Here is a 57,671-nt window from a genome sequence, read left to right on the forward strand (position 1 = left end):
ACCGCACACGAGCGGAGGTGGCCTTCTTTAAGAGGACACTCCGTTGTGCCGTGCTTGCGGATCCCAGCAAAAAGCTGGGATCCGCAACACACTTGAAACATACTACGCTAAATTAGCGGAGAATGTGAGCTAACTTACCAGATAAGTCTTACTTACCTGGAAGGATCAGTGCTGCTGCACCATTGCGTGCAGCTTCGAAACGAGCCTGGACATCTGCCCAGTTCACGATGTTCCAGAATGCCTTGACGTAGTCAGCCTTGACGTTGACGTAGTCCAGGTAGAAGGCGTGCTCCCACATGTCCAGCATCAGCAGCGGGGTGGTTGCCACTGGGATGTTGCCCTGCTGGTCGTACAGCTGCTCGATGACCAGCTGGCCGCCCAGTGCGTCGTAAGCCAGCACTGCCCAGCCCGAGCCCTGCAGGCTCATGGCCGAAGCGGTGAAGTGGCCACGGAAGGCGTCGAACGAACCGAAGAAATCGTCGATGGCCGCTGCCAGCTCGCCCTCAGGCTTGTCGCCACCCTCTGGGGACAAGTTGTTCCAGAAGATCGAGTGGTTGGTGTGACCGCCCAGGTGGAAAGCCAGGTCCTTGGACAGCTTAGGGATGTTGCCGAATTCGCCCTTTTCGCGAGCTTCAGCCAACTGCTCCAGTGCCGAGTTTGCGCCAGCAACGTAGGTTGCATGGTGCTTGGAGTGGTGCAGTTCCATGATGCGAGCCGAGATGTTAGGCTCCAGTGCGGCGTAGTCGTACTGCAGTTCTGGCAGTGAATAAACAGCCATGATTCTCCTCAATCTTCTCAATTGGTTGAATCTCCGCGGGAGGGCTCCCGCGGGGACATCTTAATGTTCCAGTTCATCTCCTGGAACGCTGGACTCCGTACCTGGTATTCCCAGATCGCTCGCCTTTTTATCCGCCATAGCCAGAAGGCGGCGGATTCGGCCAGCGATGGCGTCCTTGGTCATTGGAGGTTCGGCCATGCGGCCGAGCTCATCCAGGGAGGCTTGCTTGTGCTCAAGGCGCAGCAGTCCCGCATAGCGCAAGTGCTCGGGAACCTCATCGCCCAAGATGCCCAGCGCACGCTCCACGCGGGCACCGGCAGCTACAGCTGCCTGGGCGCTGCGGCGCAGGTTGGCGTCGTCGAAGTTCGCCAAGCGGTTGGCCGTCGCACGCACTTCCTTGCGCATGCGCCGCTCTTCCCAAACCATGAGCGCATCGTGGGCGCCCATGCGGGTCAGCAGCTGGGCGATGGCATCGCCATCACGGATCACTACGCGGTCCACGCCACGCACTTCGCGCGCCTTGACCGTCAGTCCCAGGCGGCGAGCGGCGCCAACCAGCGCCAAAGCGGCCTCCGGTCCAGGGCAGGTGATTTCCAAAGCGGAGCTGCGTCCGGGTTCGGTCAGCGATCCGTGGGACAAGAATGCGCCACGCCATACCGCTTCAGCGTCGGCGGTAGAACCGTTGACGATCACCGAGGGCAGGCCGCGTACTGGCCGGCCGCGCTGGTCAAGCAGGCCAGTTTGGCGCGCAAGCACTTCGCCATCCTTGGAAACACGCACAATGTAGCGGCTCCCCTTGCGGATCCCCGAGCCGGAAACCATGACGATCTCCGCATCGTGGCCGTATAGTTCGCCGATAGCGATCTTCAACCGCCGGGCCGTCGCCGCCAGGTCCACTTCTGCTTCGATGACAATTCGTCCGGAGACGATGTGCAGTCCGCCGCTGAAGCGGAGCATGGTCGAAACCTCGGCCTTGCGGACCGATGGCTTGCGAATCTCTACCCGCGACAGCTCGTCTTTGACGGAAGCCGTCAATGCCATGAATCAAACTCCCTTACTTGGATCTTCCTAAGACCCGATCGCGGTAAACACCTCGTGATAGGCCGCCGCTAGTCGCAACGGGTCGTGCACAGCACGACCGTCAGATACTCCTACTGTACTAAAAAAGACACGCGCACCGAGTTTTTGCGCTGCCAGCTCAAATCGATCCCTGTTACGTATCTTTGATTCGTCGGCAATAATTGCATCGAATTTGACCTCAGGTGCGTAACGCCCCAGCACTTCCAAGTGCGCCGCGGCGTCCATCCCGGAAGTCTCTGCGGTGTCGAAGGCCAGGTTCATGGTCAGCAGCTTCTTGGCAGTTGTAGATGCCAGGGCCTGGCGCATATCCGGCAGCAGCAGATGCGGCAGCACCGAGGTGTACCAGGATCCTGGACCGAGAATGACCCAGTCCGCCAGGTCGATGGATTCCAGCGCTTCAGAGCAGGCCGGGGCATCGGACGGTTCCAGGTACACGTGGGTAACCAGGCCGCCAGAACCGGCACGAGCCAGCTTGGCCTGCCCATCGATTCGGCGACGCACCAAGGTGTCGTTCACCGGGTCGGATTCAAGAAGCTCGCCATGGATGGACAGCGGAACGGTGCTCATCGGCAGGACCTGCCCGCGCGCGCCGAGCAGGGCCCCGGCCCAACGCAGTCCAGCTACCGGGTTTTCGAGCAGCTCCCAAAGCGCCAGTATCAGCAAATTGCCGACGGCATGGCCGTTCAAAGGCTCTTCGGCGTTTTCGGTCGATTCAAAGCGGTACTGCATGACATCGCGCCAGGTACGGCCCCAGTCGTTGTCGTCGCACAGCGCAGCTAACGCCATGCGCAAATCGCCCGGGGGCAGCACATCGAAGGATCCCCGAAGCCGCCCGGAACTGCCCCCGTCATCGGCCACCGTGACGACGGCGGTGAGGTCGGTAGTCAGGCGGCGCAGGGCAGAGAGCGAAGAGGACAGCCCGTGTCCCCCGCCCAGGGCAACCACCGAGGGGTTGCGAAAATCATCACTTCGAGTCAGTCCCTGGATCGGGATCGGACCTGTAGCAAAGGCCATGGCGCCTACTCACGCCCCAGATCTCGGTGGCTGATGTTCACCCTGACGTTCGGGAACTGCGCCAGGCGCCGGCCCAGCTCGATGGTGGTTGCTACCGAGCGGTGCTTGCCGCCGGTGCAGCCCACGGCAATGGTCGCGTAGTGCTTGTTCTCGCGGCGGTAGCCTTCAAAGACCGGTTCCAGCGCCTTGAGATAGTTCTCGATGAACTCGCTAGTGCCTTCCTGGCTCAGCACATAGTCCGATACTTCCTTGTCCTTGCCCGTCTGCGGGCGCAGTTCAGGCACCCAGTGGGGGTTGGGAATGAAGCGGACGTCTGCCACGTAGTTGGCATCTGCCGGCAGACCGTACTTGAACCCGAAGCTCATCACGTTGATGCGCAGGATAATCGGACCGGATTCGCTGAACAGTTCGTTGACGGCACGTGCCAGATCGTGCACCGACATGGTCGTGGAGTCCAAGATGATTTCGGCGGCTTCACGCAATTGATCGGTGATTCCGCGTTCGCGCTTGATGCCGTCGACAATGCGGCCATCGTCCTGCAGCGGATGCGGCCGGCGACCCTGCTCGAAGCGGCGGATCAGCACCTCGTCGCTGGCGTCGAGGTAAACCAGGCGGAACTTCACCCCGCTGGCAGTCAGGTTCGCCAACGCATCGCGAATCTCCGGGAACATTTCCTTGGAGCGCACGTCCATCACGACAGCCATCTTCGGGATGGAGCCCTGCGAACGGCTCATCATCTCCGTCAAGGGGCCAAGCATGGCCGGTGGAAGATTCTCCACTACGTACCAGCCCTGGTCTTCCAGAGCATGCGCGACTGTCGTGCGACCGGCACCTGACATGCCGGTTACGATCACGAGTTCGGACTCAGGGGGTTTTACTGCTTCATACTCAGCGGTCATATCACAAGGCTAGTCGACAATTTCGCCAGTAGTCATATTCACACCGGTTAATGAAGCGTCTTCTAGGGACTCTTTGATGGAAGTCGCAAGTTTTTCACCGACTCCTGGCACGTCCATCAGCTCAGCGATGCTCGCCGCCCGGATCTTCTTCATCGACCCGAAGTGCTTGCGCAAGGCAGCCTGCTTGGACTTGCCCAGCCCCGGGATCGCGTCCAGATCCGAGGCGATCATCGATTTGGCACGCTTGGCACGGTGGAAGGTAATCGCGAAACGGTGCGCCTCGTCGCGAAGCCGCTGTACCAGGTACAGGGCAGCTGAGGCGCGCGGCAGGATCACCGGAAACGGATCGTCGGGCAGCCACAGTTCTTCCAGGCGCTTAGCCAGGCCGACAACAGGAATATCATCGATTCCCAGGTCGTCCATGGCCTTCTGCGCCGCGGCCACCTGGGGCGGTCCGCCATCAACGATCACCAGAGATGGCGGGTAGGAGAATCGCTTCTTTTCCTGCTCGCCGGTTTCTTCATCCACTTCCCCGGTTGCAAAGCTCTTGGGGTCGACCTTCTCCTTCAGATAGCGGCTGAAGCGACGGTAGATCACGTCGTACATGCTGGCGGTATCGTCGCGTGCAGCATCACCGGTGATGGAGAACTTTCGATATTCGCTCTTCTTGGGCAATCCATCTTCAAAGACCACCATGGATGCAACCACGTTGGTGCCTTGGGTATGCGACGCGTCGTAGCATTCGATGCGCAGCAGTGCTTGTTCGGCTCCCAGGGCATCTTGCAGCTCCTGCATGGCCAGCGAACGCGTGGTGATATCACCTGCTCGCTTCGACTTGTGCAGGCGCAGCGCTTGTTCCGCGTTCTCCACGACCGTGGATGCCAGTGCCGCTTTGTCGCCGCGTTGGGCCACGCGCAGGGAGACCTTGGACCCGCGCAGCTCAGTGAGCCAGGTCGTGACATCCTCAATGTCTTCGGGCAGAGTCGGAACCAGAATTTCCTTGGGAATCCGATCCGCGTGATCCGCGTAGACCTGGGTGAGAAGCTGCTCCACAAATTCAGCGCCGGTGGTATCTGCGACCTTTTCAACGACCCAGCCTCGTTGCGAACGGATACGGCCGTCGCGGACGTGGAATACCTGCACGGCAGCTTCCAATTCATCGCCATGAATGCCGAAGATGTCAGCCTCGGTACGGTCATCAAGGACCACGGCGTTGCGTTCAAAGACTTTGTTCAGTGCGGCAATGTCATCGCGGTAGCGGGCGGCCTTCTCGTACTCGAGTTCTGCCACCGCTTCTTGCATCTTGGCGCTCAGGGCCTTGGTGAACTTAGTCGCCTCACCGCTCATGAAGGTGCATAGGTCATCGGCCAGTTGCCGATGGTCTTCTTCGCTGATGCGTCCCACGCAAGGCGCTGAGCATTTGTCGATGTACCCCAACAGGCACGGACGACCCGATGCTTCGGCACGCTTGAACACACCCGGCGCACAGCTGCGCACGGGAAAGACCCGCAACAGCGTATCGAGGGTTTCGCGGATGGCTTTGGCCGGATAGAACGGCCCGAAATACTTCACGCCCCTGCGCTTGTCCCCGCGCATCACCAGGGCGCGCGGGTACTTTTCGTTCAATGTGATGGCAAGATACGGGTAGGTCTTGTCATCACGGAAAACGATATTGAACCGGGGATTGTATTCCTTGATCCAGGAGTACTCCAGCTGCAACGCTTCCAATTCGGAACCCACCACGGTCCACTCCACGCTGCCGGCGGTGAATACCATTGCCCGGGTTTTGGGCGTGAGCCGGTCGGGATTGGCGAAGTAGGAGGTCAAGCGGTTGCGCAGGACCTTGGCCTTGCCAACGTAGATGACACGGCCGTGTTCATCGCGGAAACGGTACACGCCCGGTTTCGTGGGAATGTCCGAAGTTTTCGGACGGTAACTTGCCGGATCAGCCATGGTCTATTTCGCGTCCGGTGGCAGCTGGTTGTAGGAATCGACGCGTTCCTGGCCGGAAAGCTCGGCGATCGCATCAACGATCCGGTCCGTGGCCTGGCGGCGCTGCGGCAACGGGTGCTTGCGTCCCAACTGGTCGAAGTACAGCGGCTCGCCATAGTGGATATGGAATTTGGCGGGCCGGAAACCCTTGGAACCCGCAGGCTGCAGCTTTTCCGTACCGATCAAGCCCACCGGCACCACTGGTACACCGGTGGTCAGGGCCAGCCAGCCCACGCCGGTGCGTCCGCGGTACAACTTGCCGTCGCGCGAACGGGTGCCTTCAGGGTAGATGCCGATGCCCTTGCCGCCTTCGACGATTTCCACCAGGGAATCGAGGGCGGCAACCGAAGCGGCCTGTTCGCCACGCTGCACCGGAATGGATCCCACGGATTCGAAGAAGGTCTTCATCACCTTGCCCTTGAGGCCCGGAGTGGTGAAGTATTCCGCCTTGGCGAAGAACGCCACGTCGCGCGGGGTCAACGCCTGAATGATCAAGGAGTCGAAGAAAGACAGGTGGTTGGAGGCGACAATGAAGCCGCCTTCCTTGGGAATGTTCTCAAGCCCGGTCACTTCCGCACGGCATACGCCGTGGATGACGCCCCGAATCGACGAACGGGTCATGGTGTAGATGCTCATCTACTTTGCACCTTCCTGCATGAGGTCTTCGTCGAGGTTAAGCGTGTTTGCCAGCTGAGCTCCGAGCAGGAGCGCAGCAAGGTCCCGGGTAGTCGCCACAGTTGTCCCTGCCTGCTGCAGTTCATCGTCCTGGGCAAAGCCCCACGCGACGCCGACCGAAGCCACCGAATTCTCGCGGGCGGCATCCCAATCGTAGTAGCGGTCCCCCACAACTACGCTGCTCGCGGGGTCCAGCTGCCCGTGCTTCAATGCCTCAGCGACGATATGCGTCTTGCTCGAACCCATGCTCCCGTGCTCGTCCGCGTTGCCGTGAATCGCATCGAGATGCTCATCCAGCCCCTTGCGTGCAATGAGCTGGCGCGCAATGTTGATTGGCTTGGCTGTGGTCACTGCGACGTAGATCCCGGCCGATCGCAATGCGTCCAGGAGCGCCGCAATGCCCGGGTAGATCACGGATTCCGCCATGCCCACTTCGGCATACCGGGCGCGGTAGGCCGCGATGATGGAGTCGATGTTCTCGTCGGTGACACCGTCAAGCGTGCGCAGCCCGATTTGGAGGGGCGGGCCTACCAGCGCTTCAACTCGGGCTTCGCCCGGATCGGCCAAACCATGGGAGGTGACCGCGTGGCGGATACCCGAAGTTATGGCACCGGCAGGGTCCACGAGGGTCCCATCCAGATCGAAGAGCACACTTGTTACCGACATATTCACCTAGCCATCTTCCCATGAAGCGGACGCGGGTTAGCAATCCATAACTGAAATTGCATATGTCGAACATTCTCCACGAGGCATTACAGGATCTCGGAGAGGAACTTTCCGGTGTGCGATTCGCTCACCTTGGCAACCTTTTCCGGGGTGCCAGCAGCCAGAATCGTGCCGCCACCTGAGCCGCCTTCGGGGCCGAGGTCGATGACCCAGTCCGCCGACTTGATGACATCCAGGTTGTGCTCGATGGTCAACACGGTGTTGCCCTTGTCGACCAATCCCTGCAGCACCTTGAGCAGCTTGCGGATATCTTCGAAGTGCAGACCGGTGGTCGGCTCGTCCAGGACGTAGATGGAGCGGCCATTGGAACGCTTCTGCAGTTCCGCAGCCAGCTTCACGCGCTGGGCCTCGCCGCCGGAGAGGGTGGTTGCCGGCTGCCCCAGGCGCACGTAGCCCAGGCCCACGTCCACCAGCGTGCGCAGGTGGCGGGCTATCGGGGTGAAGGCGCTGAAGAATTCGGCGCCTTCGGCAATCGGCATGTCCAGCACATCGGCGATGTTCTTGCCCTTGTACAGCACCTGCAGGGTCTCGCGGTTGTAGCGGGCCCCGTGGCAGACCTCGCATGGCACGTAGACATCCGGCAGGAAGTTCATCTCGATCTTCAGCGTGCCGTCCCCCGAGCAGGACTCGCAGCGTCCGCCCTTGACGTTGAAGGAGAAACGGCCCGGCTGGTAGCCGCGCAGCTTCGCCTCGTTGGTCTCCGCAAACAGCTTGCGGATGTGGTCGAACACGCCGGTGTAGGTCGCAGGGTTCGAGCGCGGGGTACGGCCGATTGGCGACTGGTCCACGTGAACCACCTTGTCCAGGTGCTCCAATCCCTGCACACGGGTGTGGCGGCCTGGCACCTGCTTGGCGCCGTTGAGCTTATTGGCCAGCACCTTATACAGGATGTCGTTGACCAAGGTGGACTTGCCTGAGCCGGACACGCCGGTCACCGCGGTCAGCACGCCCAGCGGGAACTCCACGGAGACATTCTGCAGGTTGTTCTCGCTGGCGCCGACCACCTTGAGCTTGCGCTCCTTGTCGATCTTGCGGCGCTTGGACGGAATGTCAATCTGCTTGCGGCCCGAGAGGTAGTCGCCGGTCAGCGACTTGGTGTTCTGCTTCAGGCCCTCCAGGGAGCCGGAATGCACCACTTCGCCACCGTGCTCGCCGGCACCCGGGCCGATGTCCACGATCCAGTCGGCTTCGGCAATGGTGTCTTCGTCGTGCTCCACCACGATCAGGGTATTGCCCAGCGATCGCAGGTGCAGCAGCGTGTCGATCAGGCGGCGGTTATCGCGCTGGTGCAGGCCGATGGATGGCTCGTCGAGCACGTAGAGCACGCCCACCAGGCCCGAACCGATCTGGGTAGCCAGGCGAATGCGCTGCGCCTCGCCGCCGGACAGGGTGCCAGCAGCGCGTTCCAGGGTCAGGTACTCCAGCCCGACGTCCAGCAAGAACTTCATGCGCGCGTCGATTTCCTTGAGCACCTGCGCGGCGATCTGCGCCTCGCGCGCGGTGAGCACGATCGTGGAGAGGAATTCCGCGGCGCTGCGCAGGTCCATGGCGGCAACTTCAGCGATGGAACGGCCGCCCACCAATACCGATAGCGATGCCGGATTCAGGCGCGCGCCGCCGCAGGTAGGGCACGGGATCTGGCGCATGTACTGCTCATAGCGGTCGCGGGCGTGATCCGATTCGGTTTCCTGGTGCTTGCGGTGCACGTAGGAGATGACGCCCTCGAAGCCGGTGGAGTACTTGCGCTCGCGGCCGAAGCGGTTCTTGTACTGCACGACCACCTTGTGGTCCTTGCCGTTCAGGATCGCTTCGCGGGCAGCAGCCGGCAGGTCCTGCCATTTGGTGTCCATGGTGAAACCCAGCTCATGGCCCAGGCCTTCGATCAGGCGGTTCCAGTATTCGGTGGTGGCCTTGCCCAATGACCATGGGGCGATCGCACCCTCGGCCAGGGAGACCTCGGTATCCGGGACGATCAGGTGCTCATCGACTTCCAGCTTGGTGCCGATGCCTGAACAAGCCGAGCAGGCACCGAACGGGTTATTGAAGGAGAAAGTACGCGGCTCGATCTCATCGATGGCCAGCGGATGCTCATTGGGGCAGGCCAAGTTCTCGGAGAACGCACGCACGCGCTGGGGATCATCCTCGTCCAGGTCCACGAAGTCGGCGAGCACGCGGCCTTCGGCGATGCCCAGGGCCGTTTCTATGGAGTCGGTCAAGCGCTGGCGGGCATCTTCCTTGATGGCCAGTCGGTCGACGACCACTTCAATGGTGTGCTTGACCTGCTTGGCCAGCTTCGGCGGATCGTTCAGCTGGATGGTGGTGCCGTCAACGCGGGCACGGGCGAAGCCCTTGGAAGAGAGCTCCGCGAACAGGTCGACGAATTCGCCCTTGCGCGAGCGCACTACCGGGGCGAGGATCTGGAAGCGGGTTTTCTCCGGTAGCTCCATCAGCTGGTCGACGATCTGCTGCGGAGTCTGCTTGGAGATCGGTTCGTGGCAGATCGGGCAATGCGGACGGCCCACGCGTGCCCACAACAGACGCATGTAGTCGTACACTTCGGTAATCGTGCCCACGGTGGAACGCGGGTTGCGGCTGGTCGACTTCTGGTCGATGGACACCGCTGGCGAGAGTCCCTCGATGAAATCCACATCGGGCTTGTCCACCTGGCCGAGGAACATGCGGGCGTAGGCAGAGAGCGATTCGACGTAGCGGCGCTGGCCTTCGGCAAAGATGGTGTCGAAGGCCAAGGAGGACTTGCCCGAACCTGACAGGCCGGTAAAGACAATCATTGCGTCACGCGGGAGATCTATGTCCACGTTTTTCAGGTTGTGCTCGCGTGCACCCTTGACGACCAGGCGAGTCAGATCAGTTCTTTTACTCTGCGATGAAATAGCCACGAGGCAATACTAATCGAAAACTACTTCGAATACGTGTACGAATGGACACAACTCACAGTTAATTCTCCAAACCCCTGATCCGGCGCACTGCGAGCGCTATGCGTACTCGTTCATCCACCCGAAAAGGCGACCGGCGAGCCGGCATCCCTGTGAATCCAGACCGGACCACGACGTCCCATTCGAGGTACCGGTTGCCCTTGGAACCCCGCGCTCACGGGATGGACTTGGCCGGCTCCCGCGTTTCCCGCTGGCATGCTGCTTCAGCGCCGGCACATGCCGGACCTCCCCGAAGCCTGCTGTTCCGAACTGGAATCGATAGGCCCTATGGTCGAATGCGCTGGCTGGCGAATCACCTATCCGGTCGAGATCCACCGACCGCTGTCAGCCTGCCGCACTCAACGTTGGAATACACCCACCCGGTGGCCGCCTTCGGCTCAAGCCGCATTAGAAACATCATGAACCATCCCGCTCTTGTGCCTGCCACGTGTGCGATACCTCCCCAAGATCGCAGCTATCTCGTAGATGCCAATGAGCGGCGAGCGCATGCCCCGTGTTGCACAAGCGAGAAAACGGATAAATTCGTCGTTCGACTCACGCCGTCAACCAGGGCACCGCAATCACTGATCTGCAACGCAACTACATCGCGAACCTCGCCAAACGTTCCGCCTAGCGGCGTCATCCGCGGTGTCGAGGCCATCGGACAGCAATTCTTTTCCGTGGAGGCATTCAACACCATGAAGTAGCGCCAGATCGTTTCCTTTCGCGCCCCCTCACCGGTCACTACACCGGACGAGGTATACGGAACGGCCAGCTTTCCCGTGAATCCATGAAACTTCTGTCATCCAGGTCAGCACGTGGTGTGTTCCTGTACGAGACCGGCTTGCGAGACATTTTGAAAAAGTCAGCACCAAGCAACACTGATCGAACCTATAACGTGAATCTGCTCGGCCGATAGTAGCGTTGCAAGCAATTGCAAGCCTTATGGGAACCTGGCTGCCCGCGCGGCCCGAACAACCTGCAGTCACCAATCAACTACGTCAACAGGAATTCAACATGCAAACTCTCGAAGCCGCGCAACGCTGGGCGACAACATGGGCCACCGCTTGGCCACTCAAGGACGTGGATGCAATTGTCGGGCTACAAGCTGATGACGGCGACCACTGGGCCTCGATGTTCAGACCATTGCGTGGGCCTAGCGGTCTGCGCGCTTATCTGGAGGAATGCTTCGCGGAAGAAACCAATCCGGCAGAAACATGGTTCAGCGAACCAATCGTCAACGGAAGTTCAGCTTCCGTCGAGTACTGGGTCGTCATGTTCATCAAGGACCAACCAATGACCGTTTCAGGATGCACATTGCTTTCATTCGACGATTCAGGCTTTGTAACAACGGCGCGAGACTACTCACACGTCAAAGAAGGGCACCACCTGCGACCTGAGCATCCATTCAGCGCCTGACGTCACACTCTGTCCCGTTCAAGGTTCGTTTATAGACAGCAAAGGAATGAAGGTCAGTGCAAGTCAGACTGGCGGTTCAACTGATATTTCTTTTGCAAGAACTACTCATTTTGGTCCAAGGGATATGAACTTTCCTGGAACCAAGCCAACCACTGAAGCATATTTTCACAATCCGCCTATGCTGCGTAGAGCAGCCTCCGGCGTTTATGATCTATTCATTGTGCACGAGATAACTTTGATCTGAGTTCCTCTACGTGCGAAGCTAAAATTTGACGCTGGTCTCGGGTGAACCTTCTGGCCTGCATGTCGAGAACCGCTCGACTACAGTTGTCTCCCACTCCCAGCAGCTGAGATACACGAAGATTCGCTTCGTCCAGGTTCTCTGAACTTCCTATCGCGTCGAAAACTTCCTCACGCCGATCGATCGCTTGAACTAAAGCCTCGAGGATCATCATTTCATGTGTCGTCTGCAGCTCGCTCTCATCCATGCGGCGATTGTTTCACAAACTTTAATCCTGGGGTAGACCACCTCCGGCGGATGGATTCGAATACTCCCGATTGGAGTAGCCCAATACGTTGTTCTGACACGTTCATGCTGATTCTGAGTCAATACTGAAGGCGCAGGAAATATCCTAAATCGCGGTCTGGACTGAATATTAAGGGCGGACCGGAGTTTGGCAGCTTGGCCAAGCAAGCCAGGAATCCGCAAACTGGAGGTCAATATGACGGCAGAGCGATCCAAAACCGAGTTTTAAAAGGCACCATCACGGTAGTTACTCAGCCGTGGGCACTCAAGATGCAGCTGTTCATCTTGCTCTCTGTGTGTCGTCCCGTAGAGCGTTCCTCTTTCGGCACGAACACGTATCGAGATCAGGGCTACGCCACAACATGAATCTGCCGTCCGATCAGCGACCGGCTTATGACACTGTGAAAGTCTTCCTGATCCGAAGAAGTGTATGTGCTGGTTCACGGCTGGAGGGGCGGGTCACCAGCTCCGCGAAGGGTATCTCGCACTCCGAATAGGCCGCTTGCCTATCGAAATGGCGGAAGGCGTTTGCTGAAGTGATTGAATGAGGGCATGAAGATACGGACCTATGCTGAATCCGATGCTCCCGCCACTCTGGGTGTTTTTATGTCGGCAATCACTCAGACTGCTGCACTGAACTACACCCAGGAGCAGACCGACGCCTGGGCAAGGCCAAATGAACGAAATCTTGACCACTGGAATGCCGCGAGAAATTCCTTGAACACCATCGTGGCGGACATCAATGGTAACGTTGCAGGGTTCTCGGACGTTAGCGACTCTGGCTACATCGACATGATGTTCGTGGCCCCAGAATTCGGCAGACGTGGAGTGGCCAGTGCCCTGCTTGCGCACCTTCAGCGGCAGGCCATTTCGCAAGGCACCCCCGAACTCACGACACATGCGAGTATCACCGCCCGACCATTCTTCGAACGACACGGATTCACGGTCATTGCCGAGCAACATCCGATCACCAACGGAGTACAAATGGTCAACTATCAGATGAGACTACAGCTCTCCGCCTAACCCGAACCGCTGCACCAATTGGGTCGCAACGATCGCGAAATTTTATTATTCATGACGCTACGTCCCGCAGAAGGTACCCCATGTGAGCATATGGATGGGTACAACCCGATACATATGTTCGTAATATGACCCGCTGCTTCCTTTTCCCCTTCATTGCTGGTCATATCGTCAAATACGGGAACATAGGTATAACCATCCGCACTGCAAAGCGGCACCTGGGTACCGGCCTGCCAGACCATCGCTAACAGCACCAATAATTCGGCCACCACGCCCAAACTGAAAAAAGTAGGAGCAATACCGTGAAAATTGGAGTCATCGGCGCCGGCGGCGTCGGCGCATACTTCGCCGCAGCCCTGGCCAAAAGCGGAGCCGAGGTACACCTGCTCGCCACCGAACGCCACATCGCACCAATCACCGCACACGGGATCACCGTCACCACAGGGGACGGGAGCCCCGGCTTCACCACCCCACTGGCCAGTGTCAGCACCACGGCAGAATCCATCGGCACGTGCGACGCGGTCATCCTGGCCTGCAAAGCCGGCCAAGTCGCCGCCGCCATGAGCGGGGCACGCGCCTTGATCGGCCCGAACACCGCGGTCCTTCCGCTGCAAAACGGCGTCACGGCCTCCGAACGCATCACCGAAGCGGTTGGCCCGGGCCACGCACTAGGCGGGGTCGCCATGATCATCACCTACCTCCAGCAACCCGGCACCGTCCATCACGTCGGCGGGCAACCAGCCATCACCCTGGGCGAACTCAACGGAACAACCACACCCCGTACCACGCAACTAGCCAACGCCCTGGACGCAGCAGGAGTCGCAACAACAGTTTCGGCCGACATCATCACCGACATGTGGCGAAAGTTCATGCTCATCACCTCCTACGGCGGAGTCGGCGCACTATGCCGCGAACCGGTTGGCCGAACCCGCACCAACCCGCAAACCCGCGCCCTGGTAGAAGACGCCATGCGGGAAGTTGCGACCCTCGCCGGCCATACCGGGGCGAAACTCGGCGAACCGGACGTGGCCCGGATGATGGCACAATTCGATGCCTTCGGCCCGGACAGCACCGCCTCCATGCAACGCGATCTGGCCGCAGGACGTTCCTCGGAACTCGAGGAGCAAAACGGCACCGTCGTCCGGCTGGCGCAGCATTACGGCGTCCATGTCCCCATCCACCACACCATATACCGCGCTATGACCCTGCTCGACGGTGCCGCCGAGCACGCCACAGCCTAACGGCTCTCGCCTTCTGGGGCGGCACTGTGGTTTCGCCAGCACTGCCCCGGTCAGGGTTCGGCGACTGGAACGCATGCCTGATTTGACCTGATTGCGCCTCTCCGCAGTGCTGAGCGTCCTCGATAGACGCCGGTGAGAAGATCTGGAAGAGTTGCAGCATGGAAAACACCTGGTTTCTCGTCGTTCTAATTCTCGTTAATCTCTTCGCGAGCATAAGCATCATTGGTGCGTTGAATCGGATCAGGAATGCGAGCGAAAAAGCCCTTGTGCTCCTTGAAGAACAATCTGCCCGGCAAGGTGCAGGGAAAACGTCCCAATAACGCTTCCTGAACAGGACAGTAATCTGTGCAACTCTCGGTTTATCGAATTACTCCGTGATCCAGTTGATTCCACAATTGGTCGCGCTCGGTACCGATGACTCTGGTGGCAGTAAAGCTGGTCTCTTGACCATTCCTGGGATCATCGGTGACGAAATGCCCGTCTCGCAGTTCTTCGACTGAGTACCACCCAGGCGCGTAATCCTCCTCCGGTAATTCGTGCTCGCCGTCTAACCAATGCATTTGGGACCACATATTCTCTTGTTTGTCCCAGAAAAACGGGAACGATCGCATAATAGTGATCGAAGTGGTCAGCCACCCTCTGGACTCTCCGGCGAGTGTGAGCTCCCAAACTGAATCACGGAATTCATCCAAGAGAGGATCCCTCGGCCAGTCTTTTTCGTCGAACCATTTCTCAATCCATCGCATGCATTAGTTCTACCAGAGTGAATACTAGGTCTAGCGGTCGCTAGCAATCTTAGGTCCCGTCGGACGTCCCCCTTTGCGGGCGCTCGTTTAGGGCACAGTCATATGGGGCGGTATCCATTTGTCCCGTATAGCCTCGTGGTTAATGCGCCTACGTGCTCACGAGGTGAAGAATTGGGAACGCTCGGCCTTCACCGTCGGTTTCGGACCGACCTATCTGCGTGAATCCCTTTGCGGCGTAAAATTTTCGTCCCGATGGATTCTGTTCATTGACGTCGACTCGTACGGAATCGCGGCCAGCGACGACCGAATTAAGCAGAGCGCTCCCAATCCCACGCCCCTGTGCAAAAGCATCAACAAACAGCATCTCAACAATGTCTTTCTCGATCGCGATGAACCCCATCGGTTGCCCAACTTCTTCGGCTACGCGCAAATCGGACATCTGAGGCAAATATTTTGCTACGTCCAGTTCAATGGAGTCGATATCCGCTGGAGTCAAGAACTCGTGTGTTGCCTCGACTGAGCGGCGCCAAATCGCAAGTAAAGCAGAATAGTCGGTATCAATGGCTGTGCGGATAGAAACCATAGCCTAATTCTAGTACTCGGAAGAATCCCGGATCAGTTCAAGTGCCAGCACCGCGTCGTCCGCCAGGTAATCCTGAGCATACTCGGATGGAAATGAGCACCTGGCACAGGGGTTCGCGTTCGGGCGACACAGAACGGAGGACAATGGGCAGTACTGCTGACCAGCCCGGACAATGTTCCCAGTCGCCAATGCGTTAACTGAACTGCTGGAGCTTCCACTCCGGTCCGTGATTGCTCGGTATGCAAATAAAAGCGCGTCGAAAGACGGATCTTTTATGAGCTAGTAGCGGCTTCGTGCTGAGGACAAAAGTCGCAACGTCATCGATCGTTTCTTCCACGAATTCCATGACTTCGTCCAAGCCTTCGGGAATCGTTCGAAATCCTATATATCGCCCATCGTAGACGAGTTCCGGCGCTTCTCCGCCGACTACCAGTGTGAAGACACTGAGCCGGTGACCTTGAAGATCTAAGTGAATATGGTGCTTACGAACGTAGACTTGAGCGCTAATTTCCTTCGGCAAGTTTATGATGACCTTCTCAATCTGTTCCTTCAACTGGGCGAGGTAGTCCAGTACCTTTTGGTCATCTTTCATGAGCCAAAATCTAGCATCATTCGTTTAGGATACGTTCATGCATCTAGGCCAACCACAATCAGTCCGCGCTCGTGCCCCGCAGCGTGTGACCCTCGGCGTGCCCACCTAGCTCATTTCGAAATATCAAGCCGGACGAGCACTACCAGTACTGGTACTTTCGATCCGAAGCTCACGAACCCTTCCAGCTTGTTGACTCCCTGGCCTTTCGAGGGAATAGGCGTCTAGACTCTGTCGTAACAGCAATCGATGGAGGAACCGCATGGCAACGCAAAGAGTCTCGTCATACACGGATGCGGGATCACTGAACAAATACTCCGTTGCAGCCCTGGCCCTGGTGGCCCTTGCCGTTCTGAGCCTATGGTTCTTTGGCAATTCAGGTCTGGCCATCTTGGCCGTGGGCGCAGGCCATGTCGCGCTAAACCAGATCACCCTACGGGGCGGACGCGGCCGCCGGCTGGCAATCGTTGCGCTCATGGTGGGATACGCCATTGCCGCCTTGGCGCTCTTCACGATGTTAACTGCCATCCCGGCAATGATTCAGCAATACAACGCATAACGCCGTAATTTCACGAGCTAGGTTTCATGACCCTGCGCTGAGACCTATCCACCGGTGTCGCCTCATTTTTATGAAGCGGACTACCTCACCGTGCTCCACGGCGTTAGGAATGTTTCCCATCTGGCAGACAAGCCAGAACATTCTACCCCACGCGCATGGGACTCGTTTCAAATCAGCATGCCTGGGTTCTAAAGCTCCCACTCGCTTGGGCGACTTAGGGGGTCTGGGCCGAGAATCGGAGCGCACATATTCACAACGCCAATGGATGCCAGCAGGTGGATTCGGAGGCGCGGACGGTGCAGGCACGAACGGCCCGGCGCAGCGCGTTGGCCTAGTTTCCCAGGCTCCAGTCCGCAATCTCTCCAGTTATCGCCAATGGCCTCCATTCGCGGGCGAGCTCTTGCAGTTCGCCGTTGAACGGACCACTGGTTTGGATAGCGGCGGGCGCGCTGATAATCCCCCGCTCGATGGGGAAGCTACCCTCGTTGGCTATTGGCAAATGGAGTTAGGTGAACCTGCAAGGTTCCTAGTCCTGCTCCCATGGTCAGTCAATCGCCACGGGGCAGTTGCAGGAATGAATGCCCTCATTCCAATTCGCATTCATCAGGTTCCACCTGCGGCTGGTTCCCGGAATCACTTCCAGAGGCGCCTTGGGTCTACCTTGGCAGGGAACTAAATGCCGCGCGCAAGTACTTCACCGCGGTCGCTTCGTCGACCGACCACAGTTGGGCGATGCGGGCCAGATCGGCGGCCGCATCGCTGACTTCCTGCTCTGCACGATTCTCGGCGGCTTGGACCACGGTTCCGTGGCGGCCGCGGGTGACAACGGCGCCTTGCAGCTCAAGTTCCTTGTAGACCTTGGCGACGGTATTCACCGCGAGGTTCAAGGTGCCCGAGAGCGCCCGAACTGAAGGCAACTTGGTGCCTGGAGCAAGTTTTCCCTTGGCGATAGCTGAGAGGATCTGCTCGCGGACCTGCTGATACGGTGCCACGCCCGAGTTCGGCTCGATCTTGATGAATTCCAGTTCGGTCATCCTGCACTCCATCCTTTGGACTGTGTTTGGTATTTACCCGAGCCTATCGCGTTAGCCGGGATCTGCACCGTAGTCTGGTTGCATGAACGAACTATTACTGAACGATGTGACCGTCCGTTGGGTATCAGTATCCGACATGGCAAACAACGTGTACCTGGTGACCAATCGGAAGACCGGCGAGCAGCTGCTGGTGGATGCGGCGGATGACATGCAGGCCATCGAGCGGCTCATCCAGGCAGCCAGTGAAGACGCCAGCGATCCGCGCATTATCGGCATCGCCACGACGCATCAGCACTGGGACCACGTGCGCGCGCTGGCCGACGCCGTGGAGAAGTACCCGGTGCCAACCTACGCCGGTGCAGACGACGTGGCCGGCATCGCTGAAGAATCCGGGGTCAAGATCGACCATGCGCTGAATCACGGCGACCAACTGAAGCTGGGCGATGTGACCATCGAGGCGATCCACTTGCGCGGGCATACGCCAGGTTCGATCGGCTATGCGCTGGTAGATTCCTCCGGGCAGCCAGTCGTCCTCAGCGGCGACAGCTTGTTCCCCGGAGGCCTGGGCAACACCTGGAAGGATCCGCAGCGGTTCCTATCGCTGCTCACAGACGTCTCCGAACGCATCTTCGGCCGCTTCCCCGACGAAACCAAGGTCCTGCCGGGGCACGGCGATTCGACAACGGTGGGGGCAGAACGCCCGAATTTGGAGCAGTGGCGCGAACGCGGGTGGTAGCCCTTGGCTGCATGGCCAGCGGCATCCGTGCCGCTGGCAACAGCTTCCCATGATGCAGGCCCTCGTTCAGCTGATGCCTGCAGCCGGATCAGATCCGTATAATCACCACTTGTGAATTCACCGTCCCCCGCACGAATTGCCATCGCCCCTTCGCGGCCAGCCATCATCATCGCGGTCCTCGCCTTGCTGGCGCTGGCCGCCTACCCGTGGCGTGATGCCTTGTATCTGGGAATTTCAGGAACTGTTGCGCAGTCCGCGCCGCTCTCCGCGGCGGCTGTGTTCTTTTCCGAGACCTTGCTCTTGCTGCTGATGGCCGGAGCCTGCACGCTCGCCGTCCTCTGCTGGTTCCGTGACCGAATTGCGTTCTGGCGCCTGGTTTCGGGCGCAATTGGCGCGGTAGCGGCCTATGGCCTGAGCGAGCTGGCCAAGATTCTGGTCACCGAAGAGCGCCCGTGCCGCGCCCTGGCTGCAGTCACCGCGCTCGCTTGCCCGGAAGCAGGCGACTGGTCCTGGCCGTCCAACCATTCGGTGGTCGCAGCCGGCGTCGCCGCAGCCTGCACGCTGGCCCTTTCGAAGCTGGCCATGTACGCGATACCGGCCGTCTTGCTCATTGCCCTCTCCCGCGTGGGCGTAGGCGCCCACTTCGTCCACGATGTCTTCTCCGGGGCGGCACTGGGCATTCTGGTGGTCCTGGTCTTCGTCCGCGTGCTGCCCGGCCTGGCGCGCAGGTACCTCCCGGGCAGCATTCGCTGAGGCAGCGCACCCCCACGGCTATCGCCATGCCGGTCCTGGAGCTAGTCAGCCGAGCTTGTGCCCGATCATGAAAATCCTGCGGAACGGGAAGTTCGTCAAGACAGTTCCGTCCTGCGAGATGCATGACGGGTAGTGCTTGGAAATTTCGGCCCGGTAGTCGTTTTCGAACTCCAGGTAGCCTTCGTGGCTGAGCGTGTGGCGAATGGGCAGCAGCGCCGTCCCGCGTACCCAGTCGAGAATCGGGTCCTCCCCCGCGAGCAGCTGATGGTAGGTGGTTTCCCAGACATTGGCTTGGAACCCGGCGTCCAGGAAGATCCGCTGGTATTCGTCGGGTTCCCCCACCACATCGTCATGGCGCAGCACCCCTGCCAGCTGGCCGGCCCACTTCGCGCTGTCGGCTACTGCGCGCATCACCGCATGCGACGGGGATCCGAAATTGCCCGGGACCTGGATGGCCACGTTCGCGCCGGGCTTCAGCTGGTCCAGCCAACCGGCCAGCAGCTCGCGGTGCCCCGGAAGCCACTGCAGCATCGCATTGGAGAACAGCAGATCCGTGTCGGCGTCAGGGATCCACGCCGTGGCATCGGCAAGCGCGAAGCCCAGATTCTCCTCATGCTCGCTCTGCGTGGCCTTGGCGATCATCTCCGGCGAAGAATCGAGGCCGGTGACCTGCGCTTGCGGCCAGCGCTGGGCCAGCAGCCGCGTCATATTTCCCGGGCCGCACCCCAGATCGATGATCTTCGACGCGTCAACCGCGGCTAGCTGCCCCAGCAAATCCAGGTACGGGCGGCCACGGTAATCGGAGAATTCGGTGTATTTCGTCGGATCCCATTTCATATTCCCGAGCCTAAACGAGAGGCGCACGCAACAACTAGCCCCCAGTCATAGTTCTCAACCGATAGGCTAGGAACATCATGTTGCTCACCGATTATCTGCCAGCAGACGCCAAGAACGTATCCGACGACGAAATCTACGAGGCTTTCGGCCAATGGGTCACGACCCGCGGCATCAACCTCTACCCCGCACAGGACGAAGCGTCGATGGCGCTGGCCGGCGGCAACAACGTCATATTGGCCACCCCCACCGGCTCGGGCAAGTCCATGGTTGCCATCGCAGCCCACTTCTACGCCATGGCCCGCGACCAGATCAGCTTCTACACCGCGCCGATCAAGGCGCTGGTCTCCGAGAAGTTCTTCGACCTGTGCAAGATCTTCGGCGCAGAGAACGTCGGCATGGTCACCGGTGATTCCTCGGTGAACGCCGATGCCCCGATCATCTGCTGCACCGCCGAGATCCTGGCGAACATCGCCCTGCGCGAAGGCTCCAAGGCGGACGTGGGCTGCGTGATCATGGACGAGTTCCACTTCTACGCCGATCCGCAGCGCGGCTGGGCCTGGCAGGTGCCGCTGATCGAGCTGCCGCAGGCGCAGTTCCTGCTGATGAGCGCCACCCTGGGCGATGTCACCCGCTTCGAGCAGGAACTCGAAGAGCGCACCGGCACCCCGACGGTGACCGTCGCGCACACCGAACGCCCGATCCCCCTGCACTTCTACTACTCCATGGAGCCGGTGCAGGAGGCCGTGGAGGAACTGATCAAGACCAAGCAGGTCCCGATCTACATCGTGCACTTCTCCCAGCTCGATGCCATCGACCGCGCCACCGGGCTGATGAGCGTGAATGTGGCCACGCGCGAGGAGAAGGAAAAGATCTCCGAGATGATCGGCGGATTCCGCTTCGCCGCCGGATTCGGCAAGACGCTGAACCGCCTTGTCCGCCACGGCATCGGCATCCACCACGCCGGCATGCTGCCCAAGTACCGCCGCCTGGTCGAGCAGCTGGCCCAGGCAGGCCTGCTCAAGGTCATCTGCGGCACCGACACCCTGGGCGTGGGCATCAACGTGCCGATCCGCACCGTGGTGATCACCGCCCTGTCCAAGTTCGACGGCACCCGTACCCGCATCGTGAACGCCCGCGAATTCCACCAGATTGCAGGTCGCGCCGGCCGTGCAGGTTTCGATACCGCAGGCACCGTGCTGGTGCAGGCTCCGGAGCACGCGATCGAGAACCACAAGGCCATGGAAAAGGCGCTGAAGAAGCACGGCGAGGGCTCCTCCAAGCTCAAGCAGATCCCGAAGAAGAAGCCGCCGCAGAACTTCGTGACCTGGGGCGAGAAGACGTTCGAGAAGATTGTCGAGGCCGCCCCCGAGACGCTGAAATCCTCGTTCCAGGTCTCGCACTCGATGCTGCTGAACCTGCTGGAGCGCGAGGACAATTCCTTCGACGCCGCCAAGCGCCTGCTCAGCGAGAACCACGAGACCCCGGCCGCCCAGCGCAAGCTGAAGCTGCGCGCCATCGGCATCCTGCGCGAACTGATTGCCACCGAGGTGGTGGTGCGCCGCGATGCGCCAGACGAGTACGGCAACCGCTATGAGCTGACCGTGCACCTGCAGCAGAACTTCGCGCTGAACCAGCCGCTCTCGCCCTTCGCGCTGGCCGCCCTGGACCTGCTGGATCCGGATTCGGCCAGCTACGCGCTGGATGTCGTGTCGGTGATCGAGGCGACCCTGGAAAAGCCGCGCCAGGTGCTCTCCGGCCAGGAGAAGAAGGCCCGCGGCGAGGCCATCGCCGCGATGAAGGCCGAAGGCATGGACTACAACGACCGCATGAACGCATTGGATGAAATCACCTATGCGATGCCGTTGGCCGAGAAGCTGGAGAGCGCCTTCGAACAGTACCGGTCCGGCGCGCCGTGGCTGTCCGATTTCGAGCTGGCGCCGAAGTCGATCGTCCGCGACATGTACGAACGGGCCATGGGCTTCTCCGATTTCGTCCAGTACTACCAGCTGGCCCGCTCCGAGGGCGTGCTGCTGCGCTACCTCACCGATGCCTACAAAGCCTTGCGCCAGACCGTCCCGCAGGACGCGCTGCGCGAGGACCTCGAAGACCTCATCGAGTGGCTAGGCGAAATGATCCGCCAGATCGACTCCTCGCTGCTGGACGAATGGGAAGAGCTCTCCCGCGGCGAGTTGAGCGAGGAAACCGAAACCGCGCCGCCTCCGGCACCGGAAAAGCTGACCAGCAATGTGCGTGCCTTCCGGGTGATGGTCCGCAATGAGATGTTCCGCCGGGTGAAGCTCTTCGCCGATGAGCAGGACAAGGCGCTGGGCGAACTCGATGGGCATAGCGGCTTCGATGCGGACACCTGGGCCGAGGCCATGGACGACTTCTTCGACGAGCATGAGGACATCGACGACGGCCCCGCCGGACGCGGCTCGAAGCTGTTCATCATCAAGGAACTGCCAAACCGCACTTGGGAGGTGCGCCAGATCTTCGCCGACCCATCCGAGCACCACGACTGGGGCATCACCGCCACCATCTCGCTGGATGGTTCGGACGAGGCGGGCGAACCGGTGGTCAAGGTGACTTCGGTGGGCCGCCTGGACCATTGATGAAGGCGATCAGCTACGCCATCTTGCGGCGCGGGAACGATGTCCTGCTTCAGCTGAGGTCAGGAACCGGCTACATGGACGGGTTCTGGAGCACGGCCGCCGCCGGGCACGTCGAGCCCGGCGAAGCTGCCGATGCGGCCGCCGTGCGCGAAGCCCGCGAGGAATTGGGTATCCGGATCGCCGGGCCCCAGCTCCAGCCGCTGTGCACCGTGCACCGCAACCAGCCAGGCGGCACCCGCGTTGGTGCTTGCGTGGATTTCTTCTTCCTCGTGCGCCAGTGGAGCGGCACGCCGCGCCTCATGGAACCGGGGAAAGCCGCCGAGCTGCGCTGGTTCCCGCTCGATGCCCTGCCGCGCAACCTCGTCGAGCAGGAGCGGCTGGTCCTCTCCCGCCTGGATTCCGGACTGCCGCCAATCCTCTGCACCGGATCCGGCAAGCCCTAGCCTGGGACCGGCGCTGAAAAGCGGGCACCGCCCGCTGCCCGCAGCATGGTGCCGACCACCGGTGGCAATGCCGCGGGCAGTGCCGTAGGGTATGGCCATGAACGGGTACAAGCTCCGCCTGCTCGGGGCAGGCCTGCTGCTGCTGGTCCTGGTCGGGCTGCTCAGTGGCTGGTCCGAGCTCTTTGCTTCCGGCGCGTGGCTGGCGACCTTGGTCCAGCTCGGTTCATTGGTCCTGGGCCTGGCGCTGGTCTACCGCGGGGAGAATGCCAGGCCAGCCCGGTTCGGCTAGCACCTGGAATAGCCGGCTAGGCCAGCCGCGCCTTGAGCCAGCCGACGCTGGCGACCGCCTGCTTCGCGTGATAGCTGCGCAGCGTAGGCAACCCCGGAACTTCGGGCCTGCGCGCCGCATCCACATAGTAGGCAGCCAGTCCGGCTAGCGCTGCGCTGACCGCTTCGGCGCTCACCGATGCGAAGATCGGGTGGGAATCCGCAATGGCATCTGCATCCAGCGCTGGATCGAAAATCCGTGCTTCAACCAGCACCGTCAACGCGTCATACCATGCGGCGCCCCGCGAAGCCCACGGCCAATCCACCAGCAGCACTTCCCCGCGTTCCCCCAGCAGGATGTTGTCCGAGCGCAGATCCGAATGCACCAGCTGGTCTCCGGCCAGTGACCCGGCACCGGCTATGGCCAAATCATGGAGTTCTTCCAGGTTCTGCGCAACCCATGGATCGGCAGGCTCCCAATCGTCCTGCATGATCCGCGCAAAACCGGCAACGTCTTCGCGCAGTTCTTCTTCCAGCGGCGGCAGCAGCTCGATCAGGGAATCGGGGGCCTGGTCAGCCAGCTGCGCCAGCGTATCCAGCACCCGATGCAGCTGGCCGGCCGGCCAGGGAAGCTGCGGGCTGGCCCCTGGAACTTCGGCGAAGACCAAGGCCTCCCAGCCTTGCCAGCTGATGTGCCCCAGGAATTCCGGAACCGGCAAGGCGGCCGGGAGCTTGGCGGCAATCTTCGCTTCGCGGGCGTTCAACGCCGTGGCCGGTGCGCTGAGCAACGGATTCACCGCCTTGGCGAAGACCCGCTGGCCATCGGCGGTGAGCAGCCGATCGGCGCTGCCCGGGGAAAATCCCGAGGCCTGGCTTCGCGCCCGGATCACCCGGGAGCCAAGGTGCGATTCAATCCGTGCGCGCAGTTCGTCGGGAAGCTGATGCCAGGTGATGCGCCGGGTGAATTGGATCTGCATGGTACGGATCATGCCAGATCATCGGCTTCCAGCCTAAGCGCGTTTCAATGCGACAAGCCGGTAGCGGGCCGGGGGCCCTCAGGCAACGATCAGCGCGATGCCCACATAGGTAGTGAGCAACGTCGCGAGCAGCCACTCTGCGGTGGAGCCCGTCTCGGCCAGAATCGGCAATGCCACACGCCCGTTGGACTTCCAGCAGCCGCCAATTAGCGGCAGCCGGCGGAACCAGCGCGGCGAACCGATCTTGATCGGCCACAGCAGGTTGCAACCGCCAATGGTCAGCATGTCCCCCAGTACGTGCACGATCGCGCCCAGGGAGACTGCCATCAGGAACCAGAGGTTCTGCTCGGGCGCGTTCATCCCGACGAAGGTGCCGGCGGCCAAGGCGATAATCCAGCACAGCAGCGGCGGCATGAACTTCATGGTCTTCACCGCGAAGGAAATCAGCAGGATCGCAAAGAGCGCCGCTGCCGGGTACACCGTGCCCAAGGCCGCGGTCCGCACATCCCAGCCGTTGGCCAGCCAGGCCAGGAAGATGAAGAAGGCGATGCCGATCAGCGAATGGGTGCCATTGCGGTGCCCGCCGGAAACCGAACCGATAATACGCGCGAAAATGCTGGAGAACGGTGGCAGCGAGCGGGCGATCGTGGCCCCGTGGTGATCCGCGTCGGGCAGCAGGGCCGCTCCGGCGCAGACGATCGCACCGGCCAGGGTTTCCCAGCGATCCATTTGGAAGGTCCCCAACCCCAGGTTCACCGATCCAACGGAGACTTCAGTTGTAATTGCCAACCATGCGGCTGCGCCGCTCACCGCGTGGTGTCCACCCATCATGCTTTCAACCTTAGGTCTGGTCACCGACGTTTTAGCGGTGCGACGGAGGTAAGCTGGAACACATGAGAATTGTGCGTGAAGCTGTTCCGGGCGACTGCCCGCAGATCCTGGCGATGATCCAGGAATTGGCCGACTATGAAAGGGAACCTGATGCGGTGCTCAACACCGCAACAGACCTCCAAGCCCATCTGTTCGGCCCCAATCCCCAGGTCTTCGCCCACGTGGCCGAGGACGGAAACGGCGAGCTCAGGGGCATCGCCCTGTGGTACCTGACCTACTCCACCTGGGAGGGCCGGCACGGCATCCATCTGGAGGATCTGTATGTGCGCGAATCCCAGCGCGGTTCAGGCACCGGCACCGCGCTGCTGCGCACCCTGGCGCAGATCTGCGTCGAGCGCGGCTACAAGCGCCTGGAATGGTCCGTGCTGGATTGGAACGAGCCAGCCATCAGGTTCTACGACGCCATCGGTTCCAGCTCCATGGACGGCTGGAGCACCCGGCGCCTGGACGGCGAAGCACTGCAACAACTTGGCATGCAAGGAGCACACTAATGCGCCATTACCGCGGTATGGACGTCACCGACCATCGCATCGAGGTTCCACTGGATCACGCCCATCCGCAGGGCGAAAAGATCTCGGTCTTCGCCCGCGAGATCAGCACCGACGCGGCCAAGCCCTGGCTGCTGTTCCTGCAGGGCGGTCCAGGGGGCAAATCCCCGCGCCCTGGTTCCCTGTCAGGGTGGCTGGCCGAAGCAACCAAGCACTTCCGGGTGCTGCTGCTGGACCAGCGCGGCACCGGACTGTCCACCCCGGCTAACCGCAAGTCCCTGCCGCTGCGCGGCGACTCGGCGGCCCAGGCCCGCTACCTCTCGCATTTCCGCGCCGACTCGATCGTGCGCGACGCCGAAGCCCTGCGCGAGCACCTGGGCATCGGGCAGTGGAGCACCCTGGGCCAGAGCTACGGCGGGTTCTGCACCCTGACCTACCTCTCGCTCTTCCCGCAGTCGCTCACCCGCTGCCTGGTCACTGGCGGGCTGGCCTCGCTGGATGCCGATGCGAAGACCGTCTACCGCGCCACCTACCAGCGCATGGCAGAACGCAACCGCGAGTACTTCTCCTGGTACCCCGAGGACTTCCAGACCCTGCACAGGATCTACGAGCATGTGCGCGCCAACGACGATGAGCATCTGCCCAACGGCCAGCGCGTCACCGTGCCGCTGGTGCAGATGCTGGGCATGTACCTGGGCGGAAACACCCGGGTGCACCTGTTGCACCACATCTTCGAGGAGGCCTTCAGCCATACCCCGGGCGGCGAACGCCTCTCGGACACCTTCCTCGAAGCGCTCTTCGCCCAGTCCTCCTTCGCGTCGAACCCGCTCTACGCGCTGATGCATGAAACCATCTACGCCCAAGGCGAACCGACCAATTTCGCGGCCGAAGAAGTCCTGACCGAGTTCGCCGACTTCACCCACCACGCCGCGACCCCGCTGCTGACCGGCGAGATGATCTACAGCTGGCACTTCGCCGAGGATCCTGCCCTGCGCCCCTTGGAGGACGTGGCCCGCATCCTGGCCGAGCACGAGGGCTTCGGCCCGCTCTACGATCTGGAAGTGCTGGCCAAGAACACTGTGCCGGTGGCCGCCGCGGTCTACCATGACGATGTCTACGTGGACCGCGAGCTCTCGCTGCGCACGGCCTCGCAGGTCGCCGGGATGCAGACCTGGGTGACCGAGAAGTACCACCACGACGGTATCGGCGACGATGGCCCGGCGATCTTCCGCCGCCTGCTGGCGATGGCCAACGGCGAAGACCCGGAATCCGCGGCCCAGGACGCCTAGCCTGCGCACCGGCGCCGTTAACGCACAGGGCGCTTGGATCCCCCCGGTGGATTCAAGCGCCCTGTGCGTTAAGCCTCGTGCTGCTAACGGTCCAGCTTCGCGGCAACCTGGTCATTCAACCGCTGCAGCAGCGGCACTGCCTGCGCGAGAATCCGCTGTTCCTCGGCGCTGAAGGAGTCGATGCCGCCGGCCAGCGAGGAGATCGCGCGCTGCCGGTAGGCTTCGATCGCTTCCTTGCCGTCGCTGGTCAGGCTGACCAGGCTGGCGCGGCCATCATTCGGGTCCGGCTGGCGCTGGACCAATTGGTCGTTCTCCATGCGGATGACCAGCCCGGTCATGGTCGGCTGCGCCACCCGCTGCTCAACGGCCAGGTCGCCCACGCGCTGCGGGCCCAACCGGTCCAGGGTGGAAAGCACCCGCCAAGCGGTCACCGATCGGCCCTGCCCGGCCGCGCGCCCAAGCAGCCGGGACATGGTGCCCGATGCTAGTGCTACCCCGGTGGCAATGTCGCTGGCTTCTGTCGATAGATCGCTCATGGAAATTACCTTAGCAGAACTGCATAGGCACACTATTCGGGTACGAAAAACCCGCCGGGACCAGTTCATATGAACCGATCCCGGCGGGCTAGTGTTCGTGCTGCCTAGCGCTAGTCGTGCGTCGCATGATCGGCGGCGTCGGCCACTGCAGCGGCTTCGGCGTTAGCGGCGGCGCGCTTGCCCCACGGGCTCCACAGCGACAGCACGGTTGCGACCACGATCGCACCCAGGATGACCAGCAGGGAGACGCCCACGGAGATGTCCAGCCACGCGTAATCCAGCGGCTGGCCGCCGTTGATGAATGGCAGGCTGTTCTCGTGCAGGGCGTGGAAGACCAGCTTCACGCCGATGAAGGCGAGGATGAAGCTCAGTGCGTGCTTCAGGAAGACCAGGCGGTTCATCAGGCCACCGAGCAGGAAGTACAGCTGGCGCAGGCCCATCAGCGCGAAGATGTTCGCGGTGAAGACGATGAACGCGGACTTGGTCAGGCCGAAGATCGCCGGGATCGAGTCGAAGGCGAACAGCAGGTCGGTCATGCCGATGGTCACGAAGACCAGCACCATCGGGGTGAACAGCTTCTTGCCCTCGACCACGGTGCGCAGCTTGGCGCCATCGAAGTCCTTGGAAATCGGCAGCTTGGAGGTCAGCTTCTTGACCAGGCCGCTTTCCTCGTCCTCATCCTCGTCCTTGAGCTGGTTCCAAGCGGTCCACAGCAGGAAGGCACCGAAGATGTAGAAGACCCACGACCACTGCTCGATGATCGCAGCGCCCAGGACAATGAAGATCGCGCGCAGGATCAGCGCGATGATAATGCCGAACATCAGCACTTCCTGCTGGTACTTGCGAGGTACCGAGAAGCGCGCCATGATGATGATGAAGACGAACAGGTTGTCTACCGACAACGCGTATTCGGTGACCCAGCCGGCATAGAATTCCTGGCCGAGCTGCGGTCCAGCCTGCGTCCAGATCACCGCACCGAAGATTAATGCCAAGGTGATGTAGATGCCGACAAAAATGCCTGCTTCCTTCATGGAAGGAATGTGCGGACGCTTGGTGACGTACAGCAAGTCTGCGATGAGCACCGCGCACAGAACAATCAGCGCGATGATCTCGAATTGAATAGTTAACCCATTAGTGCCCACGGACGAGCGACCTTTCGTTGGAGGGTATGGAAAATCGCCGCAAGTCTCTCCGCCGCCACACCAGGATTCGATACGCGTCGAAAGCTGGTTTAGTGGTCGGCTGCTGCGCCCGGCGAAGCATCATTGGTTCGCGTGTTGACGTCCACAGCATTGGGATACTCCCCTACGTCCAGTGATCAAGTGTAGCGCACAGGAACCGCACAGGCTTAGCGCAAGTCCCGATACTGCGCCGAACAGCCCACGGGCTACGCGTGCCCGGCAGCCTTCATCTGGCGCAATTCCTTCTTCAATTCGGAAACTTCATCACGGATCCGGGCGGCGAGCTCGAACTGCAATTCAGCGGCCGCGGCGTGCATCTGCTCGGTCATTTCCCCGATCTGGGACAGCAGGTCCTCGGCCGGAGCCGCAGCCAAGCCGTCCTTGCGCACGGTGGCGGAGGCCTTGGCGCGCTTGGCATTCTTCGCCAGCCGGTTGTTGTTCAGCAGTTCCTGGGTGTCGGCATCCTCACGTGCCAGCTGGTCGGTGATGTCCGCGATCTTCTTGCGCAGCGGCGTCGGGTCGATCCCGTGCTCCTTGTTGTGCGCTTCCTGGATCGCCCGTCGGCGGTTGGTCTCCTCGATCGCCTGGTCCATCGCATCGGTGATCTTGTCCGCATACATGATCACCTGGCCCGAGACGTTACGCGCGGCACGGCCGATGGTCTGGATCAGGCTGGTCGCCGAACGCAGGAAGCCCTGCTTGTCGGCATCCAGGATCGCGACCAGCGAAACCTCGGGCAAATCCAGGCCCTCGCGCAGCAGGTTGATGCCCACCAGCACGTCGAAGGAACCCATGCGCAGCTCGCGCAGCAGCTCAACGCGGCGGATCGTGTCCACATCGGAGTGCAGGTACTGCACCCGCACCTGGTGCTCGGTGAGGTAGTCGGTTAGGTCCTCGGCCATGCGCTTGGTCAGCGTGGTGACCAGCACGCGCTCATCGCGATCCACGCGGGTGCGGATCTCATCGAGCAGGTCATCGATCTGGCCCTTGGTGGGCTTGACGATGATTTCGGGGTCGATCAGCCCGGTGGGGCGAATGATCTGCTCCACGAACCCGTCGGACTTGCCCAGTTCGTACTTGCCCGGGGTGGCCGAAAGGTACACGGTCTGCCCGATGCGCTCAAGGAACTCGGCCCACTTCAACGGGCGGTTGTCCATGGCGCTGGGCAGGCGGAAGCCGTGTTCCACCAGGGTGCGCTTGCGGGACATGTCTCCCTCGTACATGGCGCCGATCTGCGGGACGGTCACGTGCGATTCGTCGATCACCAGCAGGAAGTCATCGGGGAAATAGTCGATCAGGCAGTGCGGGGCGCTGCCGGCATCGCGGCCGTCGATATGGCGCGAGTAATTCTCGATGCCGTTGCAGAAGCCCATCTGCTCCATCATTTCCAGGTCGTAGGTGGTGCGCATGCGCAGCCGCTGGGCCTCGACGAGCTTGTTCTGCGATTCCAGCTCCTTCAGGCGCACTGCCAGCTCGTCCTCGATCCGCTTGATCGCCTTGTGCATCCGCTCGGCACCGGCCACATAGTGGCTGGCCGGGAAGATGTACATCTCGGTCTCCTCGCGGATCACCTCGCCGGTGACCGGGTGCAGGGTGTGGATCGCTTCCACCTCGTCGCCGAAGAACTCGATGCGCACGGCCTGCTCCTCGTACATCGGGATGATCTCCACCGTGTCCCCGCGCACGCGGAAGGTGCCGCGGTGGAAGTCCATGTCGTTGCGGGTGTACTGCATGGCCACGAACTGGCGCAGCATCGCATCGCGGTTCAGTTCCTCGCCGGTGCGCACGGTGACCATCCCGGCCACGTATTCCTCGGGGGTGCCCAGGCCGTAGATGCACGAGACGGTGGCGACCACAATGGTATCGCGGCGGGTGAGCAGGGAGTTGGTGGCCGAGTGGCGCAGGCGCTCGACTTCCTCGTTGATCGAGGAGTCCTTCTCGATGAAGGTATCGGTCTGCGGGACGTAGGCCTCGGGCTGGTAGTAGTCGTAGTAGGAGACGAAGTACTCCACCGCGTTATTGGGCATCAGCTCGCGGAACTCGTTGGCCAGCTGGGCGGCCAGGGTCTTGTTCTGCACCAGCACCAGGGTGGGGCGCTGCACCTGCTCGACCAGCCAGGCGGTGGTCGCGGACTTGCCGGTACCCGTGGCACCGAGCAGCACGATGTCCTTCTCGCCGTTGGTTATCCGCTCGGTCAGCTGTTTGATGGCTTGCGGCTGGTCGCCGGCAGGCTGGTACTCGCTGATGACTTCGAAGGGGGCGACCACGCGCTTGATCGGCTGTGCAAGACTCATGACTCCAGCATATCGACTTGCCCCGGCCTATTGGGTCTTGCCCTAGCCAGCTTTCAGCTTAAAGCCGAGGGCTACTTGCGCATCCCGTAGCGGATCGCATTGCGCTTAACGGTGCGCTGGATGCTGCTGCCGAAGAAGCCCACGGTCATGATGGTCGCGGTGGCCAGTCCCAGCAGGGCCAGCCAACCGGAAATGTAGACCACCGGCGAATACGGACCGGATTCGCTGGCGACGAATTCGGCGCGGCCGCCAAATCCGAGCCACAATACCAAGGCGATGGCGAAAGCGATCAGGGTGCTCCACTTGCAGATCTTGTACATTCCTACTCCTGTGCTTGCGCCAATTGGCGGTAGAGGGCAGAAACCTGCGCCTCGAGTTCTTCCAAGGTACCGGAATTATCCAGCAGGTAGTCGGCTACGGCCGCCCGCTGGTCATCCGTGGCCTGCGCGGCCATCCGGGCTTCGGCATCTTCGGTGCTCCAGCCGCGGTCCTGGACCATGCGGCGGATGCGTTCGGCGTGCGGGGCCTGGACGACGACCACCGCGTCGAAGCCCTCCAGCCGGCCGGTCTCGACCAGCAGCGGGATGTCCTCCACCACCAGCGCGCCGGCCGCCGCGGCCTGGCGCAGCTTCGCGGCTTGCTCCCGCACCAGCGGGTGCACGATCGCGTTGAGCTTGGCCCGCTGCGCCGCATCGGCGAAGACTATCGCGCCCAGCGCGGGACGGTCCAGCGACCCGTCGGCCAGCAAAACGGCATCGCCAAAGGTGTCCTTGATCGCAGCCAGCCCGGGCGTGCCGGGTTCGACCACCTGCCGTGCCAACGCGTCGGCATCGATGACTACGGCTCCCAGGGCGGCTAATTTGGCCGCGACCGCAGATTTTCCGGAGGCCACTCCCCCGGTCAGTCCCACATGCATCATGTTCCCACCCTATAAACTAAGGGGGATGAACACCAACGACTCGGCCGCGACACGGTACACGACATTGACCAGCGATTGCGTGCACGAGCTGGAAATCAAGCGTTCGCGCTTCATCACCTACCTCTACCGGGTCGAAACCAAAGCCGCCGCCCGCGGGCATATCGCGGCCCTGCGCAAGACCCACTTCGATGCCCGCCACCACTGCAGCGCCTTCATCCTGGGCCCCGACCGGATGGCCCAGCGCTCCAACGACGACGGCGAGCCCTCGGGCACCGCCGGCATTCCGATGCTCGATGCCCTGGCCAAGCGCGAGATCGCCGATGGCAGCGTGCTCTCGGACGTGCTGGCCGTGGTGGTCCGCTACTTCGGCGGGATCAAGCTCGGCGCCGGCGGACTGGTCCGCGCGTACTCCGAGGCGGTATCTTCCGGGCTGGACACTGCGCAGCTGCACCTGCGCCAGCGCATGCGGATCTTCACCTTCCCCGCCGCCCACGCCGCCGCGGCCCGCTACGAGAATGATCTGCGCGCCGCCGGCTACCAGGTCGAGCCGACCCTCTGGCAGGCCGAAGCGGCGATCGTGCAGATCGGCATCCCGGACACGCCCGAAGCCGCCGCGCAGCTGCGCACCTATATCGCCACGCTCACCTCCGGCGCCGGGGAACTGGCCGCCGCCAACACGCAATGGGTTGATCTGATTTGAACACCGCTGCCAATCCCGAAGCCACGGACGCTGCCGCCAGCAGGCTCCAGGCCCTGCTTCCCGCCCTGCGCCGCTGGCCCGATGTCGAAGCCGGCAACCTCTTCGCCGCCGATGCCTGCGACCGGCTCATCCTGGACACCTGCGCCGCCGCGGCCGGCCCTGCAGTCCGTTGGCCGGCCTCCATTGCGGTCATCGGCGACCACTACGGCGCGCTGGCCCTGGGCGCATTGGAACTGGGCAGCACGAGCGTGCGCGTGCACACCGATTCGCTCACCGCCCGCCGCGCCATCGAGGCCAACCTCGCCCGGCTCATGCCCGAGCGTGCCGAATATGTCGAATTCTGCACCCTGGAACGGGTCGCCGAGCATGCCGGTTCGGTCCTGCTGGCCCTGCCGCGCGGGCTGGACGTGCTGGGCGAACAGGCCGCCGCGGTAGCTGCCGTCGCCGGCCCCGGCGCGAAGCTTTTCGCCGGCGGCCGCATCAAGCACATGAGCCGTTCCATGAACGAGGTGCTCGGCGCGCATTTCACCCGCGTCGACGTCTCGCTGGCCAGACAGAAATCCCGGGTGCTCACCGCCAGCAGCCCGCGCGCCGAACAGCCCGCCAGCAGCTTCCCGGCCACCGCCACCCACCAGGTGCGCGGCACCAGCTTCACGCTGCATGCCGGAGCCGGGACCTTCGGCGCCGCCCGGCTGGATCCGGGCACCCGGCTGCTTCTGGAAAACCTTCCGGACCTCTCCGCGCACGCCACGCTGGTCGACCTGGCTTGCGGCAACGGCACCATCGGCATCTACGCTGCGCTGGAAAACCAACAGCTGCGTGTGGACGCCTCGGACCATTCGGCCTCCGCGATCGCCTCCACCCTGGCCGCCGCGCAACGCAACAACCTGGCCGAACGCATCACCGCCGTGCAGGATGACGCCCTGAGCCGCCTGCCCGACGCCAGCGCGACGCTGGTCACGCTGAATCCGCCCTTCCACATCGGCAATACGGTCACCGCCGACATCGCGTTCAAGCTGATCGACGACGCCGCGCGCGTGCTCGCCCCCGGCGGCACCCTGCTGTGCGTGTTCAATTCGCACCTGCGCTACCGCAGCGAATTGGCCCGGCGCGTTGGCCCCACCGAGCAGCTGGCCCGCGACAAGACCTTCACCGTCACCGTTTCCACCCGCGCGCACTAGCTTTTCCACAGGCCGTCTTGCCCGCCCGCTCGCCGCGCGCCGCCTGGCGCATGCTGGGGCCATGAGCGGAATTATCAGCCAGGCGCTAGCCGGGCTTGCCCAAGCGATCAAGGACGCGCCGGCCCTCGCGGTGGACGACGCCCTGGCCCTGGCCGCGTTCATCCCCGCCCTGCACCAGACCCTGCTCTGCCCCGGTCCAGCCGCAGGCCCCGCGCCGCACTATCTGGACGATCCGCGCTACGCTCTGGCCCTGGCCACCGCGGCAGAAGCATCCACCTACCAAGCCCTTCGGACCCAGATCTACGCGGCCCACCTGGTCGAAGACACCGCGGCCCACACCCTCGCCCAGGATGAGCTCACCGCAGCCCGCCAGGGCGCCGCCGATTTCTCCGTCCCGGCCCAGCGCACGGGAAAGCGGCCCAGCTTCACCGGCCCCGCGGCACTTCTGGCCTCCTGGCTGCGCACCGACCACTTCGAGGCCAAGCGCCGCCTCCAGGCCGCCGGCCATGTCTTCGCGCAATATGACTACCAGCATCTGCGGCACCGCGCACAGTTCCCGCTGCTGGCCATGCGCTTCGCCGATCTGCGCCAGCCGCCAGCCGAAGTGCTCAGTGCGGCCCGGCGTCTGAGCGCCCTGGAGCCCAAGCGCGACGAATACGCAGCACCCGCCACCGCCTCGGCGCTCACCGAAGATGGCGAGCTGCTTGAATCCATCGTCGACCAGCAATTGGACGAGCCCGATCCCGGCACCCGCCGCCAATTGGTCAACAGCTTCCTGAAGTCCCAGAAAGAACGCTTGGGCAAGAAGCGGCCCGAGGCCCAGGAGGGCCTGTACCGGCGGGGCGAACGCGACGGGCTGGTCCACTACGACCTCGCCCTGCGCCCTGCGCGCGCAGAACTCTTCGAATCGGGCATTTCGCAAAGTGACAATCCCCGCTCCGGTGCCGGCCAGGCCGCGCGGGAGGCCTTTGCCGAGCCGCCGGGAAGCCGTCCAGAGCAGGATGCTGCCTCTGGCACTTTCTACCAGGCCGGCACCGGAAGGCATCCGGACTTCCTGACCGATGAGGAAGCTGCCGCCAGCGAAGATCCTGTTTCCGCACCGCTTTCTGCCGCGGCACGCCGCCTCAACGGACTGATGAATCTGCTTGAGATCAACACGAGGCGGCTCCAGGAGCTGCTGCACGCCGCGCGCAACGGCGGAACCCCAACGAGCGCCGTTGGGACTGACCCAGGCACCGTGGAAGTCCCCACCATCACGCCGCAGATCGTGGTCATGCTGACCTTGGATGAGTTGGAGGGCCGGGCAAGAACCCATGGCATCACCCAGCACGGTTTCAAGCTCGATGCAGCTGATCTGCGCCAGACCCTGGCTAGGGCACGCATCATTCCGATGGTGCTCGGCGGCAGGGGCGAGCTGCTTGATATCGGGCGCAGCCAACGCAAGCACCCGAGCTACATGCGCCTGGGTGTTGCGGTGCGCGATCGCGGTTGCATAGTTCCCGGGTGCACCATGGATCCCGAACGCTGCAACATCCACCACATCTGGTTCTGGTCCGAGGGCGGTGTCACCGCGGTCTACTGGAGTGCGATGCTCTGCGACACGCATCATCATGACGTCCATGCCGGGTTGATCAAGGTCATTCCCGATGACGGGGTACCCAAGGTCATCCTGCCCAGCTTCATCGATCCTACCCAGACCCCGGTGCGCAACAGCTACCACATGGCCAAGGCCGCCTAGTTCGCCCCCCATGCGCCGGGGTCTCCGGCTAGATCAAGAACGGGCGTCCACCGTGCACGCGGACGGCTTGGGCTTCAATCCCCAAGGGACGCAGGTCGATCCGGTCGATCTCGGCCCGCTCATTGTTTTCGAAGGTATCGGCAGTAATCGATTCGCCAGCAGGTGTCTGGACCGCCAGGCGCCGCTTGGTTCTGTTCAAGGGTTCACGTGCGGATGCCGGGACGAAGTAGGCGCTCGCCTGCTTCCCGCCACCATAGAGCCACGAAGCGCGCACCGAGACCGGGCGTGAACCCCAGCCGCTTAGCCCGGCAATGACCAAGCGCTGGCCGGTCCCTTCCAGCAATTTTCCGTTCAGGTTCTCCCCATAGACCCAGGGCTGGGCCGCGATGCCCAGGAACTCTTCGGCAGAACGCTGGTTGACCGCATGCACCCCGTGCACCGGGCAAACCTCCGAGCAGAAAATGAATCGCGGGTCCGCAAATTCCTTCTTGGCCCCGTTCTTGTCGTCATTGCGGCACAGGCAGTCCTCGGTTTCTTCCTTTTCGATGAGGATCGCGTTGCCATAGGCTCGCAATGAGGTTGGACCGATTCGGTGGTCAGCTGGAATTTCGAGGGCGAAAAGTCCCATCGATTTCAAGCGCATCCAGCGCAACAGGCTGACCAGCAGGCTGATGCCCAGGAGGACGACCGCGGCAAGCACGTCAAGTCGGTACCCTTCATCCAAGTCATGCAGCGAATGCACTTCCGTGCTGGCCAATTCCCAGCCCAGCCGCAGCAGCGGGTAGATCAGTGCGCCTAACGCGAGGTTCCAGACCGTGGGCGACATTTGCTTGAAGATTCCAAAATCTCTTTCTTGCCCCTGAGCCAGGGCAATGCCGCCTGCAGCTTCGCGCTTCCAGGTTCTAAGCTGGCGTCGAAGCCGCCCGTCCAGAACGCCGACGGCCAGGGCGAGCAGGAGGAAATAGGCCAGCGCCACAGCCAAGATCCTTTGCAGGTCCCCGGCAGGAGCCAGCAGGAAATAGATTCCGGCGCCAAGGCCCAATCCCATCCAGGGTGCTTGCCGTCCGCCGCCGAAGATCATGGCCAGCACGGTAGCGACCATCGAGAAGGAAACGATGTTCCAGAAACTTGTATCGAGGTACGGGGAATGAAGAAGATCCGAACGGACAAAGACCACCAGTGCAACCAGCGGAAGCCAGGTGGCGGCCGCAACCCAGAAGTTGGGAATGGTGCGCGGTACAGTCTCCCACTCTTCGTGGCTGACCTGGCGCACCGGGATCTGCTGCCCGGTAGTTGCGCCTCCCGCATAGCCTGCCTGCGAATTCCCTGCCGTTGCCATGTGCATCTACCTGCCGTTCGCGAATGCACTTGATCGGTGCACTTTTAGTCTAACCTCAGCAGGTATTAGGGGTAGTGCTCCTTTGGAGCTATTCCTGGCCGATCGAAGTCAGCAGAAATAATGACGAGCCTGCCATGCCGGCAAGCAAAAACCGGTTAAACAAACGAAGGTCCAACCCTTTCAGGGTTGGACCTTCGTGAATCAGCAAAAGCTAATCACGATCTCTGCACGGGGCAGAAGCCGGAATTAGTTGCCGGTCAGCTTCTCGCGCAGTGCAGCCAGTGCTTCGTCCGAAGCCAGGGTGCCTGCATCGGTGGCTGGCGCCTCCGAGGAGTACGAAGCTGGAGCTGGCTCGGAACCACCGGCAGCAGCAGGCTCTGCTTCTGCGTCGGCAGCGATAGCGGCAACAACCTGCTTCTTGTGTGCTTCCCAACGCTCCTGGGCAGCAGCGTACTGTGCTTCCCATGCAGCGCGCTGGGTGTCGAAGCCCTCGAGCCATTCGTTCGACTCTGGGTCGAAGCCCTCTGGGTACTTGTAGTTGCCGGCCTCGTCGTACTCTGCAGCCATGCCGTAGAGTGCTGGGTCGAACTCGGTGCCCTCTGGGTCAACACCTTCGTTAGCCTGCTTGAGCGACAGCGAGATGCGGCGGCGCTCCAGGTCGATGTCGATGACCTTGACGAACAGTTCGTCGCCAACGGAAACAACCTGCTCAGCCAGTTCAACGTGGCGAACTGCAAGCTCGGAGATGTGAACCAGGCCTTCGATGCCGTCTTCGACGCGTACGAACGCACCGAATGGAACCAGCTTGGTAACCTTGCCCGGTACAACCTGACCCAGTGCGTGGGTGCGGGCGAAGGTCTGCCATGGATCTTCCTGGGTAGCCTTCAGCGACAGGGAAACGCGCTCGCGGTCCAGATCGACTTCCAGAACCTCGACGGTTACTTCCTGGCCAACCTCGACAACCTCGGATGGGTGGTCGATGTGCTTCCAGGACAGCTCGGAAACGTGTACCAGGCCGTCTACGCCGCCCAGGTCCACGAATGCACCGAAGTTGACGATGGAGGAAACAACGCCCGGACGAACCTGGCCCTTTTCCAGCTTGTTGAGGAAGGTCGAGCGAACCTCGGACTGGGTCTGCTCGAGCCATGCACGGCGGGAAAGCACAACGTTGTTGCGGTTCTTGTCCAGCTCGATGATCTTGGCTTCGATTTCCTGGCCGATGTATGGAGCCAGGTCGCGCACACGGCGCATCTCGACGAGCGATGCTGGCAGGAAGCCACGCAGGCCGATGTCCAGGATGAGGCCACCCTTGACAACCTCGATGACGGTACCGGTAACGACGCCGTCCTCTTCCTTGATCTTTTCGATGTCGCCCCAAGCGCGCTCGTACTGCGCACGCTTCTTGGACAGGATCAGGCGGCCTTCCTTGTCTTCCTTGGTCAGGACCAAGGCTTCGACGCTGTCGCCAACGGTGACAACTTCACCTGGGTCAACGTCGTGCTTGATGGAAAGCTCGCGGGAAGGGATGACACCTTCGGTCTTGTAACCGATGTCGAGCAGAACTTCGTCGTGGTCAACCTTGACGACGGTGCCTTCGACGAGGTCACCATCGTTGAAGTACTTGATGGTGGCGTCGACTGCGGCCAAGAAGTCCTCAGCAGATCCAATGTCGTTGATTGCGACGACTGGTGCGCTGTTGTTCTCGTTCGAGGTGATGGTCATGTAGTAGGGACTCCGATGTGGATAGATTTGATCAGTCGAAACTCCGGAAGTCCCGGAATTTCGAAGGGGGTAGAACATGAATGCGGACATGACAGAGCCATGGCACGCTGTTCAAGTCTACGCGCCTAGCACACCGCGGGTCAAAGCGTAACCCGCTAACATCCTCGCCAGCATTTTGTGAACTTCGTCATATCAACCGGTTAATGCGATCCGTCCCACTAGAAACCGTGCGGCGTGAAACCCTCGCGAGCCACGCTGAACAAGTCCGTCCAGTTCCCCGCCGCTCCCCCGCCGACCAGTTCGGCGCGTCCCGAATCCAGCAATTGGCCCAGCTGCACGGTCCCCAGGTACAGTCCCGCCAGCTCCCGCTCCGACAATGCCACCCGCGGCAGATCGGATTCGGCCTGCCCTTCCTCGATTCGGCTCACCGTGGCGCGGGAATCGGACACGTCGAAGAGGTAGGTCCCGGAGATCAGGTCCAGCCGATCGCTCACGCTCAATAGCAGCCGGGCATCTCGCTGGTAGCCGCGCGCTTGGAAGGCGGCAACAACATCGAGCACGCGCAGCCACAGGACATCGTCAATGGAACGCACATGGTAGTCCCGCACGTTCTCCAGCACCTGGCGCAGCGGATCGGCCACCGGGCCTTGGCCATGCACTTCCTCCACCAGATCATGGTTGCCCAGGTACTCGAAGAGCTTGATGCGGGCGGCGTCGCTGGTGGCCACCAGCTTGTGCACCACCAACTTCGCCTTGGGCTCTTCCCACCCGCTGAACTTGTAGGTGGCGAAACCGCCGAGCTGGCCAGCGTCATCGTAGTAGGCGGCAAAGCGCAGGTTCTTCGGCTTTTCCAGGGTCTCCCAGGTGTCCCAGCGGCCCAAGGCAAAGCCGTTGTCGAATTCGGTGCTGTCCACGGATCCGAATGTCCGCTCGAGCGCCCGCACGGCCAGCGCAGCATAGTCGGACCCGAAATGCTTCGGATCGGCTTCCACCACCCGGCCGGGTACCTGCACGCGCAGCTTCACCCCGTGGGCGCACTTGAGCGTGAATCGGCTTTGGTAGGTGGCCGGTTCAAAACCGTACCGCCCGTAGATCGTCGCTTCCGACGCGGTCAACGCAGCAATCGGGAATCCCGCCTGCTGGGCATAGGCCAGGTCGGCGGTGATTTGCCTGGCCAGGATGCCGCGCCGCCGATAGCTCGGCGCGACGGTGACCGCGGAGATCTTGTGCGTTGCCACCGGCGCGTCGCCCCCGGCATTCAGCAGCCCGGGGAATGCGCCATAGGTGTGCACCGGGTGGGTTGCATGGCGCGAGTGCGGTTCGGCCTGCGGATCGAACACCAGGGAAAAGCGCATTTCCTGCGCGTACGTCAGGTCCAGGTAGTTCGCCCAATTGGGTTCTTCGGGCAGCTGCTCGTAGAAGCCGATCCCGGTGGCCTGGTGGAACAGCTTGATCGATTCGTCGAGTTCAGGACTGCGGACGGTAGCCTGGCAGGTCCGGGTTTCCAGCTGCGGCTGGCGCTCTAGTCTCATCGTGCTCCTTGGCGGGGAAATCGGCTGATCACAGTCTATGCGCCAGCCCGGCCGATGCAAGGGGTGCATTCACCAGGCATCGGAGAGCCTGGTGAACCGGAGCCCGGAATCCAGCGCCTGCCCCAGCCCGAGCGCCACCCCCTTGGCAGTACCGGAAGCTGGCTGGTTGAAGTGCCCGATGCCAATGTCCCCGGCGCCCAGCTGGCGGACCTGGGCGGCTACGGTCTGCGCGCCGAAGGTCGCCCCGGCGTCCAGGTTGACCGTGAAGTTCATCGGCACCACGCCCAGTTCCCGGCACATTGCGGCGCTGGCTTCGTCCATGTGGGCGGTCCCGGAGCGGAAGAATTTAGCGGTGATGCCGAACTGGTCGGCCAGGTACCGCTGGTTTCCCATCACCTCGTCGTAGGCCTGGCCGATCGACTCCGTGCCCCCAATGCCGTAGGCCTCCTGCCCGGAGGTGGCCAGCGGGGCGTGGCTGGTTCCGTGGTTGGCGATCTCGAACAGCTGGTCGCCGGCCAACTCGGCCATCAGCCGCGCATTGGCGCGTGCCCAGCGTTGGTTCACGAAGAGGGTCGCGGGCACCTGCTTGGCGCGCAAGGCGTCCAGCAGGGCTTCATCTACGCCCGAGCCCCGCGGTCCCCCGCAAGCATCGAAGGTCAATGCCGCGGCTGCATTGCCCTTGGGCAAGCCCAGCTCGATGCCCGGAACTTCCAGCCCGAACTGCCCGGCCGGAACATCCTTGAACTTGCCCATGACCTGCCTCCGGCTCGGATACTCTGCCCGGAGGCTGGGGGAAGCCCGGGGCGAAGCAGGGGTGGCAGGCGAAGGACTCGCCGTTGCCGAGGCCGCCGCGGACCCGGCTCGACCCGCCGGATCACCGGCACTGCAACCGGCAACAAGTCCGGCGGCCAGCGCACCCAGCCCCAGGCTGCCGGTTTTCAGCGCCCAACGGCGCGAGTACGGCTCCATGTTCGTCTCTTTCCTCAAGCCCATTCGATCATGCGAAAGGGGCAGGAACACCCACCGGTGTCCCTGCCCCTTTCGGCTGTTGCCCTTAGTGCGCGGCGTCGTGCCAGGTCCGGCCGATGCCCGGCTGGACATCCAACGGCACCAGCAGATCTGCGGCCTGCCCCATTTCGCGGGTCACCAGCTCCTGCACCGGCTCCAGCTCGCCCTCGGCGATCTCCAGGATGAGTTCGTCATGGACCTGCAGCAGCATGCGGGACTTGTATTCTCCTGCTGCCAGGCCCTCGGCGATGCGCAGCATGGCGACCTTGACCAGGTCGGCGGCCGAGCCCTGGATCGGGGCGTTCAACGCGGCACGCTCGGCGATGTCGCGCAGCCGGCGGTCGGAGCTGTTCAGCTCCGGCAGGTAGCGGCGGCGTCCGAAAATGGTTTCGGTGTAGCCGTCCTTGCGGGCTTGCTCGACCACCGAACGCAGGTAGGTGCGCACGGCACCGAAGCGGTCGAAGTAGTCCTTCATCAGCTTGCGGGCCTCGTCCACACCGATCTTCAGCTGCTTGGACAAGCCGAAGCTGCTCAGCCCGTAGGCCAGGCCGTAGCTCATCGCCTTGACCTTCGAGCGCATCTCCGAGGTGACTTCCTCCGGCTCGACGTTGAACACGCGCGAACCGACATAGCGGTGCAGGTCCTCGCCGTTCTGGTAGGCCTCGATCAGCCCCTCGTCCTCGGAGAGGTGGGCCATGATGCGCATTTCGATCTGCGAGTAGTCCACGGTCAGCAGGCTCTGGTAGCCCGCCCCGACCATGAAGACATCGCGGATGCGCCGGCCTTCCTCCGAACGCACGGGGATGTTCTGCAGATTCGGGTTCAGGCTGGAGAGGCGTCCGGTCGCGGCCACGGTCTGCGCATAGGTGGTGTGGATCCGGCCATCATCATGGGTGGCCTTGAGCAAGCCGTCCACGGTCTGGCGCAGCTTGATCGCATCGCGGTAGGCCATCAGCGCAACCAGGAACGGGTGCCCGGTCTTGACCAGCAGATCCTGCAGCGACTCGGCATCAGTGGTGAAACCGGTCTTGATCTTCTTGGTGCGCGGCAGATCCAGCTCTTCGAACAGGACCACCTGCAGCTGCTTCGGGCTGGAGAGGTTGACCTCATGGCCGATTGCGGCGAAGGCGTCGTTGGTGGCCTGGTCCACCTGCTCGGTGAAGTGGGCGCGCAGTTCGTTCAGGCGATCCACGTCCACCGCCACGCCTGCGCGTTCCATCTCGAATAGCACCGGAATCAGCGGCAGCTCCATCTCGGCAGCCAATTTGTCCGCGTGCTTCTCCGCCAGCTTGGTGGCCAGGTAGGCGGAGAGGTCGTGGATGGCCTGCGCCTGGGCCAGGGCCGGGTCTGCCAGGTCGGCGGCCAATCCCAGATCCAGTTCGCCCTTCTTGGCCTGATGCACCGGCACGGCATACTTCAGGTGGTACTGCACCACGTCCACCAGGTCGTGGCTGCGACGATCCGGCTGGATCAGGTAGGCGCTGATCAAGGTGTCGTCCTTGATGCCGGCAATCCGCAGACCGCGCTCGATGAGCAGGTGCATGGCGGCCTTGGCATCGTGGAAGAGCTTCGGCGCGTTCTCATCGGCCAGGAACTGCGCAAGCACGCCTTCGGTGGCTTCATCGAGTTCTGCCAGCTCCAGCCAGAGGGCTTCGGCCCCGCGGAAAAGGGCCAGGCCCACGGCCTCGCCGTCAACCGCAGCAGGCTGGATCGCGATCGGCGCGCCCTTTCCGGCTTCGATGAATCCGCCCAGCGCGTCGGCGTCGGCGCCGAGCACACGGGAGAATTCGGCAACCTCGGGTGCCGCTACTTCTTCCTGGGCTGCGAACAGGTCGAACAGGCGCTTGCGCAGGGTATTGAATTCCAGCGCGTCGAACAGGTTCTCGATCTCTTCGCGGTTCGGGGCTTCGAGTTCCATCTCGTCGAGCGTGACCGGAAGTTCCAGGTCGTGCTTGAGCTGGTTCAGCCGGCGGTTGCGGGTCACGTTGCCCACGTGCTCGCGCAGCGACTCGCCCACCTTGCCCTTGATGTTCTCCACGTTCTCCAGGATGCCGGCCAGGTCCCCGTAAAGGTTGATCCATTTGGCGGCGGTCTTCGGCCCCACACCAGGAACGCCGGGCAAGTTATCGGCGGTTTCGCCGACCAGCGCCGCCAAGTCCGAGTAGCGCTCGGGGCGCACGAAGTACTTGGCTTCCACCGCGGCAGCATCCATCGGCGGGATATCGCTGATGCCCTTCTTCGGGTACAGCACCAGGGTCTTGTCGGTGATCAATTGGAAGGCGTCGCGGTCGCCGGAAACCACCAGCACGTTGAAGCCGGCTTCTTCGCCCTGGGTGGCCAGCGTGGCCAGGATGTCATCGGCCTCGAAGCTTTCCAGGGTGATCGAAGGGATGTTCATCGCCTTCATGACTTCCTGGATCAGATCGATCTGCCCGTAGAACTCTTCGGGGGTCTTATTGCGTCCGCCTTTGTACTCGGTGTACTCCAGCGAGCGGAAAGTCGGGGTGTCCAAGTCGAAGGCCACCGCAACGTGGGTGGGCTTTTGCTGGCGGATCATCGTCAGCAGCATCGATACGAATCCGTGCACGGCATTGGTGTGCTGGCCGGTGCTTGTTGCGAAGTTCTCTGCAGGCAGCGCATAGAACGCGCGGAACGCCATGGAGTGTCCGTCAATAATCAGCAGTCTCTTGTCCGACGAGGCAGTCGGTTTGGTAGTTTCGCTCACACCTGAAAGCCTAGTTGTCATGAGCGACAATTTCACTTCTCAAACCACGCAATCTTCGGCACATCCGTTTGCCGCGCAGCTGGCCCGCCATGGCATTCCCGAATCCATGTGGCCATACCTGCTGCAAAATGGCGTGGGCGAGCTCGTGGAGAAACTGGAAATTATCTTCACCGGGTTCGAACCGCAGCGCGTTGCCGCCACCATGCCGGTGGCTGGCAACACCCAGGTCTACGGCATCCTGCATGGCGGCGCCTCCGCGGCACTGGCCGAAACCCTCGGTTCGATGGCCGCTGCGCTGCATGGTGCGGGCCGCGCCAACCCGGTCGGCGTGGATTTGAACATCACCCACCACAAGGCCGGGCGTGCCGGGCTGGTCACCGGGGTATGCACGCCGGTGCATCTTGGCCGCAGCAGCACCTGCCATGAGATCGTGATCAGCAATGAGCAGGGCCAGCGTGTTGCGACCGCTCGCATCACCAATATGCTGCTCCCGGTCGAAAACTGATCCCCGCAGGCAGCGTTCTCGCCAAGCCCAGCTGATTCGGCTGATCCGGGGCGCTGCCTTCTTGCCGGAAGATTTCCCGGGCCGTTTAGCCGATCGCGTAGCGCGAGAGGAAGATATCCGCGCCGAGCTCGGTAATCCCCAGCGCTGAGAGCTGCGTGCTGATCCCGCGGCCAAAGATGTTGGCCCCGTCGCCCAGCACCTCCGGAACGGTGACCAGAAGCAGCTCATCGAGCGCATCGGCTTCGACGAACGCGCCGGCCAGGTCGGCACCCCCAACCACCCACACATCGCCGGCCCCTGCGCTCTGGGCGATATCCCGGCTCCAGAAGCCCACCTCGCCGCGGATGAAGGTCAGGTCCGCTCCGGGCAATGTCGGCAGTTCATGGTGGGTGAAGACCCACACCGGCTTGTCGCCGAACACCCACGGGACCGATCCCTCGTTGGCATCGCGGAAGATGTTCTCGTAGGTCTTGCCACCGATCACTACGGCGCCGACGGTCCCGAAGAACTCGTCGAAATGCTTTTTCACTCCCGGCTGCGTGGCATAGGGGATGAACCATTGGACACTTCCGTTGCGATCGGCGATAAAACCATCGATGGAGGCACCCACGTAGTACTTGAAGCTAGTCATGGCTCCAGTCTAGGGGTGCCTCCATCGAAGGCAATATCAAGTTGTCGAGGGACCCGAAAATCGTGTCGGATCCGCCCGTTGCCGCGCGCAGTTCCTAGTGGCTCGAGGAGAAGCCCAGGATCGCGTCGCTCAGCTGCGGCACGATAAGCACCACGCCGAAGGCGACGATCAGGCCGCAAACCGCGAAGCAGGCGTAGGCTCCGGCATTGTTCAGGCTCTGGTTGCGGCCCTCGTCCTTGGCAACTGCCAGCAGGCGGACGCCGAAGGAGTAGGCCGAAACGATCGCCATCGCGGAAATCCAGGTGATGACGGCGACGATGAGAAAGGCTGTCCAGTCAATCATGAATTATCGGCTTCCTTCTGCGCGGCGGCAGCCTTGGCCAGCTTGGCTTCCGCCTTGGCCTTGGCGCGGCGTTCCTTCTTGGTCAGGATGTTCACCGCTGCACCCGAGTTATCGATGTCGGAAATGTTCGACTCGTGATCATGCGGCTGCTTGCGCGAGAGGAACCAGATGGTCAGCATGGCGCCGGTGCCGGCGATGGCGACGATCACGATGCCGATGTTGCCCAGGTGGGTGATTGCCGCGGCAATGCCGCCGACGGCCGCGGCTGCTGGAAGGGTGAACAGCCAGCCCAATGCGATGCGTCCCGCGGTGCCCCAGCGGACTTCGCCGCCCTTGCGGCCCATGCCCGAACCGATCACGGAACCGGAAGCTACCTGGGTGGTGGACAGCGCGAAGCCCAGGTGCGAGGAGGTCAGGATCGCCGAAGCGGTGGACATCTCGGCAGCGAAGCCCTGCGCGGGCTTCACGTCGGTCAGGCCCGAACCCATGGTGGCGATGATGCGCCAGCCGCCGGTGTAGGTACCCAGTGCAATGGCGAAGGCGCAGGTGGCAACCACCCAGAACTGCACGCCGGAGTCGGAATCCTGCAGGCCCGAAGCAACCAGGGTCAGGGTGATGATGCCCATGGTCTTCTGCGCATCGTTGGTGCCGTGCGACAGCGCAACCAGCGAGGAAGAGAAGATCTGCCCGTAGCGGAAGCCGCCGCGCTTCGGCGCAGCGCCAGTCTCACGCTTGGTGATTGCGTAGGCCAGCTTGGTGCACAGGTACGCGGAGATGCCGGCGATCAGCGGCGCGCACAGGGCTGGAAGCAGCACCTTGGAAAGCAGCACGCTGTAGTTCACCGAGGCGAAGCCTGCACCGACGATCGCGGCGCCAACCAGGCCGCCGAACAGTGCATGGGAGGAGCTCGAAGGCAGGCCCAGCAGCCAGGTGAACAGGTTCCAGATCACGGCGCCCATCAGGCCGGCGAAAATCATCGCTGGTCCAATGGCCACGCCCGTGGTCGGGTCTTCATTGATGATGCCGCCTGAAATGGTCTTCGCTACCTCGGTGGAGAGGAATGCGCCGACAAGGTTCAGAATTGCGGCGAGGGCAACTGCCTTCTTAGGGGAAATTGCTCCGGTTGCGATTGGGGTGGCCATCGCATTGGCCGTGTCATGGAAACCATTGGTGAAGTCGAAAAACAACGCCAAGGCAATGACCAGGACGACGATAAGCGTCAAATCCATTGAATACCAGCCTGAGGGGTCGAACGGCAAGGAAAAGTGAACGGGCCAGGAAAAAGGATCCTGCGAAAGGCATTGGCGTGCAGGTCTTCGTTCTAAGCGCAATTTCCATCTTAGGCGTACGGCGCAGTACGTCAATCCAGGACTTCAACCCCATTCGGGGGAATCTCGCATGAACAACTGGTTACAGAACGATTAACTGGTCTTCAGGCACGGTATCGGCATGTCGCAGGCATAAAAAATGTGCGCCAAACCATAAGTGGTTTGGCGCACAATCTGGTGCTTGCCGGCCTTACTTGACCTGGTCGACGACCGTCTCGGCCACTTGGCGCATGCTCAGGCGGCGGTCCATGGAGGTTTTCTGGATCCAGCGGAACGCTTCTGGCTCGGTCAGGCCCATCTTGGTAATCAGCAGCGACTTGGCGCGATCAACCAGCTTGCGGGTTTCGAACTGCTCGGCCAGGTTGCTGACTTCTTCCTCCAGCGCGCGCAGCTCGTCGTTGCGGGAAATCGCGATTTCGATCGCCGGGGTGAGGTCTGCCGGGGTGAACGGCTTGACCACGTAGGCCATGGCGCCGGCTTCGCGGGCACGCTCCACCAGTTCCTTCTGGCTGAAGGCGGTCAGCAATACGACCGGGGCGATGCGTTCCTTGACGATGGCTTCGGCGGCGGTGATGCCGTCCATGACCGGCATCTTCACATCCATGAGCACCAGATCGGGCTTCAATTCGCGAGCCTTCTCCAGGGCTGTCTGGCCGTTGTCGGCTTCCGCGACGACGTCGTATCCTTCGGAGCGGAGAATTTCGACGATGTCCAAGCGGATCAGGGTTTCATCCTCGGCAACGACCACTCGACGCGGAGTGGATTGCACCTCGGATGGGATGCGGGTGATTTCAGGTAGTTCGCTCATTGGCGCCTTCCTCCATGGTCAGAAATCCTGCCCGCTGAATGGGCAGTATCTAGATGGTTTCAGTTCAGCGAAGCCACGTTGCCTCGGTTTCACATCTAAGCCTACTGGCATGTACTCTTGTTGAGGCGAAGACGCGAGGTTCCTGATTAGGAAATCTGGAAAACCTCTAGTAAAGTAGTCAAAGTGCCAGCCCAAGTGGCGGAATCGGTAGACGCGCCGCACTCAAAATGCGGTATCGAAAGATGTGTGGGTTCGAGTCCCACCTTGGGCACCAGAATGAAGGCCGTTGGATCGGAAATTTTCCGTTTCAACGGCCTTTTTTTGCGCTCCCAGCCAATTGAATGTGCTTGAGTTCACAGGAGCATTCGCTGGGGCGCCAAGGCAAAATCCGCCCTGCCCCAGAAGTCTGGAGCAGGGCGGATTTGCTTGCCTCGGATAGTGCGGAACTGCGTCTACAGGTTCTTAGGCGTGGAGACGTTTTCCGGTGCCCAAGGACCGACCTTCTCGCGAGCAGGCATCGGCTTGCCATTGACCAGCTGGCCGGCATCGGCGAGGTCGCCGACCTTGTGCACGCGCAGCGAGTTGGTCGACCCTGCCTGTCCCGGAGGGGAACCGGCAGCAATGCACACGATATCGTTGAGCTCCGCCAGGCCTTCGGAGAGCAGCGCCTCGTCCACCTGTGCGGTCATCTTGTCGGTGTGGTCGGCGTAAGCCACCAGGCGTGCCTGCACGCCCCACATCAGGGTCATGATGTTGTATGTCTGCTGCAACGGGGTGAAGGCCAATACCGGCTTCTTCGGGCGCAGGCGCGAGAGGCGCCGTGCCGAGTCGCCGGACTGGGTGAAGGCAACGATGTACTTCGCGTCGAGCTGGTCGGCGATCTCCACCGCGGCACGGGTGATCGCGCCTCCGCGGGTCTTCGGCTTGGAGCCCAGGCGCGGGATGCGATCCAGGCCGTGCTGTTCGGTCGAAGAGATGATGCGCGACATGGTCTCCACGGTTTCCACCGGGTACGCGCCCACGGAGGTCTCCCCCGAGAGCATGACCGCGTCAGCGCCGTCGAGCACCGCATTGGCGCAGTCCGAGGCCTCGGCGCGGGTCGGGGTTGGCGATTCGATCATCGATTCGAGCACCTGGGTGGCGACGATGACCGGCTTGGCCCAGCGGCGTGCCAGCTCCACAGCGCGCTTCTGCACGACCGGAACTTCTTCCAGCGGCAGCTCGACGCCCAAATCGCCACGGGCGACCATGATGGCGTCGAAGGCATTGATGATTTCTTCCAACGCGGCCACGGCCTGCGGCTTCTCGATCTTGGCGATCACCGGCACGCGTCGGCCTTCTTCGTCCATGATCTCGTGCACGCGCTCGATGTCCTCGGCATTGCGCACGAAGGAGAGCGCGACCATGTCGATGCCGGCACGCAGTGCCCAGCGCAGGTCGTCCTCGTCCTTTTCGCTCAACGCGGGAACGTTCACCGCGACGCCTGGCAGGTTGATGCCCTTGTTATTGGACACCTCGCCGCCCACGACGACCTCGGAACGCACCGAGGTCTGGTCAACTGCCAGCGCCTTGAGCTTGACCTTGCCGTCGTTGATCAGCAGGAAGTCGCCCGGCTGGACATCGGTGGGAAGGCCCTTGAAGGTGGTGGAGCACAGGTTGCGGGTACCTTCGATATCCTCGATGGTGATGGTGAATTCCTCACCGGCCTCGAGGATGTACTTGGCGTTGTCCTTGAAGCGGCCAAGGCGGATCTTCGGACCCTGCAGGTCGGCGAAGATGCCGACCGCGCGGCCGATCTCCGCGGCCGCATTGCGCACATTCGCCAGGGATTGTGCGTGCATGGAGTGGTCTCCATGGCTCATGTTCAGGCGGGCTACGTCTACGCCCGCCTTCAGTACCGCTACAGTATTTTCATAACTTGCCAGGGCCGGGCCCCAGGTTGCCACAATCTTTGCGCGTCTCATTCCGTCAGCCAAATGCCTTTCATGTTCACATAGGCAAAATGCGGCCCACCCGGCATCCGGGTGCGCCGCATTCAAGCCTATGTCACTCAAATGATGCTGATGGCCCTATCGGTTGGAGCAACCGGTGCAGGAAGGGTAGTCGAACCCATGAGGAACTTGTCGACCGCGGCCGCGCAAGCGCGTCCTTCGGCGATAGCCCACACGATCAGCGACTGTCCCCGACCGGCGTCTCCGGCGACGAATACCGATTCGGTGTTCGTCATGTAGTAGCCATCTCGGGCGACGTTGCCCCGGTTGTCGAATTCGATACTGACCTGTTCGTCCAATCCGGAAACTTCCGGACCGGTGAACCCGAGGGCAAGCAGAACCAGATCCGCTTTGATTACGCGTTCGGTTCCAGGCTTCGGGAGGCGCTTGCCAGCAACAAATTCTGTCTCTGCAACTGTAACACCGATCACCTTGTTTTGCTCAGTTCCCTCGCCGGAGATGAAGTTGACGGTCGAAGCCAGGTAGGTTCGCTCGCCGCCTTCCTCATGGGAGGTCTGCACCTCGAATAGCACCGGCATCATCGGCCACGGCTGGTCTTCACGGCGCTCGGTGCCCGGCTGCTGGCCGATGGCCAGCGTGGTGACGCTCGCGGCTCCCTGGCGCAGGGCGGTGCCGATGCAGTCCGAACCGGTGTCGCCGCCACCCAGCACGATCACGTGCTTGCCCGCCGCGTCGATGCGCGGGGCATCGAGCTGGCCGGCGACCACGCGGTTGCTCTCGGTGAGGAACTCCATGGCATGGTGCACGCCGTCGAGCTTGTTGCCCGGTACCGGCAGCTCGCGCGGCACGGTGGCGCCGGTAGCGACGATGACCGCGTCGTAGTCGCGGCGCAGCTGCTTCCAGGAGATGTCCTTGCCGATCTCGATGCCGGTGCGGAAGATCGTCCCTTCGGCTTCCATCTGCGCCAGGCGGCGGTCGATGACCTGCTTCTCCAGCTTGAAGTCCGGGATGCCGAAGCGCAGCAGGCCGCCGATGGCTTCGTCGCGCTCGTAGACGGCCACGGTGTGCCCGGCACGGGTCAGCTGCTGGGCTGCGGCCAATCCGGCCGGCCCTGAACCGACGATCGCCACGCGGTGCTCGGTGTGGCGGGCCGGAGGCTGCGGCACGAAGTCGCCGGCGTCCATCAGGTGGCCAGCGAGTTCAGCTTCGACCTGCTTGATGGTCACCGCAGGCTGGTTGATGCCCAGCACGCAGGAGGCCTCGCACGGGGCCGGGCACAGCTTGCCGGTGAGCTCCGGGAAGTTGTTGGTGCTTAGCAGGCGGGCGGCCGCATCATCCATCCGGCCCCTGTAGGCCAGATCGTTGAACTCCGGGATCAGGTTGCCCAGCGGGCATCCGGAGTGGCAGAACGGGACGCCGCAGTCCATGCAGCGGCCGGCCTGTTCCTCCAGGGTGCCGGACTTCTGGCGTTCGACAACCTCCTTGTAGTCCATCAGGCGCACCGGTACCGGGCGCTTGGGCTGGGTGACGCGTTCGGTCACCTTCAGGAATCCACGTGGATCAGCCACGGGTCACCTCCAAAATCTTGTTCCATACCTGCGGCGAATCCGGGTTCTGCCCGTTGGCTACCGCGTCGCTGCGCAGCTGCTGCACGGCGGCGAAGTCGCGCGGGGTGATGCTGGTCAGCCGGCTGCGGGTTCCATCCCAGTCCAGCAGCAGGCGTGCGGCCAGCGGGGATGCGGTCAATGCGATGTGCTCGGTGAGCAGCTCGTGGATGCGTTCGGCTTCCGCGTCGGTGATCGGCGCAACCAGCAGGTCCGACTGCTCGGCAGCCAGCGGGTTCAGCTTGGCTTCATCGAAGTCCAGCACCCAGGCCACGCCGCCGGAGAACCCGGCGCCGAAGTTGCGGCCGGTGGCCCCCAGGACCAGCACCTGCCCCCCGGTCATGTACTCGCAGCCGTGCTCGCCGATCCCTTCGGTCACGATCGTGGCCCCGGAGTTGCGTACCGCGAAGCGTTCGCCGACCATGCCGTTGATGAACAGCTCGCCGCTGGTGGCGCCGTAGCCGACCACGTTGCCGGCAATGACCTGCTCTTCGGGCTTGGACAGGGTGGTCCGTGGCGGGTGGATCGCGATCCGGCCGCCGGACAATCCCTTGCCGACGTAGTCATTCGCGTCGCCCGAGAGCTTGAGCGTAATGCCCTCGGGAAGGAAGGCGCCCAGCGACTGGCCGGCGCGGCCGGAGAGGTTCACCTTGATGGTGTCCCGCTCCAGGGTCTGCAGCCCGAAGGTCTTGGTCACGTGGTGGCCCAGCAGCGTGCCGGTGGAGCGGTCGGTATTCACGATCCTCGCGTCGATGCTGACCGGCAGGCGGTCAGCCAGCGCCGGTCCGGCCGCGGCGAGCAGCTGCTGGTCCAGGTGAGTGTCCAGCCCGTGGTCCTGGCCGATGCGGCGGCGGCGCGCCGCCAGCTCGATGCCGGGCACGTGGGTGATCGCTTCCAGGGCCAGCCCCGCCACCTTTTCGTGGGCGGCGAACTGGGTGGAATCGGCCTGGAGCAGTTCGACCTTGCCGATCACCTCATCCAGGGTGCGCGCCCCCAGCGAGGCGAGCAGTTCGCGCACTTCCTGCGCGATGAATTCGAAGAAGTTCACCACGAATTCGGCTTTGCCGGTGAAGCGTTCGCGCAGCGCGGGGTTCTGCGTGGCCACGCCCACCGGGCAGGTGTCCAGGTGGCACACGCGCATCATGATGCAGCCGGAGACCACCAGCGGGGCGGTGGCGAAGCCGAATTCCTCGGCGCCCAGCAGGGCGCCGATCAGCACGTCGCGCCCGGTCTTCAGCTGGCCGTCCACCTGCACGGTGACGCGGTCGCGCAACCCGTTGAGGATCAGCGTCTGCTGCGCTTCGGCCAGGCCGATTTCCCACGGGGTGCCGGCATGCTTCAGCGAATTCATCGGCGAGGCGCCGGTGCCGCCATCGTGCCCGGAAATCAGCACGACGTCGGCCTTGGCCTTGGCCACGCCGGCCGCGACGGTGCCGATGCCGGACTCGGAGACCAGCTTCACGTGCACGCGGGCGGACGGGTTGGCGCACTTCGCGTCGTGGATCAGCTGGGCCAGGTCCTCGATCGAGTAGATGTCGTGGTGCGGCGGCGGGGAGATCAGCCCGACGCCCGGGGTGGAGTGGCGGGTCTTGGCGATCCACGGGTAGAGCTTGGCGCTCATCAGCTGGCCGCCCTCGCCGGGCTTGGCGCCCTGGGCCATCTTGATCTGGATGTCATCGGCGTTGGTCAGGTACAAGCTGGTCACCCCGAAGCGGCCCGAGGCGATCTGCTTGACCGCGCTGCGGCGCACCGGATCGAGCAGCCGCTCCGGATCCTCGCCGCCTTCGCCGGTGTTGGACTTGGCGCCCAGCTGGTTCATCGCGATGGCCAGGGTTTCGTGGGCTTCGGCCGAGATCGAGCCGTAGCTCATCGCGCCGGTGGCGAAGCGCTTCACGATCGAGCTGACCGGCTCCACCTCGTCGATGCCGATCGGGGTGATGCCCTCGGTCTTGAACTTCAGCAGCCCGCGCAGGGTCTTGAGCTGTGCGGCCTGGTCGTCGACGGCCTTGGTGTACTCCTTGAACACGTCGTAGCGGCGGGTGCGGGTGGAGTGCTGCAGGCGGAAGACGGTTTCCGGGTTGAACAGGTGCGGCGGGCCTTCGCGGCGCCACTGGTACTCTCCCCCGGTTTCCAGTTCCAGCGGCTGGGCGCCGCCGTCGATCTCCGGGTAGGCGCGGGCGTGGCGGGCGGCGGCCTCGGCGGCCACCACATCCAGCTCGATGCCCGAGAGCTTGGTGGCGGTGCCGGTGAAGTACTGGTCGACCACGCGCTGGGACAGGCCCACGGCCTCGAAGGTCTGCGCGCCGCAGTAGCTGGAGACCGTGGAGATGCCCATCTTGGACATGATCTTCAGCACCCCCTTGCCCAGCGCCTTGATCAGGTTGCTGCTGGCCTTGTGCCCGTCCACGCCGGGCAGCTCGCCGTTTTCTGCCATCTGCTCGACCGATTCCAGGGCGAGGTAGGGGTTGATGGCGCTGGCGCCGTAGCCGATGAGCAGGGCGATGTGGTGCACTTCGCGGGCGTCGCCGGACTCGATGATCAGCGATACGCGGGTGCGGTTCGAGCTCTTGAGCAGGTGGTGGTGCACCGCGGAGGTCAGCAGCAGCGACGGGATCGGGGCCCAGGCAGCGGAGGAATCGCGGTCCGAGAGCACGATGTAGCGCACCCCGCGGTTCACCGCGGCGGAAACCTTCTCGCAGATCTCCTGCAGGCGGGCGCGCAGCTCGGATTCGCCGCCGGCCGGGCGGTACAGGCCGCGCACCTTCAGCGAGTACTTGGAGCCGGACTCGTCGCGCAGGTGCACGATCTTGGCCAGCTGGTCGTTGGTCAGCACCGGGTAGTCCAGCGCGATCTGGGTCTGCGGGACACGGTCCAGGGACAGCAGGTTGCCGTCGGGGCCGATCGCGGTGCCCATGGAGGTGACCAGCTCTTCGCGGATCGCATCCAGCGGCGGGTTGGTGACCTGGGCGAAGGACTGGGTGAAGTAGTCGAACAGCAGGCGCGCCCGGTCAGCCAGGGCGGCGATCGGGGTGTCGGTGCCCATGGCGGCCAGCGGTTCAGCGCCGGTAGCGGCCATCGGGGCCAGCAGCACACGCAGCTCCTCGGTGGTGTAGCCGAAGGTCAACTGGCGCAGGGCCACGGAAGCCGGGTTGTGGCGCACGTGCTCCAGGTCCGGGAAATCGGCCAGGGTCTTCAGGTTCTGCGAAACCCATTCGCGCCATGGCTTGGCGGCGGCTACTTCGGCCTTGATCTCGGCATCTTCGACGATGCGCTGGCCGGCCAGGTCCACGGCGAACATCTTGCCCGGGGCGACACGGCCCTTCTTCACGATGTGCTCTTCGTCGACGTCGATCACGCCGACCTCGCTGGCCAGGACCACCAGGCCGTCGTCGGTGACCCACCAGCGGGCGGGGCGCAGGCCATTGCGGTCCAGCACCGCGCCGGCCATCGTGCCATCGGTGAAGCAGACGGCGGCAGGACCATCCCATGGCTCGATGAGCATGGACTGGTACTGGTAGAAGGCGCGCAGGTCCGCGTCCATCTGGTCGTCGTTTTCCCACGGCTGCGGGATCATCATCATGATGGTCTCGGTGACGTTGCGTCCCGAGAGCATGAGCATTTCGGCGACCTCGTCGAAAGATGCGGAGTCCGAGGCTCCGGCGGTGCAGATCGGGAACAGTTCCTCAGGCACCTCGCCGAGCAGCTCGGATTCCAGGGTCGACTGGCGGGCGCGCATCCAGTTGCGGTTGCCCTTGACGGTGTTGATCTCGCCGTTGTGCGCGATGGTGCGGAAAGGCTGGGCCAGCGGCCACGACGGGAAGGTGTTGGTGGAAAAGCGCGAGTGCACGATCGCGCAGCGGCTGGTGAAGCGGGTGTCGGACAGATCCGGGTAGAACGGCTCGAGCTGCGCGGTGGAGACCATGCCCTTGTAGACGATGGACTGCGAGGAGAACGAGGCGAAGTACACGCCCATCTTGTTGTGCGCGCGGCGGCGGATGCGCCAGGCGGCGGCGTCCAGCTCGCGGCTGGTGGCGGCCGGGGCGCCAGCGTGGGCGCCGATGAAGATCTGGGTGATGTAGGGCATCACCTTGCGGGCCGAGGCGCCGAGCACGTCGGAATCAACCGGTACCTCGCGCCAGCCGAGCACGGCCAGGTTTTCCTCGGCGGCCATGGTTTCCAGCTCTTCTTGGGCGAAGGCGCGTTCGCCGGCGTCGGCCGGGAGGAAGCCCATGCCCACGGCGTAGGAGCCGGCGGCGGGAAGATCGAATGCGGTGACGCTGCGCAGGAATGCGTCGGGCAGGTGCAGCAGGATGCCAGCGCCGTCGCCGGTGCCTTCATCGGCGCCGATGGCGCCGCGGTGCTCGAGCCGGCGCAGGGCGGTCAGCGCGTGGGCGACGATGTCGTGGCTGGCATCATTCTTCAGGGACGCAATCATCGCCAGACCGCAGGCATCCTTTTCGGCCGCTGGATCGTACAGACCCTGCGCGCCAGGCAGCGCGGAAAAACGGGTGTAGGGCGAGGGGACCTCCTCGCCAAAACCTGGCGAGGCGTTCATCTGGACTCCGGTCATGCTCATGAGCGTGCCTTTCTGTGGTTCATGCAGGATAGGCGCGCGGCAGCCCCCGGTAAAGGGCTTATTCTTCGCAAGGGCTTCCGGCCGCCTGGATGTTTCATCTGGCTGAAACTTTTCGACAGTGCTAAGCGGGGTCTGCTTGCGCATCGAGGTTTCGGGGACGAACATTTCCCACCTCGTTGTGGTGCTGCACCAGCTGGTCTTTCCAGGGGTCGATCGACCAGTTTGGTGCGTGGATCACACGCTACGCAGGTTTTGTTTCTCCCATGCGCGTGCTTGTGTTTCAGAAATGTTAAAAACTTTTGTCGGTGGTTACCCTGAAAAAGCGGTTTTTTGCGGGTGAAGTTCTCGAAAACCGGTTTTGCCAGCCGGTTTTTCCAGCCGCCCAATGTTTCGAGCATGTTGCGCACAGGGGTGGAAAACTGCCCAAAATTTCCGCACTTTTTCGCCATACTCGGCCCATGGCGCGTCATGAACGCGGATCTGGATTGCTGCAGGAACAGGTTAAACCACCGGTGGCCGGCAAGCGTGGATGCTTGCCGGCCACCGGATGGGGCTATGGATTTATTTGCCGTCGGCGTCCGGATCGGAGCCGGTGCCCGGATCTGAGCTGGCGTCCGCCGGGCAGTCCGTCGCGGGCTTGGCGCTATCTGCCGGGACCGGCTGCGCCGGGGACTTGCCTGGCAGGTAGAACGGATCGGCCTGCTGGTTGCGCAGCTTGCCCAGCACCAGTACCAGCGCGAGGATGCCGGCGATGGCGATGCCGATCGCCAGCCACTGGTGCACGCGCAGGGCCAGCGGCCCGAGGGCGATGATTTCAGCCGGGTCCAGGCGCAGCGATTCGGTGAAGGTGCGGCCGATGCCGTACCAGATCATGTAGCAGCAGAACAGCGCGCCGCGGCGCAGCTTGAACTTCCGGTCCAGCGCGATCAGCACGAAGGCACCCAGGACATTCCACAGCGACTCGTACAGGAAGGTCGGGTGGAAGAGCGTGTCCGCGGGCAGCCCGGCCGGGAAGTTGTAGCTGTCCGCGTCGATCTCCAAGCCCCATGGCAAGTCGGTCGGCGCGCCGAACAGCTCCTGGTTGAACCAGTTGCCCCAGCGCCCGGCCGCCTGCGCCAGCAGCAGGCCGGGCACGGCCGCGTCGACGAAGGCCGAGAGCCGGATGCCGGATTTCCGGCAACCGATCCACGCCCCGAGTGCGCCGAGCGAAACCGCACCCATGATGCCCAGACCGCCGAGCCAGATCTGCGGGATCTCGGCCAGGTGCGCGGTTTGCCCGCCGAGCCCGAAGTAGTACATCGGGTCGGTGATCAGCACGTGGTAGAGGCGTCCGCCGATGATGCCGAAGGGGATCGTCCAGATGGCGATGTCCCAGAGCATATCGGAGTTGCCGCCGCGGGCTCCCAGCCGCTTGTTGGTCAGCCACAGGGCGATCAGGATCCCGGCGAGGATGCACAGCGCGTAGGCGTGGATGGTCAGCGGGCCGATCGAGATCTTCGCGAACTCCGGCGGCGGCGAAGGGATGGAGGCGGGCAGGGCAAGCGCCAGCTGTGCGGCGAAGGCCATCAGGCCCGTCCGCTCAGTTCGGCGGCCAGGGCGCCCACGGCCGGCACTCCCCCGTCACGCAGCGCGGCTACCAGCGCAGTGCCGACGATCACCCCGTCGGCGTAGGCGCCGATTTCTTCCACATGCTCGCGGCGGGAGACGCCCAGGCCCACGCAGGCATTTTCGGCGCCGGCGTTGTGGGCGGCGTCGACCACTGCCTGCGCGGCGGAGGACACCTCGGTGCGCGCACCGGTGACGCCCATCAGCGACACGCAGTAGACGAACCCGGAGGAAGCATCCACGGTGCGATGCACCCGGGCTTCGGTGGACGAGGGGGCGATGAGGAACACGCGCTCCAGGCCGTGCTTCTCGCTGGCCTCCAGCCATTCGGCGGCCT

Annotated in this window: 49 protein-coding genes and 1 tRNA gene (1 of these 50 only partly in view); 16 read left to right on the forward strand and 34 right to left on the reverse strand. The window is 62.7% G+C overall.

Annotation, left to right across the window (positions count from 1 at the left end):
- Positions 1-148: 148 nt before the first annotated feature.
- The 8 genes from ACRDT3_RS01510 to uvrA form a co-directional block, all read right to left on the reverse strand.
- Positions 149-778, reverse strand: a complete 630-nt coding sequence (locus ACRDT3_RS01510) for a superoxide dismutase (RefSeq protein ID WP_105656666.1) — start codon at positions 776-778, stop codon at positions 149-151.
- A 60-nt stretch (positions 779-838) separates the two neighbouring features.
- A complete protein-coding gene (gene whiA, locus ACRDT3_RS01515; protein WP_105656667.1) occupies positions 839-1,819 on the reverse strand; it encodes a DNA-binding protein WhiA in 981 nt (326 codons plus the stop codon).
- A 27-nt stretch (positions 1,820-1,846) separates the two neighbouring features.
- Positions 1,847-2,872, reverse strand: a complete 1,026-nt coding sequence (locus ACRDT3_RS01520; RefSeq protein WP_431491273.1) for a gluconeogenesis factor YvcK family protein — start codon at positions 2,870-2,872, stop codon at positions 1,847-1,849.
- A 5-nt stretch (positions 2,873-2,877) separates the two neighbouring features.
- On the reverse strand, positions 2,878-3,771 hold the full coding sequence (gene rapZ / locus ACRDT3_RS01525; protein ID WP_105656669.1) for an RNase adapter RapZ: 894 nt from the start codon (positions 3,769-3,771) through the stop codon (positions 2,878-2,880).
- A 9-nt stretch (positions 3,772-3,780) separates the two neighbouring features.
- Positions 3,781-5,724: an excinuclease ABC subunit UvrC gene (uvrC, locus tag ACRDT3_RS01530; protein WP_431491274.1), complete on the reverse strand. Its 1,944-nt coding sequence runs from the start codon at positions 5,722-5,724 to the stop codon at positions 3,781-3,783.
- Positions 5,725-5,727: 3 nt separating this feature from the next.
- The gene (locus tag ACRDT3_RS01535; RefSeq protein WP_431491275.1) at positions 5,728-6,399 is read right to left on the reverse strand and encodes a lysophospholipid acyltransferase family protein; all 672 of its coding nucleotides are present in this window, start codon (positions 6,397-6,399) and stop codon (positions 5,728-5,730) included.
- Complete coding sequence (locus tag ACRDT3_RS01540; RefSeq protein ID WP_431491276.1) at positions 6,400-7,104, reverse strand: HAD hydrolase-like protein; 705 nt, start codon at positions 7,102-7,104, stop codon at positions 6,400-6,402.
- An 86-nt stretch (positions 7,105-7,190) separates the two neighbouring features.
- Positions 7,191-10,061, reverse strand: coding sequence for an excinuclease ABC subunit UvrA (uvrA, locus tag ACRDT3_RS01545; protein WP_431491277.1), 2,871 nt, complete (start codon positions 10,059-10,061; stop codon positions 7,191-7,193).
- Between the two features lie 981 nt (positions 10,062-11,042).
- On the opposite strand from uvrA, the gene ACRDT3_RS01550 reads away from it, so the two are divergent.
- The 3 genes from ACRDT3_RS01550 to ACRDT3_RS01560 all read left to right on the forward strand — a co-directional run bounded on the left by ACRDT3_RS01550 (position 11,043) and on the right by ACRDT3_RS01560 (position 14,303).
- Positions 11,043-11,516 carry a nuclear transport factor 2 family protein gene (locus tag ACRDT3_RS01550; RefSeq protein ID WP_431491278.1) on the forward strand — a complete coding sequence of 158 codons (474 nt, stop codon included), beginning with the start codon at positions 11,043-11,045 and terminating at the stop codon, positions 11,514-11,516.
- A gap of 1,078 nt (positions 11,517-12,594) precedes the next feature.
- Positions 12,595-13,065 carry a GNAT family N-acetyltransferase gene (locus tag ACRDT3_RS01555; protein ID WP_431491279.1) on the forward strand — a complete coding sequence of 157 codons (471 nt, stop codon included), beginning with the start codon at positions 12,595-12,597 and terminating at the stop codon, positions 13,063-13,065.
- 299 nt (positions 13,066-13,364) lie between these two features.
- A complete protein-coding gene (locus ACRDT3_RS01560; RefSeq protein ID WP_431491280.1) occupies positions 13,365-14,303 on the forward strand; it encodes a ketopantoate reductase family protein in 939 nt (312 codons plus the stop codon).
- A gap of 359 nt (positions 14,304-14,662) precedes the next feature.
- Here the strand turns inward: ACRDT3_RS01560 and ACRDT3_RS01565 are convergent, their stop codons facing one another.
- From ACRDT3_RS01565 to ACRDT3_RS01575, 3 genes are all read right to left on the reverse strand, one after another.
- On the reverse strand, positions 14,663-15,049 hold the full coding sequence (locus ACRDT3_RS01565) for a hypothetical protein (protein ID WP_431491281.1): 387 nt from the start codon (positions 15,047-15,049) through the stop codon (positions 14,663-14,665).
- A 148-nt stretch (positions 15,050-15,197) separates the two neighbouring features.
- Positions 15,198-15,632 carry a GNAT family N-acetyltransferase gene (locus tag ACRDT3_RS01570; protein WP_431491282.1) on the reverse strand — a complete coding sequence of 145 codons (435 nt, stop codon included), beginning with the start codon at positions 15,630-15,632 and terminating at the stop codon, positions 15,198-15,200.
- A 193-nt stretch (positions 15,633-15,825) separates the two neighbouring features.
- Entirely contained in the window at positions 15,826-16,224 is a 399-nt protein-coding gene (locus ACRDT3_RS01575) for a hypothetical protein (protein WP_431491283.1), read from the reverse strand.
- Positions 16,225-16,483: 259 nt separating this feature from the next.
- Here ACRDT3_RS01575 and ACRDT3_RS01580 point away from each other — a divergent pair, with 259 nt between their 5' ends.
- Positions 16,484-16,780: a DUF4190 domain-containing protein gene (locus ACRDT3_RS01580; protein ID WP_431491284.1), complete on the forward strand. Its 297-nt coding sequence runs from the start codon at positions 16,484-16,486 to the stop codon at positions 16,778-16,780.
- A gap of 656 nt (positions 16,781-17,436) precedes the next feature.
- Here ACRDT3_RS01580 and ACRDT3_RS01585 read toward each other — a convergent pair.
- Entirely contained in the window at positions 17,437-17,814 is a 378-nt protein-coding gene (locus tag ACRDT3_RS01585; protein ID WP_105656678.1) for a GntR family transcriptional regulator, read from the reverse strand.
- Positions 17,815-17,896: 82 nt separating this feature from the next.
- Between ACRDT3_RS01585 and ACRDT3_RS01590 the strand changes: the two genes are divergently transcribed.
- Together ACRDT3_RS01590 and ACRDT3_RS01595 are read left to right on the forward strand one after the other, a co-directional pair.
- Positions 17,897-18,550 (forward strand): MBL fold metallo-hydrolase, encoded by a 654-nt coding sequence (locus ACRDT3_RS01590; RefSeq protein WP_431491285.1) that lies wholly within the window; start codon positions 17,897-17,899, stop codon positions 18,548-18,550.
- 111 nt (positions 18,551-18,661) lie between these two features.
- The gene (locus ACRDT3_RS01595) at positions 18,662-19,303 is read left to right on the forward strand and encodes a phosphatase PAP2 family protein (RefSeq protein ID WP_431491286.1); all 642 of its coding nucleotides are present in this window, start codon (positions 18,662-18,664) and stop codon (positions 19,301-19,303) included.
- Positions 19,304-19,348: 45 nt separating this feature from the next.
- Here ACRDT3_RS01595 and ACRDT3_RS01600 read toward each other — a convergent pair whose 3' ends face one another.
- Entirely contained in the window at positions 19,349-20,140 is a 792-nt protein-coding gene (locus tag ACRDT3_RS01600; protein WP_431491287.1) for a trans-aconitate 2-methyltransferase, read from the reverse strand.
- 77 nt (positions 20,141-20,217) lie between these two features.
- Between ACRDT3_RS01600 and ACRDT3_RS01605 the strand changes: the two genes are divergently transcribed.
- From ACRDT3_RS01605 to ACRDT3_RS01615, 3 genes are all read left to right on the forward strand, one after another.
- Positions 20,218-22,752, forward strand: a complete 2,535-nt coding sequence (locus tag ACRDT3_RS01605) for a DEAD/DEAH box helicase (RefSeq protein ID WP_431491288.1) — start codon at positions 20,218-20,220, stop codon at positions 22,750-22,752.
- Positions 22,752-23,195 carry an NUDIX domain-containing protein gene (locus ACRDT3_RS01610; protein WP_431491289.1) on the forward strand — a complete coding sequence of 148 codons (444 nt, stop codon included), beginning with the start codon at positions 22,752-22,754 and terminating at the stop codon, positions 23,193-23,195. The genes ACRDT3_RS01605 and ACRDT3_RS01610 overlap by 1 nt, the downstream gene beginning before the upstream one ends.
- A gap of 97 nt (positions 23,196-23,292) precedes the next feature.
- Complete coding sequence (locus ACRDT3_RS01615) at positions 23,293-23,484, forward strand: hypothetical protein (protein ID WP_431491290.1); 192 nt, start codon at positions 23,293-23,295, stop codon at positions 23,482-23,484.
- Positions 23,485-23,500: 16 nt separating this feature from the next.
- Here the strand turns inward: ACRDT3_RS01615 and ACRDT3_RS01620 are convergent, their stop codons facing one another.
- Together ACRDT3_RS01620 and ACRDT3_RS01625 are read right to left on the reverse strand one after the other, a co-directional pair.
- On the reverse strand, positions 23,501-24,451 hold the full coding sequence (locus tag ACRDT3_RS01620; RefSeq protein ID WP_431491291.1) for a phosphotransferase: 951 nt from the start codon (positions 24,449-24,451) through the stop codon (positions 23,501-23,503).
- A 66-nt stretch (positions 24,452-24,517) separates the two neighbouring features.
- The gene (locus ACRDT3_RS01625; protein ID WP_431491292.1) at positions 24,518-25,270 is read right to left on the reverse strand and encodes a metal-dependent hydrolase; all 753 of its coding nucleotides are present in this window, start codon (positions 25,268-25,270) and stop codon (positions 24,518-24,520) included.
- Between the two features lie 62 nt (positions 25,271-25,332).
- On the opposite strand from ACRDT3_RS01625, the gene ACRDT3_RS01630 reads away from it, so the two are divergent.
- Both ACRDT3_RS01630 and ACRDT3_RS01635 read left to right on the forward strand, forming a co-directional pair.
- Positions 25,333-25,821 (forward strand): N-acetyltransferase family protein, encoded by a 489-nt coding sequence (locus ACRDT3_RS01630; protein WP_431491293.1) that lies wholly within the window; start codon positions 25,333-25,335, stop codon positions 25,819-25,821.
- A complete protein-coding gene (locus ACRDT3_RS01635; RefSeq protein ID WP_431491294.1) occupies positions 25,821-27,107 on the forward strand; it encodes an alpha/beta fold hydrolase in 1,287 nt (428 codons plus the stop codon). Before ACRDT3_RS01630 ends, ACRDT3_RS01635 begins: the two co-directional genes overlap by 1 nt.
- Positions 27,108-27,190: 83 nt before the next feature.
- On the opposite strand, the gene ACRDT3_RS01640 is transcribed toward ACRDT3_RS01635, so the two are convergent.
- The 5 genes from ACRDT3_RS01640 to coaE form a co-directional block, all read right to left on the reverse strand.
- Positions 27,191-27,643, reverse strand: a complete 453-nt coding sequence (locus ACRDT3_RS01640; protein ID WP_431491295.1) for a MarR family winged helix-turn-helix transcriptional regulator — start codon at positions 27,641-27,643, stop codon at positions 27,191-27,193.
- A gap of 110 nt (positions 27,644-27,753) precedes the next feature.
- Complete coding sequence (locus ACRDT3_RS01645) at positions 27,754-28,785, reverse strand: TerC/Alx family metal homeostasis membrane protein (RefSeq protein WP_431491296.1); 1,032 nt, start codon at positions 28,783-28,785, stop codon at positions 27,754-27,756.
- Positions 28,786-29,030: 245 nt separating this feature from the next.
- Positions 29,031-31,118 carry an excinuclease ABC subunit UvrB gene (gene uvrB / locus ACRDT3_RS01650; RefSeq protein WP_431491297.1) on the reverse strand — a complete coding sequence of 696 codons (2,088 nt, stop codon included), beginning with the start codon at positions 31,116-31,118 and terminating at the stop codon, positions 29,031-29,033.
- A 71-nt stretch (positions 31,119-31,189) separates the two neighbouring features.
- Complete coding sequence (locus ACRDT3_RS01655; RefSeq protein WP_431491298.1) at positions 31,190-31,438, reverse strand: hypothetical protein; 249 nt, start codon at positions 31,436-31,438, stop codon at positions 31,190-31,192.
- Between the two features lie 2 nt (positions 31,439-31,440).
- Complete coding sequence (coaE, locus tag ACRDT3_RS01660) at positions 31,441-32,037, reverse strand: dephospho-CoA kinase (protein ID WP_431491299.1); 597 nt, start codon at positions 32,035-32,037, stop codon at positions 31,441-31,443.
- A gap of 25 nt (positions 32,038-32,062) precedes the next feature.
- Between coaE and ACRDT3_RS01665 the strand changes: the two genes are divergently transcribed.
- The 3 genes from ACRDT3_RS01665 to ACRDT3_RS01675 all read left to right on the forward strand — a co-directional run bounded on the left by ACRDT3_RS01665 (position 32,063) and on the right by ACRDT3_RS01675 (position 35,656).
- Positions 32,063-32,737 (forward strand): IMPACT family protein, encoded by a 675-nt coding sequence (locus tag ACRDT3_RS01665; protein ID WP_431491300.1) that lies wholly within the window; start codon positions 32,063-32,065, stop codon positions 32,735-32,737.
- Entirely contained in the window at positions 32,734-33,918 is a 1,185-nt protein-coding gene (locus ACRDT3_RS01670) for a class I SAM-dependent methyltransferase (protein WP_431491301.1), read from the forward strand. Before ACRDT3_RS01665 ends, ACRDT3_RS01670 begins: the two co-directional genes overlap by 4 nt.
- 61 nt (positions 33,919-33,979) lie before the next feature.
- On the forward strand, positions 33,980-35,656 hold the full coding sequence (locus tag ACRDT3_RS01675) for an HNH endonuclease signature motif containing protein (protein WP_431491302.1): 1,677 nt from the start codon (positions 33,980-33,982) through the stop codon (positions 35,654-35,656).
- Positions 35,657-35,684: 28 nt separating this feature from the next.
- On the opposite strand, the gene ACRDT3_RS01680 is transcribed toward ACRDT3_RS01675, so the two are convergent.
- From ACRDT3_RS01680 to polA, 5 genes are all read right to left on the reverse strand, one after another.
- Positions 35,685-36,995: a hypothetical protein gene (locus tag ACRDT3_RS01680; protein ID WP_431491303.1), complete on the reverse strand. Its 1,311-nt coding sequence runs from the start codon at positions 36,993-36,995 to the stop codon at positions 35,685-35,687.
- Between the two features lie 246 nt (positions 36,996-37,241).
- Positions 37,242-38,717 carry a 30S ribosomal protein S1 gene (rpsA, locus tag ACRDT3_RS01685; protein ID WP_013349277.1) on the reverse strand — a complete coding sequence of 492 codons (1,476 nt, stop codon included), beginning with the start codon at positions 38,715-38,717 and terminating at the stop codon, positions 37,242-37,244.
- Between the two features lie 218 nt (positions 38,718-38,935).
- Positions 38,936-40,249, reverse strand: a complete 1,314-nt coding sequence (locus tag ACRDT3_RS01690; protein WP_431491304.1) for a GNAT family N-acetyltransferase — start codon at positions 40,247-40,249, stop codon at positions 38,936-38,938.
- 69 nt (positions 40,250-40,318) lie between these two features.
- Positions 40,319-41,218: a polysaccharide deacetylase family protein gene (locus ACRDT3_RS01695; protein WP_431491305.1), complete on the reverse strand. Its 900-nt coding sequence runs from the start codon at positions 41,216-41,218 to the stop codon at positions 40,319-40,321.
- Positions 41,219-41,303: 85 nt separating this feature from the next.
- Positions 41,304-43,916 (reverse strand): DNA polymerase I, encoded by a 2,613-nt coding sequence (polA, locus tag ACRDT3_RS01700; RefSeq protein WP_431491382.1) that lies wholly within the window; start codon positions 43,914-43,916, stop codon positions 41,304-41,306.
- A gap of 85 nt (positions 43,917-44,001) precedes the next feature.
- On the opposite strand from polA, the gene ACRDT3_RS01705 reads away from it, so the two are divergent.
- A complete protein-coding gene (locus ACRDT3_RS01705; protein WP_431491306.1) occupies positions 44,002-44,487 on the forward strand; it encodes a hotdog fold thioesterase in 486 nt (161 codons plus the stop codon).
- Between the two features lie 85 nt (positions 44,488-44,572).
- On the opposite strand, the gene ACRDT3_RS01710 is transcribed toward ACRDT3_RS01705, so the two are convergent.
- From ACRDT3_RS01710 to ACRDT3_RS01725, 4 genes are all read right to left on the reverse strand, one after another.
- The gene (locus ACRDT3_RS01710) at positions 44,573-45,118 is read right to left on the reverse strand and encodes a dihydrofolate reductase family protein (RefSeq protein WP_431491307.1); all 546 of its coding nucleotides are present in this window, start codon (positions 45,116-45,118) and stop codon (positions 44,573-44,575) included.
- A gap of 94 nt (positions 45,119-45,212) precedes the next feature.
- Positions 45,213-45,461: a hypothetical protein gene (locus ACRDT3_RS01715; RefSeq protein WP_431491308.1), complete on the reverse strand. Its 249-nt coding sequence runs from the start codon at positions 45,459-45,461 to the stop codon at positions 45,213-45,215.
- Entirely contained in the window at positions 45,458-46,690 is a 1,233-nt protein-coding gene (locus ACRDT3_RS01720; RefSeq protein WP_431491309.1) for an inorganic phosphate transporter, read from the reverse strand. Before ACRDT3_RS01720 ends, ACRDT3_RS01715 begins: the two co-directional genes overlap by 4 nt.
- A 289-nt stretch (positions 46,691-46,979) precedes the next feature.
- On the reverse strand, positions 46,980-47,597 hold the full coding sequence (locus ACRDT3_RS01725; protein ID WP_105656703.1) for an ANTAR domain-containing response regulator: 618 nt from the start codon (positions 47,595-47,597) through the stop codon (positions 46,980-46,982).
- Positions 47,598-47,786: 189 nt separating this feature from the next.
- Here ACRDT3_RS01725 and ACRDT3_RS01730 point away from each other — a divergent pair.
- A tRNA-Leu gene (locus ACRDT3_RS01730) sits at positions 47,787-47,871 on the forward strand.
- Between the two features lie 178 nt (positions 47,872-48,049).
- Here ACRDT3_RS01730 and pyk read toward each other — a convergent pair.
- The 5 genes from pyk to trpA form a co-directional block, all read right to left on the reverse strand.
- Positions 48,050-49,561: a pyruvate kinase gene (gene pyk, locus ACRDT3_RS01735; RefSeq protein WP_431491310.1), complete on the reverse strand. Its 1,512-nt coding sequence runs from the start codon at positions 49,559-49,561 to the stop codon at positions 48,050-48,052.
- 86 nt (positions 49,562-49,647) lie between these two features.
- Positions 49,648-51,117, reverse strand: coding sequence for a glutamate synthase subunit beta (locus tag ACRDT3_RS01740; protein ID WP_431491311.1), 1,470 nt, complete (start codon positions 51,115-51,117; stop codon positions 49,648-49,650).
- Positions 51,110-55,729, reverse strand: a complete 4,620-nt coding sequence (gltB, locus tag ACRDT3_RS01745) for a glutamate synthase large subunit (RefSeq protein WP_431491312.1) — start codon at positions 55,727-55,729, stop codon at positions 51,110-51,112. Before gltB ends, ACRDT3_RS01740 begins: the two co-directional genes overlap by 8 nt.
- Before the next feature lie 561 nt (positions 55,730-56,290).
- Positions 56,291-57,295, reverse strand: a complete 1,005-nt coding sequence (gene lgt / locus ACRDT3_RS01750) for a prolipoprotein diacylglyceryl transferase (protein ID WP_431491313.1) — start codon at positions 57,293-57,295, stop codon at positions 56,291-56,293.
- Positions 57,295-57,671, reverse strand: partial view of a tryptophan synthase subunit alpha gene (gene trpA, locus ACRDT3_RS01755; protein ID WP_431491314.1) — the 3' end only. It continues 406 nt past the right edge of the window; only the last 377 of its 783 coding nucleotides appear in the window; its start codon lies beyond the right edge, outside the window; its stop codon occupies positions 57,295-57,297. The genes lgt and trpA overlap by 1 nt, the downstream gene beginning before the upstream one ends.

This window comes from Glutamicibacter sp. (assembly GCF_050701915.1).
GTDB lineage: Bacteria > Actinomycetota > Actinomycetes > Actinomycetales > Micrococcaceae > Glutamicibacter.

Coding starts and splice junctions, on each gene's coding strand:
- ACRDT3_RS01510 (WP_105656666.1), bottom strand. CDS start 778: ATGGCTGTTTATTCACTGCCAGAACTGCAGTACGACTACGCCGCACTG.
- whiA (WP_105656667.1), bottom strand. CDS start 1,819: ATGGCATTGACGGCTTCCGTCAAAGACGAGCTGTCGCGGGTAGAGATT.
- ACRDT3_RS01520 (WP_431491273.1), bottom strand. CDS start 2,872: ATGGCCTTTGCTACAGGTCCGATCCCGATCCAGGGACTGACTCGAAGT.
- rapZ (WP_105656669.1), bottom strand. CDS start 3,771: ATGACCGCTGAGTATGAAGCAGTAAAACCCCCTGAGTCCGAACTCGTG.
- uvrC (WP_431491274.1), bottom strand. CDS start 5,724: ATGGCTGATCCGGCAAGTTACCGTCCGAAAACTTCGGACATTCCCACG.
- ACRDT3_RS01535 (WP_431491275.1), bottom strand. CDS start 6,399: ATGAGCATCTACACCATGACCCGTTCGTCGATTCGGGGCGTCATCCAC.
- ACRDT3_RS01540 (WP_431491276.1), bottom strand. CDS start 7,104: ATGTCGGTAACAAGTGTGCTCTTCGATCTGGATGGGACCCTCGTGGAC.
- ACRDT3_RS01550 (WP_431491278.1), top strand. CDS start 11,043: ATGGGAACCTGGCTGCCCGCGCGGCCCGAACAACCTGCAGTCACCAAT.
- ACRDT3_RS01555 (WP_431491279.1), top strand. CDS start 12,595: ATGAAGATACGGACCTATGCTGAATCCGATGCTCCCGCCACTCTGGGT.
- ACRDT3_RS01565 (WP_431491281.1), bottom strand. CDS start 15,049: ATGCGATGGATTGAGAAATGGTTCGACGAAAAAGACTGGCCGAGGGAT.
- ACRDT3_RS01570 (WP_431491282.1), bottom strand. CDS start 15,632: ATGGTTTCTATCCGCACAGCCATTGATACCGACTATTCTGCTTTACTT.
- ACRDT3_RS01575 (WP_431491283.1), bottom strand. CDS start 16,224: ATGAAAGATGACCAAAAGGTACTGGACTACCTCGCCCAGTTGAAGGAA.
- ACRDT3_RS01580 (WP_431491284.1), top strand. CDS start 16,484: ATGGCAACGCAAAGAGTCTCGTCATACACGGATGCGGGATCACTGAAC.
- ACRDT3_RS01585 (WP_105656678.1), bottom strand. CDS start 17,814: ATGACCGAACTGGAATTCATCAAGATCGAGCCGAACTCGGGCGTGGCA.
- ACRDT3_RS01590 (WP_431491285.1), top strand. CDS start 17,897: ATGAACGAACTATTACTGAACGATGTGACCGTCCGTTGGGTATCAGTA.
- ACRDT3_RS01600 (WP_431491287.1), bottom strand. CDS start 20,140: ATGAAATGGGATCCGACGAAATACACCGAATTCTCCGATTACCGTGGC.
- ACRDT3_RS01605 (WP_431491288.1), top strand. CDS start 20,218: ATGTTGCTCACCGATTATCTGCCAGCAGACGCCAAGAACGTATCCGAC.
- ACRDT3_RS01610 (WP_431491289.1), top strand. CDS start 22,752: ATGAAGGCGATCAGCTACGCCATCTTGCGGCGCGGGAACGATGTCCTG.
- ACRDT3_RS01615 (WP_431491290.1), top strand. CDS start 23,293: ATGAACGGGTACAAGCTCCGCCTGCTCGGGGCAGGCCTGCTGCTGCTG.
- ACRDT3_RS01620 (WP_431491291.1), bottom strand. CDS start 24,451: ATGATCCGTACCATGCAGATCCAATTCACCCGGCGCATCACCTGGCAT.
- ACRDT3_RS01625 (WP_431491292.1), bottom strand. CDS start 25,270: ATGATGGGTGGACACCACGCGGTGAGCGGCGCAGCCGCATGGTTGGCA.
- ACRDT3_RS01630 (WP_431491293.1), top strand. CDS start 25,333: ATGAGAATTGTGCGTGAAGCTGTTCCGGGCGACTGCCCGCAGATCCTG.
- ACRDT3_RS01635 (WP_431491294.1), top strand. CDS start 25,821: ATGCGCCATTACCGCGGTATGGACGTCACCGACCATCGCATCGAGGTT.
- ACRDT3_RS01640 (WP_431491295.1), bottom strand. CDS start 27,643: ATGAGCGATCTATCGACAGAAGCCAGCGACATTGCCACCGGGGTAGCA.
- uvrB (WP_431491297.1), bottom strand. CDS start 31,118: ATGAGTCTTGCACAGCCGATCAAGCGCGTGGTCGCCCCCTTCGAAGTC.
- ACRDT3_RS01655 (WP_431491298.1), bottom strand. CDS start 31,438: ATGTACAAGATCTGCAAGTGGAGCACCCTGATCGCTTTCGCCATCGCC.
- coaE (WP_431491299.1), bottom strand. CDS start 32,037: ATGATGCATGTGGGACTGACCGGGGGAGTGGCCTCCGGAAAATCTGCG.
- ACRDT3_RS01665 (WP_431491300.1), top strand. CDS start 32,063: ATGAACACCAACGACTCGGCCGCGACACGGTACACGACATTGACCAGC.
- ACRDT3_RS01675 (WP_431491302.1), top strand. CDS start 33,980: ATGAGCGGAATTATCAGCCAGGCGCTAGCCGGGCTTGCCCAAGCGATC.
- ACRDT3_RS01680 (WP_431491303.1), bottom strand. CDS start 36,995: ATGGCAACGGCAGGGAATTCGCAGGCAGGCTATGCGGGAGGCGCAACT.
- rpsA (WP_013349277.1), bottom strand. CDS start 38,717: ATGACCATCACCTCGAACGAGAACAACAGCGCACCAGTCGTCGCAATC.
- ACRDT3_RS01690 (WP_431491304.1), bottom strand. CDS start 40,249: ATGAGACTAGAGCGCCAGCCGCAGCTGGAAACCCGGACCTGCCAGGCT.
- ACRDT3_RS01695 (WP_431491305.1), bottom strand. CDS start 41,218: ATGGAGCCGTACTCGCGCCGTTGGGCGCTGAAAACCGGCAGCCTGGGG.
- polA (WP_431491382.1), bottom strand. CDS start 43,916: ATGGCGTTCCGCGCGTTCTATGCGCTGCCTGCAGAGAACTTCGCAACA.
- ACRDT3_RS01705 (WP_431491306.1), top strand. CDS start 44,002: ATGAGCGACAATTTCACTTCTCAAACCACGCAATCTTCGGCACATCCG.
- ACRDT3_RS01710 (WP_431491307.1), bottom strand. CDS start 45,118: ATGACTAGCTTCAAGTACTACGTGGGTGCCTCCATCGATGGTTTTATC.
- ACRDT3_RS01715 (WP_431491308.1), bottom strand. CDS start 45,461: ATGATTGACTGGACAGCCTTTCTCATCGTCGCCGTCATCACCTGGATT.
- ACRDT3_RS01720 (WP_431491309.1), bottom strand. CDS start 46,690: ATGGATTTGACGCTTATCGTCGTCCTGGTCATTGCCTTGGCGTTGTTT.
- ACRDT3_RS01725 (WP_105656703.1), bottom strand. CDS start 47,597: ATGAGCGAACTACCTGAAATCACCCGCATCCCATCCGAGGTGCAATCC.
- pyk (WP_431491310.1), bottom strand. CDS start 49,561: ATGAGACGCGCAAAGATTGTGGCAACCTGGGGCCCGGCCCTGGCAAGT.
- gltB (WP_431491312.1), bottom strand. CDS start 55,729: ATGAGCATGACCGGAGTCCAGATGAACGCCTCGCCAGGTTTTGGCGAG.
- lgt (WP_431491313.1), bottom strand. CDS start 57,295: ATGGCCTTCGCCGCACAGCTGGCGCTTGCCCTGCCCGCCTCCATCCCT.